The sequence below is a fragment of the Micromonospora sp. CPCC 206060 genome (assembly GCF_036906895.1).
GTDB lineage: Bacteria > Actinomycetota > Actinomycetes > Mycobacteriales > Micromonosporaceae > Micromonospora.
On record NZ_JBAKHU010000046.1, the window covers coordinates 1 to 52,302 of the forward strand.

The following is a 52,302-nucleotide window of genomic DNA, read 5'->3' on the forward strand; positions in this document are numbered from 1 at the left end:
CGAAGCCACCGTCACCATCGCCATCATCGACCAGTGGCTCCGAGCCTTACGAAACGCGGCCTAGGCCGGTGTCGGCTGGATACCCCAGGCGGCCCGCCAGGTGTGCCCGGCCGGCAGCACCATCACGTCGCGGCCCGACCGGAAGGCGTCCGGCGGACAGGTCATCGGCTCCACCGCCACCGACCGGCGGTGCCGTTCCCCGGACAGGGTGTCCCCGGTGTAGACCTGCCACCAGCCGAACTGCTCATCGGCCCAGAGGCTGACCCCGGCGGTACCGTCCGGGGCGGTGAGGCTGACCCTCGACCCGCCGTCCGGCTCCCGGATCACGTCGCAGAAGGCGAGGTCGAGCACGGCCGGGCCGATCCGGCGCGGCTCGGTGTAGTCGTGGTCGGTGCCGGCGACGTCGGTGATGCCCATCGGCAGCAGCCGGGCGTCCAGCATCAGCCGGCTACGGCCCGGTACCCGCAGCCGGATGTCGTCGACCGCCACCCCGGGCAGTTGCAGGTACGGGTGCACGGAGAAGCCGAACGGGCAGTCCTCCGGGCCGGTGTTGGTCACCTCGTGGTCGGCGCGCAGCCCGGCCGCCCCGACGCTCCACCGGGTACGCAGGCGCAGCGGCCAGGGGTACCCGGGGGTGGCCGGCAGGTCGTAGACCACGGTCACGGCGTCCGGCTTCTGCTCCTCCAGCCGCCACGTCGCCCAGTTGACCAGCCCGTGGATGGCCACCTGCCGGGCCGGCTCGGTCAACGCCAGTTGCAGCTCACGGTTACCGAAGGTGTACCGGCCGTCCCGGATCCGGTTCGGCCATGGCGCCAGCACCTGACCGGCGCTGCCCGGGCAGACCTCGTCCGGGCCGTACCCGTCGAGGTGGTCCACCCCGTCCGACCGGTACGTCCGCAGGCCGCCACCCACCTCGACCACGACTGCCTCGTGACCGGCCGCAGCGATCGTCCACTGTGCACCGGACAGGGCGGTGTTCTCCACGGTCTCCATGGCGGCGACGATATCGGTTACCGGGCAACCGTGCCGGCTCCGGTGGGCCGGTACCTGCACAGCGCCGGGAACGCGACCGCGAGCAGAACCGCCAGGACAATGGCGGCGACACCCCCGCCGACCCAGGCGATCCCGGTGCCGAACGCCGCCGCTGCGGCCCCGGCCCGCAGGTCGCCCAGGCGCGGGCCGCCGGCCACCACCACCACGTTCACCCCCTGCAACCGGCCGCGCATCTCGTCCGGTACGTGCACCATCAGCATCGTCTGTCGCAGTACCGCACTGACCAGGTCGGCCGCGCCAGCCACCGCGAGCAGCAGCAGCACCAGCCAGAGCTGGCGGGCCAGGCCGGAGCAGGCGATCGCCACCCCCCAAGCGACCACGGCCAGGACGAGCCCGACCCCCTGCCGGTGCACCCTGCCGAGCCAGCCCGAGGTGAGGCCGGCGAGCATCGAGCCGACGGCAATGGCGCTGTACAGCATGCCGGCTGCGGCACCGCCGCCGAACCGGTCCTCGGCGATCGCCGGGAAGAGCGCCCTCGGCATGGCGAACACCATGGCGACCAGGTCGATGGCGAAGGAGAGCAGCAGCACCCGGGTGGTGGCCAGGTACCGGAACCCCTCGATCACGCTGCGCAACCCGGCGGTCCGCCGTACGCCGTCGGGCGACGCGGCGGGGGGCAGCGCGGGCAACCGCAGGTTGGCCCAGACCGCGGCGCCGAACAGCAGGACATCCACGCCGTACGCGACAGGAAAGGCGACCGCCGGGGACCAGGCGGCCAGGATCAGCCCGGCGAGCAGCGGGCCGAGGACGATGGTGCCCATGCCGGTGGTGAAGCCGAGGGTGTTCGCCGCCGGTACCAGGTCCGTCGGCACCAGCCGGGGGATGATCGCCTGGCGGGTGGGGGAACTGACCGCGAACGCACTGGAGTTCACCGCCACCAGCACCAGCAGCAGCACCGGGCTGTCCACCCCGAGCAGGGCCTGGGCCAGCAGCCCGAAGCTGGTCACCCAGGCCAGTACCGAACTCGCCACCATCAGCCGCCGGCGGTCCAGCACGTCGGCGAAGGCGCCGCCCCACAGCCCGAAGACCAGCAGGGGTACGAACGTGGCGATGCCGAGCAGCCCGACCCAGAACGAGTCCCGGGTCAGCTCGTACATCTGCACCGACACCGCGACCAGGGCGATCTGGGAGCCGCACCCGCCCACCCCGGTGCCCAACCAGAGCCGCCGGTACGCCGGGATCCGCAGCGGGCGCAGGTCGATGGCCCACCGTCGGGCGCCGGTCCGTTCCCCGGCGGAGTTCTCCTGCTCGACAGCGGTCACGGGGCCAGCCGCTCGACGACCCACTCATCCCGGTCGGTACGGCGGTAGCGCAACCGGTCGTGCAGCCGGCTGGCCCGCCCCTGCCAGAACTCCACCGTCTCCGGCTCGACCCGCAGACCGCCCCAGTGCGGCGGCGCCGGAATCGGCTCCACCCCGGCGAACCGCTCGACGGCGGCCCGGTACCCGTCCTCCAGCGCCGCCCGGTCGGGCAGTACCGACGACTGCGGGCTGGCCCAGGCACCGAGTTGCGAGCCGCGCGGCCGGCTGGCGAAGTAGTTCCCGGTCTCGGCCCGGTCGACCGGGGCGATCCGGCCGCAGACCACCACCTGACGTTGCATCGGGAACCACGGGAAGACCAGGCTGGCGTACGGGTTGCGCAGTGCCTCGGCGCCCTTGCGCGAGGTGTAGTTGGTGAAGAAGACCAGCCCCCGCTGGTCGTACCCCTTGAGCAGCACGGTGCGGGCACTCGGCCGTCCGTCCGGGTCGGCGGTGGCGACCACCATCGCGTTCGGCTCGACGAGGCCGAACCCGACCGCCTCGGCGAACCAGCGGTCGAACTGGGTGACCCAGTCCGGCGCCAGGTCGGCCCGGGAAAGGCCCTGCTCCACCACGTACTCGTTACGCATCCCGGCCGGACCGACTGTGTCGCCCGTCACTTTCTCCTCCTCGTTACCGGACCGTTTTCCACCACCACGGTTCTGGCCAGCGGATTTTCCGCCAGTCTGGTGCAGAAGCACGAACGCGGTTACGGCGGGATGTCGTCTGTAGCACAGTCGCTACGGGTCGCAAAGTTAGTTACTCACCAGGCAAGATGTCACGAACACATCCCTGAGGGTCGCCTAAGGAGCTCGGCCGGCTCGGGCCGGAGGAGCGCGTGCGGGCGCCGGACCAGAGCCAGGAGACGACATGGCCGATTTCAAGCCCGGACTGGAGGGCGTCGTAGCCTTCGAGACCGAGATCGCCGAGCCCGACCGGGAAGGCGGCGCGCTGCGCTATCGCGGGGTCGACATCGAGGATCTGATCGGGCAGGTCTCCTTCGGTAACGTCTGGGCACTGCTGGTCGACGGCCGGTTCGGTCCGGGCCTGCCGCCGGCCGAGCCGTTCCCGGTACCGGTGCACTCCGGCGACATCCGGGTGGACGTGCAGTCCGCCGTGGCGATGCTCGCCCCCTACTGGGGCCTCGACCAGCTCCTGGACATCTCCGACGAGCAGGCCCGCGAAGACCTCGCCCGGGTCTCGGTCACCGCGCTCTCCTTCGTCGCCCAGTCGGCCCGTGGTCTCGGCCTGCCGGCCGTGCCGCAGAAGGAGATCGACAAGGCGCAGACGATCGTCGAGCGGTTCATGAAGCGCTGGCGGGGCGAGCCCGACCCGCGGCACGTCAAGGCCGTCGACGCCTACTTCATCTCGGCCGCCGAGCACGGCCTGAACGCCTCCACCTTCACCACCCGGATCGTCGCCTCCACCGGCGCCGACGCCGCCGCCTGCATCTCCTCCGGCATCGGCGCGCTCTCCGGCCCGCTGCACGGCGGTGCACCGTCCCGGGTGCTCAGCATGCTGGAGGCGGTCGAGCGCAGCGGCGACGCCGAGGGGTACGTCAAGGGCGTCCTGGACCGGGGCGAGCGGCTGATGGGCTTCGGCCACCGGGTCTACCGGGCCGAGGACCCGCGCGCCCGGGTGCTCCGCCGCACCGCCAAGGAGCTGGGCGCGCCCCGCTTCGAGGTCGCCGAGGCGCTGGAGAAGGCCGCGCTGGAGGAGCTGCACGCCCGCAAGCCGGACCGGGTGCTCGCCACCAACGTCGAGTTCTGGTCCGCCGTGGTGCTCGACTTCGCCGAGGTACCGGCGCACATGTTCACCTCGATGTTCACCTGCGCCCGGATGGGTGGCTGGAGCGCCCACATCCTGGAGCAGAAGAAGCTCCAGCGGCTGGTCCGCCCGTCGGCGAAGTACGTCGGACCGGGCAGCCGCAAGCCGAGTGAGGTCGAAGGCTGGGACGCCATCCCGCACGGCGTCTGAGTCAGAAGTAAGGAAGGGCCCCTTCTTATCGCTTTCTGCATAGGAAGGGGCCCTTCTTAACGCCCGGAGCCGGTCGGCCCGACGGCTGGAGCCGGCCGGTGTGGGGTACGCCTCAGCGCCCGGATCGGGACCGCGGGGCCGGTCGGCCCCACCGGGTGACAGGATGGAGCCCACGGCAGCGCCGCCGGACACCCGCCCGGCCCTGACTCCGCAGCGCCACCGCGCGCTCGCGGAACGGACCGTGCGGGCCCGCCAGTTCACCGGGCCGCCGGCCCACCCGGAAGGATCTTCGTACCGTGGCTGACGCACCGACGATTCGGATTCCCGACGAGATCAAGCCCGCCGACGGCCGCTTCGGCTGCGGGCCGTCCAAGGTCCGCCCGGAGGCCGTCTCCGCGCTCAGTGGCGTGTCGACGACGTTCCTCGGCACCTCGCACCGGCAGAAGACGGTGCGGGACCAGGTCGCCCGGCTCCGCCGTGGGCTGGCCGAGTTCTTCTCCCTGCCGGAGGGTTACGAGGTCGTCCTCGGCAACGGCGGCACCACCGCCTTCTGGGAGGTGGCGACGTTCGGCCTGGTCCGCGACCGGGCCCAGTTCGCCAGCTTCGGTGAGTTCGGCGCCAAGTTCGCCAAGTCGGTCGCCGACGCCCCGTTCCTCGGTACGCCGACCGTGCACAAGTCGGCGCCGGGCGCCGCACCGACCCTGGTCGCCGAGGCCGGCGTGGACGTCTACGCCACCCCGCACAACGAGACCTCGACCGGTGTGGCGGTGCCGATCAACCGGGTGGCCGGCGCCGACCCGGACGCGCTGCTGCTGGTCGACGCGACCTCCGGCGCGGGCGGGCTGGCCGTGGACGTGCGGGAGACCGACGTCTACTACTTCGCCCCACAGAAGTGCTTCGGCTCGGACGGCGGGCTCTGGCTGGCCCTGATGTCCCCGGCCGCGCTGGCCCGGGCCACCGAGATCAAGGAGTCGGGGCGCTACATCCCGGCCTTCCTCGACCTGGTCACCGCAATCGACAACTCGCGGCTGGAGCAGACGTACAACACCCCGGCGCTGGCCACCATCTTCCTGGCCGCCGAGCAGACCGACTGGATGAACGCCCAGGGCGGGCTGGCGTGGGCGGCCAAGCGCACCGCGGAGAGCGCCGGCATCGTGTACGGCTGGGCGGAGCGCTCGGAGGTGGCGACCCCGTTCGTCACCGACCCGGCGCTGCGGTCCAACGTGGTGGCCACCATCGACTTCGTTGACGGGGTGGACGCCTCGGCGATCGCCAAGGCGCTGCGCGCCAACGGCATCGTCGATGTCGAGCCGTACCGCAAGCTCGGCCGCAACCAGCTGCGGGTCGCGCTCTTCCCGGCGGTGGAGCCGGCCGACGTCGAGGCACTCACCGCCTGCATCGACTACGTCATCGCTCAGTACTGACCGGTGTCCGGTGCGGCCCGACCAGGGCCGCACCGGGTCCGGCCGGGCATGCTGATCGGTGACATCCGGGCGTGGCATCCCCCACCTGTGCGGCAGGAGGCGTACCGTGTCCGTCAAGGGCGCCACGGTGGGACGACCGGCGTGGCGTAGGCCAGCGAAGCGGGACGGAGGCAACGCTATGCGCCCAGTACGCTTCGTCGCCCTCTCCGAGGACGGCCAGGCTCTGGTACTCGCCGACGAGGTCGGGCGGCTGCTCGCGCTGCCCATCGACGAACGGGTGTCGACCGTGCTGCACGCTGAGCCGGGCGCGCCCCAGCTCACGGTGGCGGGCCCCGCCAGTGACCTGACACCGTCGCTCTCTCCCCGGGACATCCAGGCCCGGATCCGGTCTGGCGAGTCCGCCGAGGACGTCGCCCGGATCGCCGGTGTCCCGGTCGACCGGGTCCTGCGGTACGCCGGTCCGGTGCTCCAGGAGCGGGCAATGCTCGCCCAGCACGCACGGCGGACCCGACTGAAGAACTCGGAGAAGGGTCAACCGCTGGCCGAGGTGGTCGACAGCCGGCTGGGTCAGCACGGCATCGACACCGAGAAGATCTCCTGGGACGCGTACCGGCGGGACGACGGCACCTGGCGGATCATCGCCACCTGGCCCTCCGGCAAGGCGACCGCCCAGGCGATCTGGGAGCTGGACAAGACCCGGCAGAACGTCACCCCGCACGACGACATGGCGCAGTACCTCTGCGCCGAGCGGCCGACGCCGATCCTCGGCCAGGAGCCTGCCCCGGAGCGGAGCGGGCACGCGCTGCCCGGCCCGTCCCGGGGTGAGCCGAGCCGGGGTGGTGGCCACGGCCTGCCCACGCCGGCCGAGTCGGGCCGGTCCGGCCGGGATCCGATCCGGGCCGGGCGGGATGCACTGCTCGCCTCGTTGGACCGTCCGCTCGGTTCGTCCTCCGGGCGAGGGCTGGACCCGGTCTCCCCGGCGGCCCTCGCCGGTTCCGATGCCCCGCGGCAACGCGCGGTCACCGGGGGTGCGGCAGCACTGCTCGGTGGCGGGCAGGGTTCGGCGTTCGACGACGACGCGGACGCGCCGAAGGAGGTGCCGGCCGTACCGTCGCTGGCGGTGCTCCGGCCCCGGCGGACCGCCACCGGCGGCACCACCGAGACCACCGACGCGGCCGGCAAGTCGCGCAAGCGCCTGCCGAGCTGGGACGACGTCCTCTTCGGCAGCGGCCCGGCGGCCCGCGAGTCGTCCTGACCCACGAGCCGGTACCGCCCAACCGTTTCAACGGCCTACCAGGCTCCGGGCGGTACCGGTCCAGGCGTGGCAGGGTGGTCTGATGGACTACATCAACCTCGGACGCACCGGCCTGTCGGTGAGCCGGCTCTGCCTGGGCACGATGAACTTCGGGCCGGAGACCAGCGAGCCGGACAGCTTCGGGATCATGGACCGGGCGCTGGAGCACGGGATCAACTTCTTCGACACGGCGAACGTCTACGGCGGACAGACCGGCGAAGGGATCACCGAGCAGATCATCGGCCGGTGGCTCGCCCAGGGCGGCGGCCGACGGGACCGGGTCGTCCTGGCCACCAAGGTCTACGGCCGGATGGGCGACTGGCCCAACGAGCGTGGGCTCTCCGCCCGGCACATCATCCGGGCCTGCGAGGACTCGCTACGACGGCTGCAGACCGACACCATCGACCTGTACCAGATGCACCACGTCTCCCGGGCGACGCCGTGGGAGGAGATCTGGCAGGCGATGGAGACCCTGGTCGCCCAGGGCAAGGTGCTCTACGTCGGATCGTCCAACTTCGCCGGTTGGCACCTGGCCGCCGCGCAGGAGTCGGCCGCCCGGCGCAACTTCCTCGGGCTCGTCTCCGAACAGTGCATCTACAACCTGCTGACCCGGCACGTCGAGCTTGAGGTGGTGCCGGCCGCCCAGCACTACGGGCTGGGCATCATCCCCTGGTCGCCGCTGCACGGTGGACTGCTCGGCGGGGCGATCCGGAAGCTCGCCGAGGGCGGTGCCGCGCGGGCCAAGGGCGGCCGTGCGGCCGACGCGATGGCCGCGCACCGGTCGACCATCGAGGCGTACGAGAAGTTCTGCGCGGACCTGGGCCACGACCCGGCCGACGTCGGGCTCGGCTGGCTGCTCTCCCGGCCGGGGGTGACCGCGCCGATCATCGGTCCCCGGACCGTGGAGCAGCTCGACCGGTCCCTCGGTGCGCTGTCGGTCGAGCTGGACGACGCGGCCCTGGGTCGGCTCGACGAGCTCTTCCCGCCGGTCGGCCAGGGCGGTCCGGGTCCGGAGGCGTGGGCCTGGTAGCTACAGCGACCAGCTGACCAGCCGGTGGTAGAGCGGCCGGGGACCGAGATGGCTGCGGACCAGCACCATCTCGGTCGCCGGCCAGGCCGGACCCCGGTACCGGTCCAGGGCGGCGCGGTCCTGCGCCACGGCGTCCGGGTCGAGCCGGCCCTGCGGGCGGGCGATGGTGAAGTGCGGCCGGAACGGCCTCCCGTCGTACGGCAGGCCATCCCGGTGCAGCTCGGACCGGATGCGACCGGCCAGGACGTGCAGCGCGGCGACGTCGCCATGGATGTCGGCCCAGAGCACGCTGTGTCCGCCCTCGCCGAACTGGCCGCCGCCGGCGAGCCGGAGCCGGGGCGGCCCGGTCACCCGCAGCGGGTCCGCCCCGGGCGGCACGGCGGCGTCGGTGGGAGCGGCGGGGTACGGGGCCGGGCGGGCGGCGGCCCGGGCCAGGGCTGCGGTCACCTCGGGCAACCGGTCGTCGTCGACATCGCCGAGAAAGGCCAGGGTGATGTGCGCGGTCTCCCGGTCGACCAGCCGGACGTTGACGTCGTTGGCGGCGGCCTGCCCCACCAGCAGGCGGTCCATCTCGGCGAAGATGTGGTCCAGCACCTCGGCGGGCGGATAGAGGGCGACGAAGAGTCTCAACGCTGGCGCTGACCCCGTACGCCCCGGGCCGCAGGCAGTGCCAGGCCGGCGGCGTGCAGTTCGCCCTCGACCCGGATCCGCTCGATCTCCCGGTCGACACCCTCCAGGTCGGCGAGATGCTCGGTGATGCCGAGGCAGCGACTGGCCTGCCGGAGCCGTTCGTCGTACGCCTGGAGCACGGCCGGGTCCCAGAGCACGGCCCGGCTGCGCAGCCCCACCCGGTGACCGCCGAGATTGCGCAGGTCGGCGGCGATCTGCTCGATGCTCAGCCGGTCGGCACGGTCGAACTCGGTGAGGTCGTAGTCCCGGGTCAACAAGTCGGCTTCCACGGCCCGGTCGAGGTGGCTGATCGTCCGCCGTTCCCGCCGGGCCTCGCGCCAGTCGGCGAACCCGCACACGACGCGGTCGATCAACTCGTCGGCGCAGAGGACCATGGCCACGACAATTGGCAGGCAGGCCATTCCGAGGAACGCCAGTACCAGCAAGAGACCGTCCGGGACCTCCACCAGATTGACGCTAAGGGTAGTCGCCCGTTCACGCCACCGCTTTGGCAGCGCTCTGACGGGTTTCCCGCCTGTTAGGAAGGGGCCCTTCCTATACAAAATGCGATAAGAAGGGGCCCTTCCTTACACCTCAGACTTCGGTGACGTAGAAGCGCGGCGTCGGTACGAAGCGCAGGCGTACCCGGGCGCCGGAGCGGCGCAGCTGCCAGATCAGGGCCAGTCCGGCGGTGGTCAGCGAGATCAGGCCACCGATCCAGATGCTGGCGCCGGCGCCGTACGTCTCGGCGACCCAGCCGATGACCGGGGCGCCGACCGGGTTGGTGCCGAGGAAGACGAGTACCCAGAGCGCCATCACCCGGCCCCGGAACGCCGGGTCGACACCGAGCTGCACCCGCTGGTTGGACGCCTGGGCAAAGTAGATCATGGCGAACCCGGCCGGTACCAGCAACGCCACCACCAGCCAGTACGACTGGGCCAGTCCGACCAGGGTGCCGAACGCGGCGCAGGTGACCGCGCTGCCCAGCACCACCCAGACCGACGGACGGCTACGCCGGCCACTGCTGGCCAGCGCGCCGGCCAGCGAACCGACCGCCAGCGCGGTGGTGAACAGGCCGAACGAGGCGGCCCCGGTGTTGAAGACCGTCTTGGCCAGGGCGGCCAGGGTGAGCTGGAAGTTGAACAGGGTCATCCCGATCACCGACATCAGGGCCATCGGCAGCAGCAGGTCGGGACGGCGGGCGACGTAGCGCAGCCCGTCGACGACCCGGGCCGAGGCGCGTTCCTCGATCGGCGGTAGGGCCTCCCGGTGCAGTTCGGCGGGGCGCATCCGCACCACGTTCACCAGCGGGGCGAGCGAGCTGAGCGCGGTGATGACGAAGACCGGGCCGACGTCGAAGACGGCGATGGCGACACCGGCCAGCGCCGGGCCGATGATCCGGGCGGTGTTGAAGGTGGCCGCCGAGAGGGAGAGCGCGTTCGGCAGCAGCGGCATGCCGACCAGTTCGGAGACGAACGCCTGCCGGACCGGGGTTTCGACCGCGTTGGCGACCCCGAGCAGGGCGGCGAAGACGAAGACGTGCCAGAGCTGTACCACACCGGTGATCACCAGCAGGCTCATGCCGAGTGCCAGTACGGTCCAGAACGCGTTGGCGACGAAGAGCAGCAACCGCTTGTCGTACCGGTCGGCGAGGCGACCGGAGAGGAGGGTGAGCAGGAGGACCGGGGTGAACTGGAGTGCGGTCACCACTCCGAGGGCGGTGGCCGAGTCGTCCGACAGTTCGAGGACGAGCCAGTCCTGGGCGATGAACATCATCCACACGCCGATCAGCTTGATCAGCTGCCCGGACGTGAAGAGTCGGTAGTTACGGACCTGCAGGGACTGGAACATCGTGCTCAGCTTCGCCCGCACTCTCGGTGCGCCTCCTCGGGTCGTACGCGTCATCCACTCGACGGACGAAGCGGACCCGGTTGCTGGCGGCGGTCAGCCGCGGGCGACCTGATGCAGGATCTCGGCGGCACGCAGCAGCGTGTCGCGTTCCTCCGGTGTCAACTCGGCGAGCCGGTTGGCGAGCCACTCGTCGCGGGCCCGCTCGAACGCGTCGAGCACGGCCCCACCGCCCTCGGTCGGGGACAGGATCACCTGTCGACCGTCGGTCGGATGGGGGGTACGCCGCACCAGGCCGCGTTCCTCCAACTTCGCGACGATCTTGGTCATCGTCGGCGGTTGTACCCGCTCGGTGTCGGCCAGTTCGCGGGGCGTCAGCGCGCCCGCCAGCCGGAGGCTGGTCAGGGCGGAGAGCTGAGTCACCGTGAGGTCCCCCACCGGGCGGGCCTGCCGGACCCGTCGGTTGAGTCGGGTGATTGCGTCGCGCAGCAGAGTCGCCAGCTGCGTCGGCTCGGCGCGTTCCGCCATCACCATCCACTCCGTCACAGTCGTTAGCCTAACTAATAAGCCTGGCTAACGACATGGATTATGACCACTCTCACCGAGATCAAACCTGGTCAGGGTCGGTGTGACCGGAGCCGCACCGGCCCTGACCGTCGGTACCCGGACCGACCGCGCGGCGATCTAGAAGATCGCCGTCTCGATCGGACCACGCAGGAAGTAGAGCACAAACAGCGCCGCCACCCCGTACAGCAGCGGGTGCGCCTCGCGTGCCTTGCCCTTGACCAGCTTCAACAGCACGTAGGTGATGACACCCGCGCCGATCCCGTTGGAGATCGAGTAGGTGAACGGCATCAGCGTGATGGTGAGGAAGGCCGGGATGGCGATCTCGTAGTCGGTCCAGTCGATGGTCCGCACCGCGGTCATCATCAGGAAGCCGACCACGATCAGGGCGGTCGACGCGGCCTCGAAGGGCACGATCACCACCAGCGGCGCGAGGAACATCGCCAGCAGAAAAAGCGCACCGGTGACCAGGTTAGCCGCCCCGGTCCGGGCGCCCTCCGCGACACCGGCCGCGCTCTCGATGTACGACGTGTTGCTCGACGTGCTGGCCAGACCACCCGAGGCGGCGGCAACCGAGTCGACCAGCAGGATCTGCGGGGTACGCGGCGGCATGCCCCGCTCGTCCAGCAGCCCGCCCTCCTGGCCGACCGCGACCATCGTCCCCATCGTGTCGAAGAAGTCCGTGATCAGCAGGGTGAACACGAACATCAGCACGACCAGCCAGCCGGCCCGGCTCCACGAGTCGAGCACGTTGAAGTTGCCGAGCAGCGACAGGTCCGGCGTGTCCACCACCGTCTTCGGCAACTCCGGCACGTTCAGCGCCCAGCCCTTCGGGTTGGGCTTGCCGTCGACGAAGGACGGGCCGACGTTGGCCACCGCCTCGACGATGATCGCCAGCACGGTGGAGCCGAGGATGCCGATCAGGATCGCGCCGCGTACCTTCCGCACCACCAGCACCAGGGTGAGCAGCAGACCGAGCACGAAGACCAGCGCCGGCCAGCTGACCAGCTTGCCGTTGATGCCCATCCCCACCGGCACGGTGGTACCGGCGGCGTCCGGCACCCGACGCACGAACCCGGCGTCCACCAGACCGATGATGGTCAGGAAGAGGCCGATACCGACCCCGATCGCCGTCTTGAGCTGCGTCGGCACCGAACGGAACACCGCGGTACGCAGACCGGTCAGCACGAGCAGCGCGATGATCACACCCTCGATGACCACGAGCCCCATCGCGTCCGCCCAGGTCATCTGGGGCGCGATCTCGTACGCGACCAGGGCGTTGACACCGAGACCGGCGGCCAGCGCCAGCGGAAAGCGACCGACCACCCCCATCAGGATCGTCATCACGCCGGCCACCAGCGCGGTCGCCGCCGCGATGGCCGGAATGGCGAGACGCTTGCCGTCACCGTCGACGGCACTACCGAGGATCAGCGGGTTGAGCACCACGATGTACGCCATCGTGAAGAAGGTGGCGAGACCACCGCGCACTTCCCGGCTCACCGTCGAGCCGCGGGCGGAGATCTCGAAGAACCGGTCGAAACCGTTGCGCGGGCGAAGGGTAGCGGGCCGGGTACTACCTGTCTCGGGCGGCGCTGTATCCATCAGGTCCTCGCAGCTGGATCGTCGTTGGACGCGCGCATCGTCGCAGATCACAGCCGCACAGCGAAAGTTGATCGCGTACTCTTTGCTCCGTGCCACAGCGTCAGCCCCGTCCCGAACCACCCGACCCGCCGATGGTGCCGTTCGCCGTCGCCGGGCTGGTGGCCTGGGCGGTGGCTGGGCTGGTGCTGCTGGTCTTCTTCCGGGACTGGCTGACCGCGAACGACCACGAGAACTGGCTGTCGATCTGCCTCGCCGGGTTCCTGGTGGGGCTGCCGGGTCTGGCCGTGATGCTGCGACACGACGCCAACCGTCGACGCCGCCGCGCCGGGCGCTGACTCAGCCAGCCACCGCTCCGGGCGCCACACCCGGCACCGGTGCGGGAACCGTCACGGGTGTCCGTACGGCTCCGCCGGCTCGCCGGACTCCACCGAGCCGGATGCCCTGCTGACCGACACCGGTTCCACCGCGTTGTCGTCGTAGATCGTCGGCAGCTCCTCCACCGGCGTCTCGGGAGTCTCCGCCAACGCCTCCGAGTGGGCGCCGCAACCGTGGTCGGCGCTGACCGCCCGGCCGTCGTCAGGGGCGTAGAAGTTGCCGCAGACCCCGAAGGACTGCCGCAGCGCGCCGGCCAGCGGGAGGTAGAAGCCACAGGTTCCGCACCGGGCCGAGGCGGGGGCCGCGACCGAGATCGCCGCGCCGGGACCGTGGTCACCGTCGTACCAGCGCTGAGCCGTCTCGGTACGCCCCTCCCGGGAGAGCACCCGGGGGCGCCCGAGACCCAGCTCCCATGCGGTCTCCTCGACCGCCGGATCGTCGGAGAGCAGGTAGCCGGGGGCGAGCCGGTCGTCATCCTGCGGGGTGAGCAGCAGGTCACCGGGGCCCAGGTCACCCGGCTGGAGGCGCTCCTGCCAGGGCAGCCAGCCCGGGGCAAGCAACGCGTCGGATCCCGGGAGCAGCACCGCCTCGCAGACCGTCACGTGCCGGCTGCGCGGCACCCGGGTCACGGTGACCGCCCAGCGCCAGCCCTGGTACCCATCGAGGTGGCACTCGAAGAAGTGGGTGACCACCCGGTCGGCCTCCGCGACCGCCTGGAGGTGCTCGCCGACGTCGGACGGGTCCACCTCGGTGATCGCAGCCCGGGCCACCTCGACGGCGGCGGCGCAGACCTGATCGAGACGGGCGGCTCGGGTAGCGGCGGTCCTGGTCACACGCTCATTCTTCCCTATGGGTACGGGCGTCTGTCAGGCACTCCCCGCAGCTCTTCGCAAGACAGACCCGACAGCCGGTGGCGCGATGGGCGAGGATGGTGCACATGCCGCTGTTCTCCCGCTCCGACCGGTCGCTGCTCGGGCGCACCATCGGCACGGGCATCCGGGGAATCCGACTGCTGGGCAGAGGGACCATCGGCACCGGCCGTTGGCTGACCCGCCGGGTCGGGCGGGCCCGGACGAGAAGCGCCGGCGGCGAGACCGGCATGGTGCGCCTGTTCGATCTGCACGCGGTCTCCTGCGCCGGGGACACCCTGATCGCGATCGGCCTGGCCGGGACGATCTTCTTCAACGCGCCGCTCGGCGAGGCGCGCAGCAAGGTGGCGCTCTACCTGCTGGTCACCATGGTGCCGTTCGCACTGCTCGCACCGGTGGTCGGCCCACTGCTCGACCACCTGCGGCACGGCCGGCGGTACGCCCTGGCCACCACCATGCTCGGCCGGGCCTTCCTGGCCTGGTTGATCTCCGACTACATCAACGGGTTCGGGCTGTACCCGGCAGCCTTCGGGGTGCTCGCCCTCTCCCGGGCATACGGCGTGGCCCGCTCGGCGGCCGTGCCCCGGCTGCTGCCGGAAGGGCTCGGCCTCTCCCAGGTCGGCGCACGGGCGAGCGTCTACGGCACCGTGGCGGGCGCCCTCGTCGCCCCGATCGGCCTGGCCGCGTTCTGGTTCGGGCCGCAGTGGCCGCTCCGGGTGGCCTCGGTGATCTTCCTGGTCGGCATGGTGATCGCCCTGCGCCTGCCACCGAAGGCGGACTCCGAGCCGCCGGAGCGGGTACCCCGTCCGCTACGCGCCCTGGGGCTGCGACGCAGCACCGGGGACCGGCCACTGGGCCGGGGTCGGCCCACCGGTCGGCTGGTCATCGCCACCCTGCTGGGCGCTGCCGCGCTCCGTGGTCTCTACGGCTTCCTGCTGCTCTTTCTCGCCTTCGCCATCAAGGCCGGCGACCTGACCACCCGGGTGTTCGATCGCGACCTGGGGCCGGAGGGGGCGCTGGGACTGGTCGGCGCAGCCCTCGCGGTCGGCAGCTTCCTCGCCACCGCGATCGGTACCCGGCTGCGCATCCACCATCCGACCGGCATCCAGTCCACCGGGATGGTCGTGGTGGCCGGCGTGGCCGCGCTCGCCGCGCTGCGCTTCTCGCTCCTCACGGTGGCCCTGCTCTGTCTGGTCACCGCATTGGTCAGCGGCATCGCCAAGCTGTCGGTGGACGCCTCCATCTCCGAACGCATCCCGGAACGGCTGCGGGCCAGTTCGTTCGCCCACTCGGAGACCGCCCTGATGCTCGCCTTCGTGGCCGGCGGCGGGCTGGGGCTGGTCCCCTTCGCCGGCCGGATCGGCGTCGCGGTGGCGGCCGGGTTCGGTCTGCTGGCCGCGATCCGTGCCCTGCTGGTGGTCCGACGGCTCCGGCGGGAGCGGCTCCGCGGGTCGGTGCCGACCGACGAGGAGATCGCCGCTGCGGACGAGCAGGCTGCGGCGGAGGAGCGTGCCGCAGCCGAGGAACGGCAGGCTGCCGCCGAGGAGCGTAAGGCAGCCCGGGTGCGGGCGGCCGGCGACGGCGATCCGACGCCGACCTCCCCCGCGCCGGCGCGGACAGGTCCGGCACCGGATCCGGTACCGGACGACCTGCTCGCGCCGCCCGGCTACCACATCTACCGGCCGTCCTCCGCCGTCGCCGGACCGGGAGCCGGCGAGGACGAGTCCCGCAGCGAGCCCCGGGGGCCGCTGTCGTGACGGGGTTGCTGGTCGTCACCGCCGTACCGGTCGAGGCGGAGGCGGTCCGGGCCGGGCTGGCCGGTTCGCCTGCGAAGGCCGTGACCGTCGCACCGGTCGGGGTCGGGTCGGGCGCGGCCGGTGCCGCGACGGCCCGCCTGCTGGCGCTGGCCGAGGCGGCCGGGCGTCCGTACCGGGCGGTGCTGAGCGCCGGGATCGGTGGCGGTTTCCCGGACCGGGTCGAGGTCGGCGGCACCGTACTGGCCAGCCGCAGCGTCGCCGCCGACCTGGGCGCCGAGTCCCCGGACGGGTTCATCCCGCTGGACGAGCTGGGCATGCCCCTCGACCAGCTCGGCGGAGGCATCCTGGTCGACGTCGACCCGGTGCTGCTCGGTGCGCTCCGGCAGGCCCTGCCGGGAGCGACCGTGGGCACGGTGTTGACCGTGAGCACCGTCACCGGCACCGCCGCCAGCACCCGGGTCCTCGCCGAGCGGCACCGGGACGCCGTGGCCGAGGCGATGGAGGGGTACGCCGTGGGCGTCGCCGCCACGCAGGCCGGCCTCCCCTTCGCCGAGTTGCGCACCATCTCCAACCCGATCGGTCCCCGTGACCGGGGAAACTGGCGGATGCGGGAGGCGTTCGCGGCGCTGACCGCAGCGGCGACCGCGCTCGGCTCAGTCTGGTAGGCGCAGGCTCAGCCCGGTGGGCGCCGGGCCAGTGACAACGCCACCGGACGCCCGGCCTCGACCCGGAACCCGCAGGCGGTCAGGAACCCGGACGATCCGGGTTCCCCGATCGCGTACGCCTCCGGGATGCCCGCCCGGTCCATCTCCTCGACGAAGGCTCCCAGCAGCCGACGGCCGATGCCGAGCAGCTGGTACCCGGGGGCGACCAGCACCCCGTCGAGCACGAGTTCCCGCTGGTCACCGGTGTCGTAGCCGTAGCGCAGGTCCAGGCTCCGCTGGTGAGCCCGCAACTCACCGATGGTCCCGCCGTCCGGCAGATCCGCCACGAACCGCCAGGAACCCTCGGGCAGTCCCGCCGTGACCCGGCGTACCCGGACCAGCTGCCGCACCCGCTCACCCCAACGGCGGTGGTCCCGCCGCCGGCGGCACAGGTCGTACGTCGCAGCCGGCACCGGGAGCGGCCACCGCTCGGGGGGCAAGTCGTACCAGTGGGCCCACCAAGCGCCCGGCCAGTCCCGGGGCTCTCGCACCTCGCGGACATCCAGATGCGCCGGGTAGCGCCGGCCCGCCCGGTCCCGCAACTCCGCGCCGGGCACCGCCTCCACATTCCCCGGACCGACCGCCTCACCTCCGTCTGTCCCGGCGCCGTCTACCCCGGCGCGGTTTGCCCCGGTCCCGGGCGGTTCGGTCCCGGGCGGTTCGACCGTCAGCCGGCCGCCGCCCGCCCGGACCAGCCGCTCCACGGTCCGGAAGCCGGGGTTCCCCGCCTGCCCAGACTCGATCCGCGCGACTGTGCTCCCGGGCACCCCAGCTCTCGCCGCCAACTCCCGTTGACTGAGATCCGCAGCACGGCGTACCGCCCGCAGGATCGCGCCCACATCCCACCCACCCGGTTCCTCGGCCATGCTCCGGATGGTCGCGCCTCGTCCCGACCCTCATCAACAGCCATCCGAAACCTGTGGATAAGGCTGTGGAAAACTCATCTGGCGTGGGATGGCGCAGTCCTGGTGGGACGCTGTCGAGCTGCTCCGGATGTGCTAGCGGATCGACAACCGGACAACGGCTTCCCGCCCCGGAAACCATCGGGGACCAGCACCACGACCACCGGCACCGGCACCGGACCGGCACGACACGGGCACGGGCAAATGGCCATCGCCACAGCGCCCCGTCTGCGCTAGCAGCTCGACAGCGGGTCAACCAAGGGCTCGGTCCTCCTCCCCCGCGCGGCCGGGCGGCGCGGGCGGCGCGAGGACCGTGCGGTTACGGTTGGGGCGTGACGCTCTCGCTGGCGATCTCGCCCTGCCCCAACGACACCTTCGTCTTCCACGCCCTGGTGCACGGTCGGGTACCCGGGGCACCGCCGGTCGAGGTTACCTACGCCGACGTGGACGTCACCAACACCGCTGCCGAGCGGGGTGCCTTCGACCTGGTCAAGGTGAGCTACGCGGCGCTGCCCTGGCTGCTCGACGACTACCGCCTGCTGCCCTGCGGCGGGGCACTCGGGCGGGGGTGCGGCCCGCTGGTACTCACCCGGGCCGACCGGGCGGACCTGACCGGCGCCACCGTGGCGGTACCCGGCGACCGGACCACCGCGTACCTGCTCTTCCGGCTCTGGTCGGCGGACCGGCCCCCGGCGCGGATCGAGGTGGTGCCGTTCCACGAGATCATGCCGGGCGTCGCTGCCGGCCGGTACGACGCGGGACTGGTAATCCACGAGGCCCGGTTCACCTACCCCCGGCACGGGCTTACCGCCCTGGTCGACCTGGGCGAATGGTGGGAGCGCGACACCGGCCTGCCGATCCCGCTCGGTGCGATCCTGGCCCGGCGCGGCACGGTCGACCCGGTGGCCGCCGCCGGATGGATCCGCGCCTCGGTGCGCCAGGCGTGGGCCGACCCGGCGGCGAGCCGGGACTACGTGCTGGCCCACGCCCAGGAGATGGAGCCCGACGTGGTGGACCGGCACATCGGGCTCTACGTCAACGATTTCACCGCCGACCTGGGAGCGGAGGGTCATGCGGCAGTGGACGCCCTGCTCCGCCGGGCAGCCGACGCCGGGCTGACCCCCCGGGTCCCTCAGATCTCCAGCTCGCGGGCGACCGCGTGGACCAGCTGAGCGACCTTCTGCGCGGTCTTCTTGTCCGGGAACCGGCCCCGGCGCAGATCCGGCTGGACCTTAGCCTCCAGCACCTTGATCATGTCCTCGACCAGCCCGTGCAGCTCCTCGGCCGGGCGGCGTCGCAGCTCGGCCATCGACGGCGGCGCGTCCAGCACCTTGACTCCCATCGCCTGGGCGCCCCGGCGGCTGTCCACCACACTGAAATCGATGCGCTGACCGCCCTTCAGATCGGTGACCCCCGCCGGTAGCGCGCCCTTGGGCAGGAACACGTCGCCACCCTCGTCGCTGGTGACGAACCCGTATCCCTTGGCCGCGTCATACCACTTCACTCGACCCGTCGGCACCTGAGAACCCCTGCTTCGTAGGAGACTGCTGATGTCACCAGGCTAGCCGGATCAGGCCCGCCAGCGCCGCCGGGAATCCGGTGAGATCATCGAGTACCAGTCGGGCTCCGGCATCGACCAGCTCGTCTGCACGGCAGGGACCGGTGGTGACCCCGACACCCGGAACACCGGCGGTCCGGGCGGCCACCATGTCCGCAACGTGGTCACCGACGTAGACGCCGACACCGTACCGGCTGATCGCAGTCGCCTTCTCCTCGGCGAAGAGGTCACCGGCCACCTCGTCGACGGTCATCCCGAGGTGGTCCAGGTGCAGCCGGGCGAGCCGGCCCAGTTTCGAGGTGACCACGACCACCCGGCCGCCCTGGCCGCGTACCGCGGCGAGGGCCTCGACCGCGCCGGGCAGCGGCACCGTCGGAGTGATCGCGTACGCCGGGTACAGCTCCCGGTACCGGGCGACCGCGGACTCGACCTGCTCCGGCGGGAACCACCGGCTGATCTCGGTCCGCAACGGCGGGCCGAGCCGGGACACCGCCGCGTCGGCGTCGACGTACACCCCCGTTTCGGCGGTCAGGGCGCGGTAGCAGGCGGCGATCCCGGGGCGGGAATCCACCAGGGTCATGTCAAGGTCGAAACCGACCACAAGAGGGGACACCGGCCGAACCTATCCGGCCGGACGTCCGACGGGCCGACCGGCCGCCGGCCGGATAGCGTGGAACGACGATGACCACCTCACTTGCCGACCAGTTGCGGAACCTGTCCGACGACTCGCTGGCCGCCCTGCTACGGCTGCGGCCGGACCTCGTCGTGCCGGTACCCGCCGACGTATCCGCGCTGGCCCTGCGCGCCCAGTCCCGGGTCTCGGTGGCCCGTGCCCTGGACGGGCTGGACCAGTTCACCCTGCGCATCCTGGACGCCGCCCGGCTGACCCGGGGCCCGGCCGACAGCGGGACCTCGGTCCGGGCGGTACTGGACCTGGCCGGCGGCACCGACCCGGCTGCCGTACGCGGCGCACTGGACCGGCTCCGGGCGCTCTTCCTGCTGTACGGCACGGAGGACGCGCTGCGGGTGGTACCCGGGGTCGACGAGGTGTCCCCGCCGTACCCGGCGGGTCTGGGCCGGCCGGCGGCGGAGCTGGACCCCCGGACGGCCGCGCTCTGCGCGGACCCGGCCCGGCTGCGCCGGACGGTGCTGGCCGCCCCACCGGCGGCGCGCAAGATCCTCGACCGGTTGGCTGCCGGCCCACCGGTCGGCACCCTCCCGCCCGGCGCCCTGCGGACCGTCCCCGCCGGGGCCGAGGCGGACCTGCCGGCCGACCAGGTCAACGGTGGGGCACCGACCGGCTCGCCGGTGCGCTGGCTGGTCGACCAGGGTCTGCTGGTGGTGATCTCCGGCGAGGGTGACGGCGCCGGGGAGGCCGCCGTCGAGCTTCCCCGCGAGCTGGGTCTGCTGCTCCGCCGGGAGAGCGGGCCGCTGGGGCCGCTGCACCCGCAGCCCCCCGCGCCGGGTGGCCCGGCCCGCGAGCCGAAGGCTGCCGACTCCGCCGGGGCCGGGCAGGCTCTGGAGGTGGTACGCCACGCCGAGGCGCTGCTGGAGGCGCTGGCCGCCGAGCCGGCACCGGTGCTGCGGTCCGGCGGGGTCGGGGTACGCGACCTGCGCCGGTTGGCGCGGACCGTCGGGGTGGACGAGCCGACCACCGCCCTGCTGCTGGAGACCACGTACGCGGCCGGGCTCGCCGGTGAGCTGGACCTGCCCGGGGCCACCACCACCCGCAGCGGTGCCGACCAGCAGGTGCTGCCCACAGCCGGTTACGAGCTGTGGCGGGCCGGTTCGCTGGCCCAGCGCTGGGAGCAGCTGGCCCGGGCCTGGCTGACCATGACCCGTCAGGTGGGGCTGGTGGGGCAGCGCGACGACCGGGACCGGCCGATCAACGCACTCTCGCCGGAGGCGGAACGCGCCGCCGCACCGGCTGCCCGCCGGGCGGTACTGGCGGTCCTCGCCGACCTGCCCGTGGGTACCGCGCCGGGGGCGGACGAGGTGCTGGCCCTGCTGGACTGGCGGGCCCCCCGACGCAGCCGGGGCCGGGAGGCGGCACACCGGGAGGTGCTGGTCGAGGCGGCCCGGCTGGGCGTGACCGGGCTGGGTGCACTCACCTCGTACGGCCGGTTGCTGCTGACCGAGCTGGCCGCTGCGGATGCCCGGGCCGCCGCCTCGGCGGACGACCCGCTGGGTATCCGCCCCGAGGCCGATATGGGCCCGGGTGAGGCGTCCACGGCGGTCCGCGCCCTCGACGCGCTGCTACCCGCCCCGGTCGACCACTTCCTCGTCCAGGCCGACCTGAGCGTGGTGGTACCCGGGCCGCCGGAGCCGACGCTCGCCGCCGAACTGGACGCGGTGACCGAGCCCGAGTCGGCGGGCGGGGCGAGCGTGCACCGGGTCACCCCGGCCAGTGTCCGGCGTGCCCTGGACGCCGGCTACTCGGCCGACGACCTGCACGGCCTGTTCCGGCGGCGGTCCCGTACCCCGGTGCCGCAGGCGTTGACGTACCTGGTGGACGACATGGCGCGCCGGCACGGCGGGCTGCGGGTCGGATCGGCGGGTGCGTACCTGCGCAGCGACGACGAGGGGCTGTTGACCGAGGTACTGGCGGACCGGCGGCTGGAGTCGCTGGGCCTGCGCCGGTTGGCGCCGACTGTGCTGGTCACCGCGTTCCAGGTGGGACGGATGCTGAACGCGTTGCGCGACGCGGGGTACGCGCCGGTCCCGGAGGACGCCACCGGGGCGGCGGTGCTGACCCGGCCGAAGGCCCGCCGGGCACCGGCCCGGGTGTCGGTGGCGAACCGGCTCGTCGACCCGCTGACCACACCGCAGTTGAGCACGCCCCGGCTGCTCGGCATCGTGGAGCAGATCCGGCGGGGGGATGCGGCGGCGCGGGCCGCCCGGCGGGTGCCGGAGACGGTACGCGGTGCCACCGGACCGAGCGGCGCGGGCAGTGTGCACGACCACACGCAGGCACTCGCGGTGCTCCAGCAGGCGGTCCGGGACAAGCTGAAGGTGTGGGTGGGGTACGTCGACGCGCACGGGGCGACCGCGTCCCGGCTGGTCCGGCCGGTGTCGATCGGTGCGGGCTACCTGCGGGCCGAGGACGAGCGCACGGAGATGCTGCACACCTTCGCGCTGCACCGGATCACGGCGGCGGTCCTGGACGAGTAGGCCGGTCCGCCCGGCGGCTGCGCCGGACCGTGCCGATGACGGAGACGGCCAGCAGCAGGGCGAAGGCGGTGCCGACGGCCTCCCCGACCGAGGCGATGAAGCCCTGCCGGAGCACCAGCCAGCCGAAGAGGAACCAGCCGACCAGTCCGACGGCGACGACCGCGTACGCCACCACGGTGGCCCGGGTCACCGGCGCGGGTGCCGGGCGGGGGTCGAAAGCGGGCAGTTCCGCGTCGTCGGTGGTCACATCCCGGTCAACTGTCACCTGTGCCTCCCGTCCACCCGTCACCAGGGTCAACAGTGACACTTCCTCAGGTGCCGGGGCGGCGCCCGATGAGTTTGACCGTCGTGCCCACCTTGCCCAACTCCCACATCCGTACCGCGTCTGCTGGCAACAAGTTGACACAGCCGTGTGAGCCGATGTCCTTGTTGTGCAGGTAGGTGGTGGTCTGGTGGAAGCCCATGCCCTGGGTGAAGTGCTGCCAGTACGGTAGCCACACCTCGTACGGGTCGGACCACTCCTTCACGTTGCGGAAGTTGATTTTGAAGGTGCCGGCCGGGGTGGCGTAGCCGGGCATGCCGGTCCGGGTCACCGTCGGCTTCATGATCACCTTGCCGTCCCGCATCGCCCAGGTGGTCTGCCGGGTCAGGTCGATGCAGAAGGTGGTACCCGAGCCGGCCTTGCAGGCCCGGACGTCCGTGGTGGCCAGCCGCTTGGCCACGTCGTACGTGGTCGGGCCGGCCCGACCGGCAGCCGGACGGATGTCGTACCGCTGCTGGAACTTCTTGATCGCGGCGCAGTCGGCGGCGGACTGCCGGCCGTCGACGGTGACCGCGCCGAACCCGCCGAGCCGGGCGAGGTAGGTCTCCACCGCCCGCTGGTGCTCGCCCTGCGGGCAGCCGCTGGCCGGTGACGTCGTCGTGGTGCGGGGTGCCGGCCGGCTAGTGGTCGGCGTCGGCGTCGGCGTCGGCTTGCTGCGCGTCGGGCCGGCCGTGGGAGTGGGACGTTTCCGCTGGTCCGGCCCGGGCGAGCCGCCCGCCCCCGTTACCTGCTCCGCGACCCGGACCGGGGTGCGGCCGGCTGCCGGATCCCCGTCGGCTCGCGACCCGGACGTACACGCTCCGGCGCCGACCAGCGTGATCGCTGCCAGGGCAAGTACCCGGACGGTGGGACGTGGATTCCTCATCTGCCCTCCCGACGCAGCCATCGTCTGCTAGACGCACAGCCGTACCCGTTCGGTTGCACGGGGTGAGGAGATTTTCTCGGCAACCTCGCCGACGTGCAAGACTGGTGGGTCGGCCCGAGGATCGTTGCGGCTGCGTAAGGCGGCTGCGTAAGGAGGCATCGGCGTGAGCGGTGGACCACTGATCGTCCAGTCCGACAAGACCCTGCTGTTGGAGGTCGACCACCCAGACGCGCAGGCCTGCCGGATGGCGATCGCGCCGTTCGCCGAGCTGGAGCGTTCCCCCGAGCACGTGCACACCTACCGGCTGACGCCGCTGGGGTTGTGGAACGCGCGGGCCGCCGGGCACGACGCCGAGGGCGTGGTGGACGCGCTGCTGCGGTTCTCCCGCTACCCGGTACCGCACGCGCTGCTGGTGGACGTCACCGAGACGATGGACCGGTACGGCCGGTTGCAGCTGGCCAACGATCCGGTGCACGGGCTGGTGCTGCGGGCGCTGGACCGGATGGTGCTGATCGAGGTCGCCAAGAGCAAGAAGCTCGCCGGGATGCTCGGCGCCCGGCTCGACGACGACACGATCGCGGTGCACCCGTCGGAGCGGGGTCGGCTGAAGCAGGCGCTACTCAAGCTCGGCTGGCCGGCCGAGGATCTGGCCGGGTACGTGGACGGCGAGGCGCACCAGATCGAGCTGGCCGAGGCCGGCAAGGACGGCCGGCCGGCGTGGGGCCTGCGGTCGTACCAGCGGGAGGCGGTCGAGGCGTTCTGGGCCGGCGGGTCGGGCGTGGTGGTGCTCCCCTGCGGCGCCGGCAAGACCATGGTCGGGGCCGCCGCGATGGCCGAGGCGAAGGCGACCACGCTGATCCTGGTCACCAACACGGTCGCCGGTCGACAGTGGAAGCGGGAACTGGTCGCGCGTACCTCGCTGACCGAGGAGGAGATCGGGGAGTACTCCGGCGAGCGCAAGGAGATCCGCCCGGTCACCATCGCGACGTACCAGGTGCTCACCTCGCGGCGCGGCGGTGCCTTCACCCACCTGGACCTGTTCGGCGCCCGCGACTGGGGTCTGGTCATCTACGACGAGGTGCACCTGCTGCCGGCACCGATCTTCCGGTTCACCGCCGACCTCCAGGCCCGCCGGCGGCTCGGCCTGACCGCCACCCTGGTCCGGGAGGACGGTCGGGAGGGCGACGTGTTCAGCCTGATCGGCCCGAAGCGGTACGACGCCCCGTGGAAGGACATCGAGTCGCAGGGCTGGATCGCCCCGGCCGAGTGTGTCGAGGTACGGGTGACACTGACCGACGCGGAGCGGCTGGCGTACGCGACGGCGGAGGCGGAGGAGCGCTACCGGGTGGCGGCGACCGCCCGGACCAAGCTGCCGGTGGTGAAGGCGCTGGTCGACCGGCACGCCGACGAGCAGGTGCTGGTGATCGGCGGGTACATCGACCAGTTGCACCAGCTCGGGGAGTTCCTGGACGCCCCGATCGTGCAGGGCTCCACCACCAACAAGGAGCGGGAACGGCTCTTCGACGCGTTCCGCTCCGGTGAGCTGCGCACCCTGGTCATCTCGAAGGTCGGCAACTTCTCCATCGACCTGCCGGAGGCGGCGGTGGCGATCCAGGTGTCCGGGACGTTCGGCTCCCGGCAGGAGGAGGCGCAGCGGCTCGGCCGGGTGCTCCGGCCCAAGGCCGACCGCCGGCAGGCGCACTTCTACACGGTGGTGTCGCGGGACACCATCGACACGGAGTACGCGGCGCACCGGCAGCGCTTCCTCGCCGAGCAGGGGTACGCCTACACGATCGTCGACGCCGACGACGTACTCGGTCCGCCGCTGCCCAGGATGGACTGACTCGCGCCGAGGCCGACCATCTCCCGCCCGCTGTCGAGCTGCTAGCAGAGACGATTCAACCCGGGCGACTTCCGGGCACGGGGTCAGGCAGCGGCGCTGAGCTTCCGCAGCACGTACTGGTTGAGGCTGATGCCCTCCTCAGCGGCGTGAATGGCAAGCTCGCGGTGCAGGCTCTCACCGACACGGAGGTTGAACTTGCCCGAGTAGCTGCGCTCGGCGAGCGGCTCCGGCACCTGCTCGCCTTGCTCCGCCATGTCGGCGACCACTTCACGCAGCAGCTCTTGGAGTCCCTGCAGCGCCTCGATCTGGGAAGGGGCCAGCCACGAGAGGGACGGAAACTCGGCGCAGGTGGCGACGAACTCGCGATCCTCGGCCGACCACGTGACGCGGTAGGTGTAGTGGGAGATCTCCGGGTGGGGTTCCGACATCACAGCGCCTCCTTCTTGTCGATCGCCTTGAGCACCTGTCGCACCTGATAAGGCTTGGCCTTGCCCTTGTCATCCTGGATGTTGACCTGCGGGTCGCCGGCCCAGGGCATCCTGAACACGGCATGGGATGTGCCGGTCTGGCGCGGTTTCCCGAAATGGTGCTCACACACCCGGTAGAGATCGTTGTACGCGATGTTCTGCTGGTTCTTCCGCATCGCTTCAACGAGCTTGGCTATGGACGGCAGTCAGAAATGGTACTACTGACGGTACCAGTCGCCAACGCACTGGGCACACGCCGGCTACGGGCCTACCCGAAGCTCCGACGCTCGACTTAACGAGTCGACGGGCCGCCGTCAGCGGCCCGTCGACCCGTGCCAGGGTCTGCCTACTTGGCGCCACCGGCGCGGAAGGCCACCCAGGCGTCGCTCATCCGGTCCGCCTGGCCCGGGGTGAACATGTTCATGCAGGAGTCCTGCGTGTAGTCCATGAAGTTGTGGATCGGGTCCAGCCCCGGGGCGGCGCAGGAGTCCGCGCCCACCGGGCAGTTGAACTGCGGAGCCGCCTCGCGCGGAGTGTCCTCGACGAAGTCACCGGAGGCGGCGCAGCCGTGGGCGAAGGTGTGCTCCAGCATCATCCAGTGCCCGACCTCGTGGGTCAGCGTGTCACCCAGGGCATACTTGCCCGCCGTACCGCCCGGCATCGACTCGTCGAGGATCACCACGCCGTCGATGTAGTCCCGGCCGGTGTTGTAGCCCTTCGGGAAGTACGCCCAGCCGAGCAGCCCACCGCCGATGTTCGCCGCGTACACGTTCAGGGTACGGGCGTCGCCGGTGTAGAGCGCCTTCTTCATGTCCCGCTCGTTCTTGCCCGGCACGACCGTGTACCAGTCGCTGTTCACCGTCCACGTCGTGTCGACGAGCGAGAACCGGAACGGCGTGTCGGCGGCGTCCGGCGCGGTACGGCCCGCGAACGAATCGTTGAGCACCTCCACCTGGTCCGCAATCATGGTGTTCCACCGCGCCGTCTCGGCGGCGGTGAGCGGGTGGTCGGAGATCATGTGGAAGACCGTGGGCACGGTGACGCTGCCGTCGGGCAGTCGCGGCGAATCCTTGATCACGCCGTAGGCGTTCGCCTCGTTCTTCGAGTACAGCTCCGGTTCCTGGGCGGTGGCACCCTCGGCCACCCGGGCCGCGCTGTGCTCGTCGGCACCCGGCTCGCACGCCTCGACACCCGGGGAGGCGGTCGTGGGCGCTGCCGTGACCACCGCTGCGGAGGCACCGCCGCCCGCCAGGAAGGTGGCGGCGGCAGCGGTGAGAACCGCCAGTCGGAAGGTGGGTCTTCTGTGCATCCTTGCACCTTTCACGCATGAGGGAAGGGAGGCGGAGCGGGATCACCGGGGGCCTCCGCGACGAGGTCAGTGACGTCGTCGTTCCGGTATGACAACACGTCGGCGGCGGCAAGAACAGCCCTCAGGGCCGGGAACGCGACAGATACCGTCCTGGTCGAAGCCCGCTACCTGCCGCTACGCCTTCCGGCTGACCCGCAGTCCGTACCGTCGCCGGCACCTCGCCAGCCGGGCACCCACCTTCCCCAGCCCTGTCCGGGGACGCCCCGCGATCCACTCCGTTTTGATCCACCGTGTTTTGATCCACTGTGTTTTCAGGAAGTCGGGCCATCGGGCCGGGGCTGACACCGCGACTACCTGGAAAACGAGAAACAGGGGGGTCGAGGCCGGGCCGGTCGCAGACAGGTGGCCAAGGCCAAGCCGGTCGCAGACAGGTGGCCAAGGCCGATCAGGGCAGAAGCGGGTGGCCGATGTCGTCCCGGCGGGACAGCCCCTCTCGCGTGCTGGCACAGACGGTGCAGCTCGACAGGCGGCGAGCCGGAGTCCTGCTGCCTGCCCGCTCCACCACACCGGTCGCCGCTTGACGAAACCCATCGGGCCCGGCGGCTGCTGGCCTCTGTCTCGGCGTTGCTACTTCTCGGCGACGAAGACGCCGCGCCCCGGACGCCCGACCAGGATCCCCCGCTCCCGCAGCGTCGCCACGGCTCGCTGAATGGTGGAGTGGGAGACGTTGTACTCGGCGGCTAGTTGTCGACCGGACGGCAGTTGAGAGCCAGGAGGGTAGGCCCCTCCCTCGATCCGGCTCAACAGGCTGTCAAGCAGTTCATCCATTGTGGGTGGAATAGGCACGAGATGGCCCCTTGCAGTCGGTTGGCCCTCCCAGTATTGATCGCAGATTCGAGACAGGCAACGCATGTAAGACGAGTGAGGTAGGTGATGATGGTTTGCCAGAGAGGACGGCGAAGTACTTGACGCAGGTATGCCAGTGTCGATAGCGTCACTGTCAGCGACGAGGTGGCCGAAGCGGTCGGTTGGCGCCTTCGTGGACGGCCCCGCGTCGCATTAGACAGCCCTGTTGCCGTACTCGCCGATCGAGGCTGCGGTGACAGGGCGGGGGTGACCCTGCCGGACCCGAACTGGCAGGGGCACCCCCTTCCATCCAGGTAACACCACCAGGGCCAAGATCACCCAAACGGAAGGTGACCCTGTCGTGCGTAGACTCCTGCGCCACCTGCTACTCGTTCGCCACCTGCCCGATCGCCGCCGGCGCCGTCCACCGGGGACAACCGCCGACCTGGTCCCGGACGGGCGCACCGCTTACCCGCCGCTGCGGCCCTGGCAGGTCCGCGAACGCTGCTTCAGCCACCGCCGCCAAGGGCTCGACCCGACCGAGGTCAACGCGTTCCTGCACCGGGTCGCCGCCGAACTCGCCGTCGCACAGACCGCGCTGGCCGCCGTCCGCGAGGAGAACACGCGCATCAAGGACGCGCTGCGGGCCTGGCAGTCCGCCCAGGCCCCCAGCGCCTACGAACTGGCCGGTCGATGAGCCTGTCGCCGGGTACCCGATGGGTGATCCACCTGCCGATCACCGTGCCCGACCTGGCCCGGGCCCGGATGTTCGCGCGGACCGCCGCCCGCGCCCTGGCCAGCCTCACCCGGGCCGTGGACACCGGAGAGGTCACGGTCTCCGAGGAGGACAGTCAGGGCGTACGCCATCGCGTGTTCTGTGACCGGCTGCTGCCCGGCGGCGGCCGGTGCGCGCTGCCCACCGACCACGCCGTGCCCTGCACCCGGCGGATCATCCGCCACCGGCGGAACACCCTCCGGTTCCATTGAGGGCCAGCCGGCCGCACTGGCGAGTGATTGCCACACTCGCTGCCGTGAATACTGCGGTCAGGAGGTCACGGTGATGTGGTCGGATGAACGGATCGGAGCATCGCGGTTGCGGTGGAGGGCGTCAGCGCTGACCGCAGGGCTGGCCACCCTGTTGGCCGGGGCGCTGGCCGGGCCCCTGTCGACCGCGTCGGCGCCGGCTTCGGCAGGACCGGTCGGGACCCTGGCGACCGAGGTGACGGCCACGGTCTGGGCGCACTCACCGACGACCGCCGAGTACCAGATCACTGGCGGCTACACCGTCAACTCCACCGGCAACCCGGTGACCATCCGCCGGACCAGCGTCGGGGCGTACACGGTCGTGCTTGAGGGCGCGGCCACCAGCGGTGGCGTCGCGCACGTCGTGGCGTACGGCGGCGGGCCGGTCCACTGCACGGTCGCTGCCTGGGGTCGCAGCCTGAGCGGGGTGGACCAGGAGATCGTGGTCCGCTGCTTCGCGGCGACCGGCGCCGCGGTGGACAGCCGGTTCGTGGCGACCTACACGAACGTGCGGCAGATCAGCCAGGGGCGGCTGGCGTACTTCTGGACCGACCAGGCGGCGCCGACCGGGGTGCGGACCATCACCCACAGCTACCGGTACGACTCGACGGGCGGGCCGATCTCCTACGAGCGGCTCGGGACCGGGCACTACCGGTTCCACATCAACCGCAACCCGGACAGCGAGTACGGGGCACCGATCTTCCCGATGACGCACGTGACCGCGTACGCCACCAGCGCGGTGCACTGCCAGACCGGTCGGCCGGACAGTCGGGACGTGTGGTGCGTCAACGCGGCCGGCAACCCGGTCGACTCGCGGTTCACCGTGACGTACGGCTCCCGGGTCGACCTGCTCGGCAGGTCCACCGGTCCCCGGTTCGCCAGCGGCACGCTCTACCGGGACACGGTCCGCGACGGCCGGATCTTCGGCGACAGCTACAACTCGACCCTCCCCGGGTACGGCGGCGCGTCCGGAACGGTGTTCGGCACCGGGCAGTACACGATGACGTTCACGGGGACGGCGACCCCCTTCGGCACCGCCTTCGTCAACGCGCACCGGGGCATGTTCGACAGCGATCCCCGTGGACACTGCGTCCTGGCCGGCTGGTCGAGCCTCGGTTCCGACACGCAGATCCGGGTCAACTGCTACCGCTACCTCGGCGTACCAGCCAACCTTGACGCCCGGGTCTCGTTCACCACCTGGCCCGCCGCCTGAGGTGTTAGGAAGTCAGACGAAAGCGATCGGACAGGCTCAGGAGGCGATTCGCTCGGACGGCGCCGCCTCCTGACCCTGCACCCCTTTGCCGGTGTTCCGGAGAACCCAGCGACCGCCCTTCGGCACCTGCACGGCCCTGGTCCACTTACGCAACTGCTGGACGCTCCGAGCCGACAGGTCCACGCTTCCACCCGCAACCTTCAGCTCAAAGGAGAGCCCTGTGGCCTTCGTCAGCTTGGCCAGCGTGCCCAACGACGGTTCGTGATCGCCGCGCTCAAGTCGGGCAATGGCTGGCTGAGTAAGTCCGGTAGTTTTGGCCAGGTCTCGCTGGGTCAGACCAGTCCTGGTGCGGTAGGCGATGACTCTGATGGCGACAGCCCGGGCGAAGGCAGTTCGGTCCCACTCGACCTGAAACTGCGGATCTTGACGATTCTCCGCAATCACCTGGTCCAAGGGCTTCATGTCGGAAAGCTTCATGACCCGTCCTCCACCTCATCCGAGCGCTGTTCCGCAATGCTGGTTGCCCGTTTGAATCCCTTGGGGTCCACCTCTGCCTCTGGGCCGATGGCACCGACGACAAGAGCCGAACCGATCTGACGGTAGAAGGCGCGCCACGGGGAGCGACCTGCACGGGGACGAAGCTCACGCAGATGGTTGGCGCCTCTGACATCCGAAGTGTGGGGATAGCCGAGCGATGGTCCAATTTCCTGGAGCTTCTTGAGGGCGTTGACGATCGCAACACGCTCGCGTGGACCGACCTTGCCGAGCTCAAGGTCAGCTTCTGGGTGGACGAGGACGGCCCAGCTCACCCAGCCAAGATAACACGCCTGGTATCAAGCTACCGAACGTCCGGTAGCCAGAGCTATCGAACGTCCGGTAGCCAGAACAGCGTCAACCGATGGGCAGTTTCGGGCCTGGAGTGAGCAGCGGGGCGAGCAGGTCACCGTGCTCGTCGACCCGCTCCAGCACCTCGTCCGGGGTGCAGTGGCGCAGCGATCGGCGGCGACGGTCGGTGCCGGCTTCGACTTCTGCCCAGGTCAGGGGCGTCGACACGGAGGGCGTCGGTTGGGCCCGAAGGGAGTAGGGCGCCACCGTGGTCTTGGCCGCGTTGTTCTGACTCCAGTCGATGAAGACCTTGCCAGGGCGGAGGTTCTTCGCCATCTTCGACACGATCAGCTTCGGGTGCGCCCGCTCCAGTTCGGCGGCGATCCGGTGGGCGTACCCGGAGACCAGGTCGGCGTCCTGGTTGCCGGCGATCGGGCAGCACAACTGCATGCCCTTCTTGCCCGAGGTCTTGGGGTAACTGTCCAGACCGTCGTCGGCGAGCCGGTCCCGCATCAGCAGCGCGACCGCGCAGCACTCGGCGAGCCCGGCCGGGGCGCCCGGGTCCAGGTCGACGACGAGCATGTCCGGGTGCCGGCCGATCTTCCACTGTGGGGTGTGCAGTTCCAGGGCGGCCAGGTTGGCCAGCCAGACCAGGGTGGGCAGGTCGTCGGCGACGACGTAGGCGATGGTCTCCCGGCCCTTGGACGATCCCGGCACGGGCAGGGTCTCCAGGCGTACCCAGTCCGGGGTGCTGGCCGGGGCGTTCTTTTCGAAGAACGACTTGTCGTCGACCCCGTTGGGGAAGCGGATCCGGGTCACCGGGCGGTCGGTCAGGTGCGGCAGGAGCACCGGGGCGATCCGGGTGTAGTAGTCGATCACCTCGCCCTTGGTGTAGCCGGCCTCGGGGAAGAGCACCTTGTCCAGGTTGGACAGGGTGAGTTCACGTCCCTCGACCTCGACGCGGGTCTTCCGGGTGTCAGCCGGCATCGTCGACCTCCTCCGGGGGTTTGTCTGGGCGCAGCCGCAGCAGCCGGGGGAAGCGCAGCCGCCCGTCCGGGGTGCGCTGGCCGTACTTCACCTCGACCACGATGGTGGGTCTTACCCAGATGGCGCCCCGGGCATCCTCCCGGGGCACGTCACGGCTGAACGGCGGGTCGGGGGTGCGCAGCGGCTCCAGTTCGGCGAGAAGCTCCCGTTCGATGGCCGCACCGATCCCGCCGCCGACCCGGCCCCGGTAGATCAGCCGACCGTCCGGTCCCGGTACCCCGACCAGCAGGCCACCGATCCGTCGGGCGCCGGGGCGCCAGCCGCCGACCACGAAGTCCCCGGTCACCTCCAGTTTGGCCTTGACCCAGTCCGGGGACCGCACGCCGGCCCGGTAGACCGAGTCGACCCGCTTGGCCATCACCCCCTCCAAGCCGTGTTCGCCGGCGGCGGTGTAGGTGGCCGGGCCGTCGGTGAAGTCCGGGGGTACCGCCCAGCGGGCCGCACCGAGCCCGAGCTCCGCCAGGGCCGCCCGGCGCCGGTGGTACGGCCACCCGGTCAGGTCCGCGCCACGCAACCGGAGCAGATCGAAGATCATGTACGTGACCGGGGCGACCGCCGCGAGCCGGGCCGCCCTGTGCCGGTCGCGGACGTGCATCCGCTCGGCCAGCGCGGTGAAGGACGGTTGACCGGTCGCCCCGAAGAGCACCACCTCTCCGTCGAGGAGCGCGTCGTCCACCTGCTGATGCAGGGTGCCCAGCTCCGGGTAGGCGGCGGTGATCTCCACGCCGGACCGGGCGTAGAGCTGCTGCCGGCCGCCGGAGATCTCGGCGAGGGCGCGTACCCCGTCCCATTTGAACTCGTACGCCCAGCCGGGGCCTGCGGGCAGCTCCCCGGTGATCGCGAGCATCGGCCGAAGCGGTGCGCCGGGCACCTCCTGACTGTAGAACGGCGCCGAACTCCTCGCGCCCGCTTCGTTCGGATGCGATCCTGGTCAATACCGGGGGAAGGGAGCGCAGATGCGGGCCATCTGGAAGGGTGCCGTCTCGTTCGGCCTGGTCTCGATCGGGGTGAAGCTCTACTCCGCGACCGAGGAGAAGGACATCCGCTTCCACCAGGTGCACCGGGCCGACGGCGGCCGGATCCGCTACAAGCGCACCTGCTCGGTCTGCGGCGAGGAGGTCACCTACGACGACATCGCCAAGGGGTACGACATCGGCGGCGGGGAGATGGTGATCCTGACCGACGAGGACTTCGCCGAGCTGCCGTTGACCAGTTCGCACGCGATCGACGTGCTGGAGTTCGTACCGGCCGAGCAGGTCGACCCGATCCTCTACAACAAGGCGTACTTCCTGGCGCCGGAGGGCGCGGCGACCAAGCCGTACGTGCTGCTGCGGGACGCGCTGCTCGACTCGGAGCGGGTGGCGATCGTCAAGGTGGCGCTGCGCCAGCGCGAGCAGCTCGCCACGTTGCGGGTCCGGGAGGGTGTGCTGCTGCTCAACACGATGCTCTGGCCGGACGAGATCCGGCAGCCCGACTTCGGTTTTCTCGGCGAGGACATCACGGTCCGCCCGCCGGAGCTGGCGATGGCCAGCTCGTTGATCGACTCGATGACCGGGGACTTCCAGCCGGACGCCTTCACCGACGACTACCGGGCAGCGTTGCAGGAGGTCATCGACGCGAAGGTGGAGGGGCGGGAGATCGTCGCGCCCGAGGAGGAGGAACGGGCGCCGGCCGCCGCGGTGGACCTGATGGCGGCGTTGAAGGCGTCCGTGGAGCGGGCCCGGACGGCCCGGGGGGAGCCGGCCGGCGGCCGGGAACCGACCCCGATCTCGGCGGCCCGCTCGGCGCAGAAGGCAGCCGGGATGAAGAGGGCCGAGGAGCAGAAGGCGGCGAAGGCACCGGCGAAGAAGGCCGCGAAGAAGACGGCGGAGAAGACCGAGGCGGAGAAGGCGCCGGCCAGGAAGACCGCCGAGAAGAAGACGACCGGGCGCAAGACTGCGGAGAAGAAGGCCACCGAGCCGGAGAAGGCGCCGGCCAAGAAGGCTGCCGGCGCCCGGAAGACGACCCGGAAGACCGCCTGACGCCGTACCCCGGCGGCAGACCCACGCAGGTCAGGGCAGCCCCAGCTTCTGGGTGACCGTCACCTTCACGATGATCCGCTGCTCACCGGACTTCCGCCGGGGGTAACGGTCCCGGCCGAGGTACTTCCGGGCCATCTTGTCGATGTGCTCGTCGGCACCCTCCTCGACGAGTTCCGCGGTGCCCTTGACCCACAGGGTCCGGAAGTCGTTGGCCCGGTCGGACACCGAGATCGCCACCGCCGGGTTGCGCTCGATGTTGCGGTACTTCACCCAGCCTTTGACGATGTTGAACAGGATGTGCTCGCCGTCGGTGTCCACCCAGACGGGGGTGACGTGCGGGGTGCCGTCGGGCTCGACCGTGCCGACGTGCGCGAGGTGCGATTCGGTCAGCAGGGCGACATCTTCTTCGGTGAGTATCGACATGGCCGAGAACCTACCCCCGCGCCGCCGACCCCGGCGGGTACCGTTGCCCCGACCTCTCGGGCGGCGACCTCCCCCCGCCCCACCACCTCTTGCAGCAGGGAGTCGACGAGTGAGCGAGCGCGTACCGGGCCAGGCGACGGAGCAGCGCCCGATGTCCAAGGCGGAGAAGCGGGCCGCCGCCAAGGCAGCCGCCGAGCGGGCCGCCGCGGCGAAACGCCGCCGCCAGGCGGTGCTCGGGGCGCTCGCCGGGTTGGCCGTCGTGGTCGTCCTGATCGGGGTGTTCGTGGCGGTCGGCCGGGGTACCGACGACAAGGCCGACCCGGCTGCCGCGCCGTCGGCCGGTACCACGGCCGAGGCGCCGCAGCAGCCGGCCGACCCCGGTTTCCCGCCGCTGCCGGCCGGCGCGGACCCGGCGCTGGGTACCAAGCCGACGGTCGCCAAGGGTACCGGCACGCTGACCAAGCTGACCGCGACCCCGCTGATCAAGGGCACCGGCCCGGCGGCCCAGGCCGGGCAGCAGATCACCGTGAACTACGTGGGTGCGTTCTACGCCACCGGTGAGGAGTTCGACGCCTCCTGGAAGCGGTCCCAGCCGTTCACCTTCCAGCTCGGCGGTGGTCAGGTGATCCCGGGCTGGGACCAGGGTCTGGTCGGCGCGACCGTGGGCAGCCGGGTACAGCTCGACATCCCCACCAAGCTGGGCTACGGCGAGAACCCGGGCGGCGGGCGGCCGGCCGGTCCGCTGCGCTTCGTCGTCGACGTCCTCGCGGTCCAGTAGGTTCACCTCGCGGTGCAACAGGTTCACCTCGCGGACGTTCTAAAGGTCACTGAGGGGTTCTCCGTGGTACCGGGCCGGGGTTAGGTTCGCAGTCGTGGCGACGAGCGACGATCCGGCCCGGTTGGCCCGACTGATGTGGACGCACTTCGAGCCGGTGCACGCGGTGACCTACTTCCACCCGCGTTCCCGGGCCGCGTACGAGGCGGTGGGGCTGCGTGGCTACTGGCGGGGTTACTTCGCCGGCCGCGCGGCCCCGCTGGGCCCGGTCGAGGCGGCGCCGGCAATCGCCGCGTTCTTCACCTTCGCCCCGGGCATGGTGTCCCGGGCGCTGCCGTCGGTGTGGAGACTGGCCACCCCGCAGGAGGCACTGCGGGCCCGGCTGACCGGGGCGGTCCAGGCGCTCGCCGAGCTGACCTACGCCCAGCCGGAGGAGCAGGTCGCCGAGGCCGCCGACCTGCTGGAGGAGGCGGCCGGGGCGCTCGACCATGCGGGCCGGGTACTCGGCGCGGTCAACGCGGCGCTGCCCCGGGCCGAATGGCCGCTGGCCCGGCTCTGGCAGGCGGCCACCACGCTGCGCGAACACCGGGGTGACGGGCACGTCGCCGGGCTGGTCGCGGCCGGGCTGGACCCGGTCGAGACGCTCGCCTGGCGGTGCAGGGTCGACCTGTCCCGGGAGGCGTTGCAGCCGCACCGGGGCTGGACCGACGAGGAGTGGGCGGCGGCCACCGAACGGCTGGTCGAGCGGTGGTGGCTGACCCGGGACGGGCAGCCGACCGAGCGGGGCCGGACCGCGTTCCGGGCGGTCGAGAACGCGACCGACGAGGCCGCCGCGAAGCCCTGGCGGGTACTGGGCCCGGAACGGACGTACCGGCTGCGGGAGCTGCTCGCCCCGATCGCCCTGGCCTGCCAGACGGTCCTGCCGGCCGGTAACCCGATCGGTCTGCCCGCGCCGGCGCCGTGAGGCGGTGCCGCCGCCGGTCGGGCAGGATGGGGCCGTGACGGATGCGGTGGTCTTCGACCTGGACGGCGTGATCGTGGACTCCGAGCCGGTCTGGGAGGAGGTCCGCCGGGCGTACGTCGCCGACCGGGGCGGGCGCTGGCTGCCGGACACCCAGCGCCGGCTGATGGGGATGAGCACCGGGGAGTGGTCGACCTACCTCAGCGCGGAACTGGGCGTGGACCGGACCCCGGAGCAGGTGGCCACCGAGGTGGTCGACGAGATGGCCCGACGCTACGCGCGGGGCGTACCGGTGATCGACGGCTCCGTGGCGGTCGTACGCCGGCTGGCCGGGCGGTGGCCGCTCGGGCTGGCGAGTTCCTCGCCGACCCGGCTGATCGCGGCGGCGCTGGAGGCGACCGGTCTCACCGACGCGTTCCGGTTCAGCCTCTCCACCGAGGAGACCGCGCGGGGCAAGCCGGCCCCGGACGTCTACCTGGCGGTGGCCGGGCGGCTCGGCGTCGATCCGGCCCGCTGCGTCGCGGTCGAGGACTCGTCGAACGGGGTACGCTCCGCCGCTGCCGCCGGGATGCGGGTGGTGGCCGTACCGCACGCCGGGTACCCGCTGGATCCGGACGCGGAGCGGCTCGCCGCGCTGGTGCTGCCAATGGTGGGTGAGTTGACCGACGCGGCGGTCGAGGGGATATAACCGATCCGCCGCATTCCTCCGGCTCGGCGCCTACCTTCGGAACCATGAAGGCTGTGGTGTACGAGGGGCCGCGTCAGGTGACCGTGGTCGATGTCGATGATCCCCGGATCGAGGATCCGAACGATGTGATCGTCAGGATCACCACTACCGCAATCTGCGGTTCCGACCTGCACATGTACGAGGGTCGGACCGAGGCGGGACCGGGCATCGTGTTCGGTCACGAGAACATGGGCGTGGTGGTGGAGACCGGGCCCGGGGTGGCCCGGATCCGCAAGGGTGACCGGGTCAGCATGCCGTTCAACGTCGCCTGCGGGTTCTGTCGCAACTGCCGGGAACAGAAGACCGGTTTCTGCCTCACCGTCAACCCCGGCTTCGCCGGTGGCGCGTACGGCTACGTGTCCATGGGCAAGTACCGGGGCGGGCAGGCCGAGTACCTGCGGGTGCCGTTCGCGAACTTCAACTGCCTGCGGCTGCCGCCCGGCACCGACCACGAGAACGACTTCGCCATGCTCGCGGACATCTTCCCGACCGGCTACCACGGGGTGGCGATGACCGGGCTGCGTCCGGGCGAGACCATCACCGTGCTGGGTGGCGGGCCGGTCGGGCTGATGGCGGCGTACTCGGCGATGCTGATGGGCGCGGCGAAGGTGTTCGTGGTCGACCGGGTGCCGTCCCGGCTGAAGCTCGCCGAGTCGATCGGCGCGGTACCGGTCGACTTCACCCGGGCCGACCCGGTCGAGCAGATCAGGGAGGCGACCGGCGGTACCGGCACCGACAAGGGGGTGGACGCGGTCGGCTACCAGGCCACCGCCGCCAGCGGCGAGGAGCAGCCCGCCTCGGTGCTGAACAGTCTGATCGAGGTGGTCCGGGCCACCGGCGCGATCGGGGTGGTCGGGTTGTACCTGGCCCACGACCCGGGCGCCCCGGACATCCACTCGCGCCACGGCGAACTGCTGGTCAAGATGGGCCGGTTCTTTGAGAAGGGCCTGCGGATGGCGACCGGGCAGGCGAACGTCAAGACGTACAACAGCTACCTGCGGGACATGATCGTCGCGGGGCGGGCGAGGCCGGGCTTCGTGGTCAGCAAGGAGCTTCCGCTGGGGCAGGCGCCGGACGCGTACGAACGCTTCGACCGACGGGAGGAGAACTACTCCAAGGTGGTGCTGAAGCCGGGCGGCTGACCGGGGACGCCACGCGCGGCGGGCGGTCGACAACGGAACAGGTCGGCCTGAACAGTGAGGAGACCCGATGAAGGCGGTCGTGTACGAACGGGCCGGCGCTCCCTCCGTACTCCAGGTGGTGGACCGGCCGGTGCCGGAGCCGGGGCCGGGTGAGGTGCTGGTCCGGGTCGCGGTCTCCGGGGTGAACCCGACGGACTGGAAGTCCCGGCAGAGCACCACGCCCCGGGACGGCTGGCAGATCCCCAACCAGGACGGTGCCGGGGTCATCGAGGCGGTCGGTACCGGAGTGGACGAGTCGCTGACCGGGGAACGGGTCTGGGTGTGGGAGGCCGCCTGGCGACGGCCCTGGGGGACGGCCAGCGAGTACACGGTGGTCCCGGTACGCCAGGTGGTGCTGCTCGGTGCCGCCCCGTTCGACCTGGGTGCCAGCCTGGGCATCCCGTTCCTGACCGCGCACCGCTGCCTGACCGTCGGCGAGACGGTACCGGACCAGCTCCATCCGGGCGCGCTGGCCGAGCGGACCGTGCTGGTGCAGGGTGGCGCCGGTGCGGTGGGCAACGCCGCGATCCAGTTGGCCCGGTGGGCGGAGGCCACCGTGGTCACCACGGTGAGCAGCCCGGAGAAGGCGCAGCTCGCGGCGGCGGCCGGCGCCTCCCACGTGGTCAACTACCGGGAACAGGACGTGGTCGCCGAGGTCCGCAAGATCGCGCCCGACGGGGTGGACGTGATCGTGGAGGTCGCGGCGGCCCGCAACGCGGCGGTCGACGCGCAGTTGCTCGCTCCCTCCGGCACGGTCGCGGTCTACGCCGACGACGGCGGTGACGAGGTGACCATCCCGATCCGGGCGATGATGGTCCCCAACGCCCGCTGGCAGTTCGTGCTGATCTACACCACGCCGTGGTTCGCCAAGGCCCGGGCGATCGACAACCTGGCCGCCGCCGTCGCCCAGGGCGGGGTACACGTCGGTGCCGACGCCGGTCTGCCGCTGCACTACTACCCGCTGGACCGGGCGGCGGAGGCCCACCAGGCGGTGCAGGACAGCGTGGTGGGGAAGGTGCTGATCACGACGAGTGCGCAGTGACCCGGACCACCTGTGGCGGGGGGGCGGGCGGCCCCGGTGTGGTGCGACACCGGGGCCGCCCTGGGGAGGGGGATAAAGGAGTATGGCCCTCTCCCCTTCAGGCGCCGTAGCGCCTGAAAACGTTACGTCGTCGACAATTGACGGACGGCAAGAGCCCCGTCGGCGTACCGGGCGCGGACGGCCTTCTTGTCGAACTTACCGACGCTGGTCCTCGGAACGGCGTCGACGAAGGCCCACCGCTCCGGCAACTGCCACCGGGCGACCGAGCCGGCGAGGAAGTCCCGCAGCTCCTCGGCGGTGGCCGTGACGCCCTCCCGCAGCACCACGGTGGCCAGTGGGCGCTCGTCCCACCGTTCGTCCGGCACACCGATCACACACGCCTCCAGTACGGCCGGATGTGCCATGAGGGCATTCTCCAACTCCACGGAGGAGATCCACTCACCGCCCGACTTGATCACGTCCTTGGCCCGGTCGGTCAGCGTGATGAACCCGTCCGGGGAGAGGGTGCCCACGTCACCGGTACGCAGCCAACCGTCCCGGAACTTCTCCGGATCCGGGGCGTCGTCGCCGACGTACCGGGCGGTGACCCACGGCCCGCGTACCTCCAGTTCGCCGACGGAGCGGCCGTCGGCGGGCATCGGGCTGCCGTTCGGGCCGACGATCCGGGCCGCCACCCCGGCCGGTACCCGGCCCTGGGTGTACCGGTAGGCCCACGCCACCTCGCCGGTGGCGCCGGCCGGTGACCGGGACACCGAACCGAGCGGCGACATCTCGGTCATCCCCCAGGCGTGGATGACGTCGATGTCGTGCCGGTCGGCGAACGCGTGCATCAGCGCGGGCGGGCAGGTCGAGCCGCCGACGATCGCCTCCCTGAGCGAGGAGACGTCGGTGGGGTTGGCGTCCAGGTAGCCGAGCAGGTCGTTCCAGATGGCGGGCACCGCACCGGCCAGGGTGGGCCGCTCGGCGGCGATCATGGCGGCGACCGGTGCGGCCTGGAGGAACCGGTCCGGCATGAGCAGCGACGCGCCGGAGAGGAACGACGCGTACGGCAGCCCCCAGGACATCGCGTGGAACATCGGCACGATGGCCAGCTCCCGGTCGGTGGGCCCGAGCCCGAAGCCCTCGGTCGTGCAGATCTGCAACGAGTGCAGGTAGATCGACCGGTGGGAGTAGGCAACGCCCTTCGGGTGGCCGGTGGTCCCGGAGGTGTAGCAGAGGGCTGCGGCGTCCCGCTCGTCCACCTCCGGCCAGTCGTAGCTGTCCGGCTTGTCGCGCAGCAGCTCGTCCCAGTGGTGTACGGCGACCCGCCCGGCCGTCGCGTCGCGCAGTGGCGCCGGGTCGCCGCCGCCGACCAGGACGACGTGCTCCACGGTGGTCAGCTTCGGCAGCACCGTCGCGAACAGCGGCACCAGGGTCGAGTCGACCAGTACCACCCGGTCCTCGGCGTGGTTGGCGATGTAGGCGACCTGGTCGGGGAAGAGCCGGAGGTTCAGGGTGTGCAGCACGGCACCCATGCTCGGCACCGCGAGGTACGCCACCATGTGTTCGTTGTTGTTCCACATGAACGTCGCCACCCGCTGGTCCCCGGTGACGCCGAGATCGTCGCGCAGCGCGTGGGCCAGGCGGGCGGCAACCCGGCCCACCTCGGCGTACGTCATCCGGCGCGGCTCACCGCCGGTCCAGGTGACCACCTCGGCCGAACCGTGCACGGTGCTGCCGTGTTCGAGGATCCGGGAAACCTGGAGGGGGATGTCCATCATCGTGCTACGCATGGGTAAAAAAGTAGTGTCGCGGCTCACACCTTGGGAAGGGCCGTAGAGTAGCCGAATGAGCGTTTCCTGGGCCGAGTCCTATGTCGGGCAGCTCCGCGCGATCGCCGGGGACCGGGTGCTGCTCTTCGTCGGCGCCCGTGCCGTGCTGCGTGACGACGCCGGTCGGGTGCTGCTGATCCAGCGCTCAGACAACGGCCACTGGGCGATGCCGGCCGGCGCGATGGAACTGGGTGAGTCCATCATGGACTGCGCGGTGCGGGAGGTGCGCGAGGAGACCGGCCTGCGGGCGCTCGGGGTCACCCCGTTCGCCATGTACACCGGCCCGGACCGGATCAACACCAACATGTTCGGCCACACCTACCAGTTGTTCACGGTGGCCTTCCGGGTCAACGGATACGACGGTGAGCTGCTGACCAGCACCGACGAGACCACCGACGCCCGGTTCTGCCGGCCGGAGGAGTTCCCCGCACCGCTCTCCGCCTCGGTCACCGAGACCCTGGCCGACCTGGCCGCCTTCGAGCAGACCGGCGCGATGGTACTGAAGTAGCGGGCAGCGCCTGGGGTCAGCCGCGAGCCTGGAGCATCTTGATGAACTCGCGCATCCACGCCGGGTTGTCCGCCCACGACCGGCCCGACACCTGCTTCCCGTCGACCACCACCTCGGCGTCGACGAACTCGGCACCGGCCGCCCTGACGTCCGGCGCCAGCGCCGGGTAGGCCGCCGAACGCCGCCCGGTCAGCACCCCGGCCGCCGCGAGGATGAGCGGACCGTGGCAGAGGTGGGCGATGGGCTTGTCCGCCTCGGCGAACTGCTGGACGATGCGCAGGCACTCCGGGTCGTTGCGGAGGTACTCCGGGGCCCGGCCGCCGGGTACGACCAGCGCGATGTAGTCGGCCGGGTCGACGTCCGCGAACGCCCGGTCCGCCGGGAACACGTAGCCGGGCTTCTCGGTGTACGTGTCGAAGCCCGGCATGAACTCGTGGATCACGAACTGCAACGGCCGGGCGGCCGGCCCGGCCATGTGCACCTCGTACCCCTCCTCGATCAGCCGCTGGTAGGGGTAGAGCACCTCCAGGGATTCCGCCGCGTCCCCGGTGATCATCAGAATCCTGTCCATCGCGCCCCCTGGTCTGCCGTCACCTGACTGAGCCGGCTCCGCCCGGATCTGGCCGGCCGACAGTCGCCAGCCTATGGAGGAAACGACCGGTAATAGGGCGATTCATGGGATAATGACGGGGATGTCGATCGTCGAGGCCCCGGGCGGTGCCATCGGATGAGTGACGAACGGGGAACACTCCATGGCCAGTCCGATCGCCGAGTTCTTCACCCAGCTCAGCCAGGTACACCACGAGCGGTTGGAACGGATCACCGGCAGCATCCGGTTCGAAATCATGTCGAATGGCGGAATCGACAAGTGGCTGCTTGAGATCAGCAGCGGGAACATCAGCGCACGCCAAGAGGAAGGGACGACCGCCCACTGCGTCATCCACAGCCGCAGGGAGGTCCTGGAAAACGCGATCAGGGGCGAGCAGAACCTCACCGCCGCCTGGCTGAGCGGGTGCATCGCCGTCGACGGCCGGCTGGAGCTGTTCCGGCTCTTCGAACGCCTCCTCCCCGGACCACCGGCCGCGCAGGATCCCCGGGACCTCGTACCGGGTCGAAAGGGTGAGCACAGATGACCGCGGTCCGGATCCTGGACGGCAACACGTTCGTGGTGGCCGACCGGTGCGGAGACTTCGAGCCGTCCCCGACGTTCCCCACCGGCCTCCTCTCCTGGGACACCCGCTTCCTGTCGAGATGGGTGCTGCGGGTCAACGACAATCGGCTCTACGCGCTCTCCGTCGACGACCTGGAGTACTTCCAGGCGCGGTTCTTCCTCACCCCGGCCAACGCGACGCACGGCTTCGACCCGGAGCTCTCCATCATCCGGCAACAGACGATCAGCGACTGCTTCGAGGAGCAACTGACCATCGTCAGCCATGCCGACGAACCCCTCGACCTGCACATCCGCCTCGACGCGGCCAGCGACTTCGCCGACATCTCCACGATCAGCCAGCCCGTCGAGAAGAAGGGCACCTACCAGGTACAGGTCCATGAGGAACGCCTGCACCTGGTGTACCGGCGGGACGACTTCCAGCGGGAGACGGTGATCCACTGTGCCGTCCAGCACCCCGACTGCCCGGTCGGCCCCCGGACGGAGTTCGACGAACAGGGCCTGACCATAACCGGGCGGATCACCGCGCGTGGCACCTGGATCGCCAACCTGAACGTGGCGATGCTGGCCCGCAACGGGCGTACCGTCCGGGAGAGTCTGCGTGGCATCCGCAACCCCCGGCCCCGACTGGCCGAGGACCTGCACCGCTGGATGACCCAGGCGCCCAAGCTGGAGTGCGAGCACCCCACCCTGCACGCGACGTACCGGCGGAGCCTCGTCGACCTCGCGGCGCTCCGCTACACGCCGATGGTCTCCGGTGGGCTGAGCGTACCGGCGGCCGGCCTGCCCTGGTCCATGACGATCTTCGGCCGGGACAGCATCCTCACCAGCATTCAGGCGCTGCCGTTCGCCTCCGAACTGGCCGCCGCGACGCTGTATGCCCTCTCCATACCGCAGGGCTGCCGGCTGGACGACTTCCGCGACGAGGAACCGGGCAAGATCCTGCACGAGTTCCGCTACGGGGAGTCGACCGCCTTCGAGGAGCACCCGCAGTCGCCGTACTACGGGGCGGCCGACACCACACCGCTCTACCTGATCCTGATGGACGAGTACGAACGGTGGACCGGCGACGGTGACCTGGTCCGCCGGTTCGAACGGGAGGCGCGCGCCGCGCTCCACTGGATCAGCACCTACGCCAACCTGATGGGCGACAACTACATCTGGTACCAGCGGCGCAACACCCGTAGCGGGCTGAAGAACCAGTGCTGGAAGGACTCCTGGGACGGCATCTCCTACTCCGACGGCCGCCTGCCCGGGTTCCCCCGGGCGACCTGCGAGCTTCAGGGCTACGCGTACGACGCCCGGATCAGGGGTGCCCGGCTGGCCCGCGAGTTCTGGAACGACCCGGCCCTCGCCGACCAGCTGGAGAAGGAGGCGGCCGACCTCAAGGAGCGCTTCAACCGGGACTTCTGGGTGGAGGACGGCGAATACTACGCGCTGGCCCTCGATCCGGACGGCGGGAAGGTCGACGCGCTCTCCTCGAACATCGGGCACCTGCTCTGGAGCGGCATCGTGGACAGTTCCCGGGCCGACCGGATCGCGCAGCACCTCGTCGGACCACGGCTCTTCTCCGGTTGGGGAGTCCGCACGCTCGCCGAGGGAGAGGGGCGCTTCAACCCGCTCGGCTACCACATCGGCACCGTCTGGCCCTTCGACAACAGTTTCATCGCCTGGGGTCTGCGCCGGTACGGGTTCGAGGAGGAGGCCGCCCGGATCGCCGAGAGCATCATCGAGGCGGCCGGGTACTTCGGGGGCCGGCTGCCCGAGGCGTTCGGCGGGTACGACCGGAAACTCACCAGGTACCCGGTCGACTACCCCACCGCGTGCAGCCCGCAGGCCTGGTCGGCGGGTACCCCGTTGCTGCTGCTGCGTACCATGCTCGGCCTGGAACCGTTGGGTGAACATCTGATCAGCGACGCCGCGCTACCCGGTTCGATCAGCCGGATAGCCCTGCTCGACATACCGGGCCGTTGGGGGCGGATCGACGTGCTCGCGGTCAGCCGGCTCTGACCCGTACCCCGACGCGGCCGACACCGCCCGGCACGGGCCGTCGGGAAACCCGGCTCGGCCTGCGGTCGGCAGCCCCCGGGCACGGCAGGTTTGACCCGCCGGGACCGGGGGACCCGAACCGACATGGCAGGAGCAGCGGAGCAGCGGCGACTCGCCGCGGTGGTGGAGAGCTGGCTCGGGCGTCCGGTGCTGGTGATCGGGGACGCGATGCTCGACGAGTGGCGGTTCGCCGACTCGGACCGCCTCTGCCGGGAGGCTCCGGCACCGGTACTCACCCTCCGGCGGCGGATCGCCGCCGCCGGCGGTGCCGCCAACACCGCGGTCAACCTGGCCGCGCTCGGCGGTCGCGCCGCGCTGGTCGCACCGATCGGCGCCGACGTCGCCGGCGACGAACTGCACGACTGCCTCGACCGGGCCGGGGTGTGGGACCGGACGGTGAGCCAGCCGGGACGGCCGACCCCGGTGAAACGGCGGCTGCTGGCCGCCGACCAGATCCTGCTCCGCGAGGACTCCGGCGAACCGGACGGCTTCCCGGCGGACGCGGTGGCCCGGCTGCTCACCGCACTGGCCTGCGCCACCGAGGAGCTGCGGGCCGCTGCGGACGGTGCCGCGCCGACCCTGGTGGTCTGCGACTACGGCCTGGGCGCCCTCAACGCACCGGTCCGGGACTGGCTGGTCCGGAACCGGGACCGCTTCGCCACCGTCGCGCTCGACGCGCACGACCTGGCCGACTGGCGGGGTCTCGCACCCACCGTGGTCACGCCGAGTTTCGCCGAGGCGACCCGGCTGCTGGCCCGGACGGCGGGACCGGCCAGCGGCCTGCACCTGGACTCGTCGGAACAGGCCGCACCGGAGCCACCCGACCTGGCCATCGGGGTCGCCCCCGGCCCGGCCGGGGAGCCGACCACGGCCGAGGAGCAGGGCCGGCCCGCAGCGATCCGTACCGGCGTCACCGTCCCCGTCGGTACGGGGACGGCCGGGGGTCCGGACCGGGTCGTACTGGCCGAATCCCAGCTCGCCACGCTGCGCGAACGGACCGGCGCGGACGTGGTGGCGGTGACCCTGGACACCGAGGGTGCCGTGGTCGGCGGGGCGGACGGCGCGCCCAGCCGGAGCCGCACCACCCCGGTCCCGGCGAGCCACGCGGTCGGCGCGGGCGACGCCTACCTGGCCGCGATGACCCTCGCGCTGGCCGCCGACGCGCCGCTGTCGACCGCCGCGCAGCTCGCCCAGCTCGCCGCGACCATCACCGTCTCCGGCACGGGTACCTGTGTTTGTCAGCGGGACTCTCTGCTGGCCGCCCTGTCAGCCGAGGAGGAGACCCCGCCGGACGGGGCGGTGGTGGATCCCGGCCAGCTCGCCGTACTCGTCGACGAGGCGCGCCGGGCCGGACGCTCGGTGGTCTTCACCAACGGCTGCTTCGACGTGCTGCACCGGGGACATGTGCGCTACCTGGAGCAGGCGCGGCAACAGGGCGACCTGCTGGTGGTGGCGGTCAACTCGGACAGCAGCGTACGCCGGTTGAAGGGACCGGACCGGCCGGTGAACCCGGTGGAGGACCGGGTGGCCGTACTCGCCGCGCTCGGCTGTGTCGACCATGTGGTGGTCTTCGAGGAGGACTCCCCGACTGCCCTGATCGAGACGGTCCGACCGGACGTCTACGTCAAGGGCGGCGACTACCCGTCCGAGCTGGTGCCCGAGGCGCCCCTGGTCCGCCGGCTGGGCGGGGAGGTGCGAACCCTGGGGTACGTGCCGGACCGCTCCACGTCGGCGATCATCGAGCGGATCCGGGCACAGACTGCCGGTGAGGTGTTAGGAAGGGCCCCTTTACCTACCGAAAGCGTTAACAGGGGGCCCTTCCTTACCGGAAAGCGGCCGTGAGTCGGCCGTTGGAGACCGGGTCGGCCGAGGCGTTCCGGTCCGCCGGGCGGGAGCTGGACGTGCTGGTGCCGACTCGTGACCGGGCGACGGAACTGGCGGTCACCCTGGCCGGGCTGGCCGCGCAGGAGGACGTACCCGGGTTCGGGGTGGTGGTGAGCGACCAGTCGGACGGCCCGCCGCCCTGGGCGCACCCGGCGGTGGCCACCATGGTCCGGGCGCTACGGCACCGGGGACGTCCGGTGCTGCTGACCCGGCGGCTGCCCCGGCGCGGGCTGGCCGAGCACCGGGCGTACCTACTGGCCGCCTCGTCCGCCCGGTACGTCCTCTGCCTCGACGACGACGTCTGGCTGGAGCCGGGCACGGTCGCCCGGCTGCTGACCGCGATCAGGGAGCTGGGCTGCGGTTTCGTGGGCAACGCGGTACATGGTCTGTCCTATGTGGATGACTGTCGGCCGGAGACGCACCGGCACTACGAGGAGTGGACCGCACCGCCGGTGCCGGAGCGGATCCGGCCGGGCACCCCGGAGTGGGACCGGGCCCGGATCCATCCGGCGGCGAACCTGCTGCACGTCACCGCCGGGCTGGACCTCCGGCCGGACGAGTGGCGGGCGTACAAGGTCTCCTGGATCGGCGGATGCGTGCTCTACGACCGGGAGTGTCTGGTCGCCTCCGGCGGCTTCGACTTCTGGCAGCGGGTGCACGAGCGGCACCAGGGTGAGGACGTCGCCGCCCAGCTCGCCGTGCTGGAGCGCTTCGGCGGCGCCGGAGTGCTGCCCAGCGGGGCGTACCACCTGGAGTCGCCGACCACGGTCACCGAGCGTGACGTGGAGGCGTGGGAGGTGGTGCTGACCGACGAGACCGGGGTGGGCTCAGGTCAGACCGCGGCGAGCAGCCCGGCCGCCGGTCAGGTGGCCGCAAGCAGCTCGGCCGCCGGTCAGACCGCCGCAAGCAGCTCGGCCGCCGCCGCCAGTACCTCGGTCACCGGTACGTCGGTGACGAACGAGTCGCCGTGCGGGCAGTTCCCGTCACCGGGCCGGTCCGGGTAGACCCCCGGGCTACAGTCGACCCCGCAGACCGGGCAGTGGATCGTCCAGGAGGCGATCGGCCGGTGCCGGGCCCGTAGCGGCGTCGCCGAGTTGATCAGGTTGCCGACCCAGTAGACGCCGACCGTGGAGGTACCGACGGCGGCGGCCAGGTGCAGCGGGCCGGTGTCGTTGGAGACGACCAGCCGGCAGTCGGCGTAGCAGCCGATCAGGCCGCTGAGGGAGAGGGTGCCGACCAGCGGCCGCACCGGCATGCCCGCCGGGTCCGCCGCCCTCTCGACCGCGGTGGCGACCACCCGGTCCACCACGTCCCGCTCGGCAGGGGTACCGGTGACCAGGACCTCGTATCCGTCCGCCACCAGTTGGGCGGCGACCTGGCCGAAGCGTTCCGCCGGCCAGCGGCGGCGGGTGTCGGTGGCTCCCGGATGCAGTGCCACCCGGGGTCGGGTCGCCTCCCCCAGCGTCGCCCGCGCCTCGGCCCGGTCCGCGTCGGTCACCGCGAGGCTGGGAACGGTGGTGGTGGCCCCGGCGCCCACCAGGCCGACGACCTCCAGGTAGCGCAGCACCTCGGGCTGGTAGTAGACGTAGCGCAGCCAGCGGTCCAGCGGCGGGGCGGCCTCGGCCCGCAACCCGGCGGTGATCCGGGCACCGAGCCCGGCCACGATCGGGTTGGAGTTGGCGCCCCCACCGTGCAGTTGCAGGGCCAGGTCGAAGTTCTCCCGCCGGGCCCCGGCCAGAAAGTCGTCCATCGACGCCGGCTGCGGCTCGTCCGGACCGGCGGAACGGATGCCCGAAGCCGGTGGCACCACCAGTACCCGGTCCACCGGTCCGGGACGCCCGGTGAGCAGCCCGGCGTGCCACGGTGCACCGAGCAGTACGATCTCGGCGTCCGGGTAGCTGGCCCGGAGCGCGTCCAGGGCGGGCAGCACGAAAATGAAGTCGCCGAGCGCGTTGGCACGCAGCACCGCGATCCGGCGTACCCCGAGTATCCGATCGTGGACCGGCCCGATGGCCGAGGGGGTGCCCATTCAGTCCCGCTGCGACCGGTCGGAGTGACCGGCAACGTCGGGGTGGTGCAGTTCCCGGTCCGCCGCCGGGTCCGCCGCACCGCCGACCGCACCGGCGGCGCGACCGCCGTCCCGGCCGGAGCCGGGCGACGCGGTGGGGCCGGGCGACAACCGACCGATGGTGATGGTGCGACGCTCGGGCCGGGCCGCCCGGGGCAGCGTCACCCGCAGCAGCCCGTGGTCCATCACCGCGTCGATCCGGTCCGGGTCCACCCGGGACGGCAGGGCGATCCGGTGCTCGAAGGCTCGGGTACGCATGCCTCCGGCGATGCCCTGTTCGGCGTTGACCTCCGCCTCGGAGCGCCCCCTGACGCAGAGCTCCCGGTCGTCGAGTTCCAGGGCGACCTCCTCCGGTGCCACCCCGGGCAGCCGGACGAGCACCGCCCAGCCGTAGGAGGTCTCGGTCAGCTCGACCTCTGGCGGCCCGCTCCGGTCCCGGACCAGCGCCGAACCGACCACCCGGCCGAGTTCCGAGCGGAGCGCCTGCAACTCGGCCAGCGGATCCCAGCGGGCCTCCGTACGGTCCCGCCCCGACCGCTCCCGGGGTTGTCCGTTCACCGCACCCCTCCGATCCGGTTGGTGGCGGCCGGGTCACGCAACGAACTGGGGGCGTCCAGCCCGGCTTCCCGGTCGACGCCGACGCCGAGCCGGTCGACCAGTTCCCCGCCGAGCCAGGCACTCACCCCGAGCGCGGCCACGGCGACCAGTTCGATGGCGAGCAGCGCGCCGCCGGTCTGCCGGGAGTCGGCGTTCATCCGGACCGCCCAGACCGCCGCGAAGAGCAGCACCACCGCAAGGTTGGTCAGCGCGTGGGTGAGCCCGACCCGCTTCGCCCGGGTACCGCTGGGGACGGCGAACAGGTCGAACGAACCGGCGACGGCGGCCAGCAGCCCGCCGATCAGGCCGACGGTGAGATTCCAGTACGCCACCTCGCCGAGCACGTCGGGACCGCCCGCCACGTCGACGACGTCGAAGAGCACCGCCGTGACGAAGAGCCCGACCGGAAACATCACCAGCATCGGGTGCACCGGATGGCCCAGTACCTTCAGTCGGCTCTCCATGGCGGCCTCCAAGCTGCGACTCTCGACTCCGGCGGTACCCGGGCCCCCGAGTGGTAAACCCGTCCGGCCGCTGTCCGGCAACGGGTGGTCGCCGTACGCTGACGGGGCGAAGGTCATCGAACGGGGAGCGAAGATGACGCAGACGGCGGAATCCGGCACGACAGGTACGGGGTCGGCGGTGACCGATGGGATCACCGAGGTCACCTCGCACGAGCGGCTGCGGGACCTGATCGGCGCCCCGATGCCGCTGGCCGCCGGCAAGGAACGCAGCGCGCTGCACGAACTCGACCGGCAGTGGCTGGCCGCGTCGCCGTTCTGCCTGGTGGCGACCGCCGGGGCGGACGGTACCTGCGACGTCTCCCCCAAGGGTGACCCACCCGGTTTCACCCTGGTCATCGACGACCACACCATCGCCATCCCGGAGCGCCCCGGCAACCGTCGGGCGGACGGGTTCCACAACATCCTGGACAACCCGCACGTCGGGTTGATCTACCTGATCCCCGGGCGGGGCGACACCCTGCGCATCAACGGTCGCGCCCGGCTGGTCAGCGACGCGCCGTTCTTCGACCGGATGGTGGTCAAGGGCCACCGTCCGCAGTTCGCCCTGCTCGTGTCGATCGAGCAGATCTTCTACCATTGCTCGAAGGCGTTCCTCCGGTCGACGCTGTGGGAGCCCGGCACCTGGCAGCCGGACCTGCTCCCGTCCCGGGCCCGGATCACCAAGCAGGTGCAGCGGACCGAGCTGACCCTGGACGAGCTGGAGCAGCGGTACGGCCCGGATTACGCCCGGCACCTCTACGGCTGAACCCTTCCGGGCCGAGCCTTCCGGGCCGGGTCTTCTGGGGTAGCGGCCGGCGGGTCCCGGTACCGCCCGGCCGGTGCACCGGTGACACTGATGGTGCCGTTCAACGACGAGCGGCACCGTCGGGCACGGTGGTTCCCCGGCATCGGAGAGCCGTGTCCGCTCAGGCCGGGAGGCGCCGATGTGCCGGTTCCACGCGTACCCCGTTGGTGGCCGACGATGACCGGGCCGTACCTGTCAGCGGCGCAGCTACGCAGCCGGATGGTCCTCGCCGCCCGGTGGATCGTCACCGAGCACTGGCCGGCGGACGACGGGCGCTGCCCGGTCTGCCGGGTACCGGACTGCCTGGCCATCGCCTCGGCCCACGCCTACCTCGACGCCACCGGTACCCCGCACCTGTCGCCCGGCAACCGACCGTGACCGGGTCAGTCGCCGGTACGCGCCACCGGCCGTTCGGCCCCGCCCGCCGCCGGCTTGCTGTTCCGCTTCCCGCCGCTGGCCACGCCGTTGTCCGACACGGCCGGCGCCCAGCCGACCCCGAGCGCCTGGCCGACCGCGAGCAGGATCAGCAGCCACTCGTCCGGGTCGATACCGCCGAGGATCACCGTGGCGGCCACCTGGAGTGCGGCGAGCAGGCCGGAGACCAGGGTCTTGCTCCAGCCGTACCCCGGGGCGAGCGGCACCAGGTAGACACCGACCGCGTTGGTGGCGGCGATCGCGATCGCCACCCACTCCTCCGGGTCGATCCGGTGGTCACCGCTGAGCATGGCGTAGACGGCGGTGAGCACGAAGAAGACCGCCGAAGCGATGGCTTTGCCGTACTTCTGCATCTTGGGCTCCTGGGTACGGAGTGCGGTTACCGGTCCTGCCGCAGCCGGGCGGCGAGTTCGTCCACGATCCGGTCGACGAGTTCGGCGGGAAGGGCGGCGGCGATCGTAGCCGGATCGAGCGTCGCCTGGACCGGCTGGGCGAGCCTGCGCTCCACCGCGTCGAGCCGGGCCAGCAGGTAGTCCAGTTTGGCCACGACGCTGTTGCTGGTCGTCCGTTCCCCCGAACCGTCCGGGTCCACGCTGCGGCCCATGCTGTTCCCACCGTGGAACATGCCGTCGAAGAGACTGTTGATCTGGGATTCCGCCTGTTCGCTCATCTCGTCCTCCCGTACCGCGGCGTCGCCCAGCGCCGTCGCGAGGATCCGTTCCATCAGGTCCCGCTTGTCGCAGTACCGGCGGTCGATGGAGAGGTGCCAGTGCCAGAGGTGGCTGCGGTCGCTGCGCGCGGCCCGGTCGCGCAGGTTGTCCCAGCCGTCCACGGCCCGGTCACCGTCCACGTTGCCGTAGAACTCCAACACCTCGTCGAGCCGGCCCAGCTTCATCGCCGCCATCAGCCGGCGGGACTGCGCGATCATCTGCCCCGCCGACCCGGGGGTGAAGTCGAAGCCGGACACCCAGCGGAGCTGATCGGCGGTCAGGCCGGGTTGTACCCGGTAGTCCCGGTCGGTGCAGTACCGCGACCGGAGGATCCACTCCTGCGATCGGTGCGCGCCGCACAGGTGGGCGTTGTCCCCCTTGGTCCCGGCGGCGGTACGCGGTCGACCGGTACGCCGGCACAGCTCGTCACCGAGCCAGTCCATGGCCGGCGTGACGATCTCGCGGTCCCACCACCGCTCCGCCCGTAGCTGCGCGTACGTGGGCACCCCGGCCTCCAGGGGGTCGCACCGGAGGGCAGGACCCGCGTCGCTGCCCGTACCCCGATAGTGACGCGCGTCATCAAGGATCTGACCAGGTCGGGGCCGTTGAGTCAGGAACCCGACTGCTCACCGTCAGGCCGCTGCTGGGAACGGGTGGCCGCTCGCCTCGATGGCCTTGACGACGAGGTCACGGACGGGCCATGGTCCGGCCGGTGGGGTCAAGTCCTGTGGAGTGGTGTTTAGCGGTTGTTGCGTGATCGTTTGTTGTTCGGTGGGTTG

General features: G+C 71.4%; 55 protein-coding genes and 1 pseudogene. 26 read left to right on the forward strand and 30 right to left on the reverse strand.

Going from position 1 to position 52,302, the window contains the following annotated elements:
• Nucleotides 1–60 precede the first annotated feature (60 nt).
• The 3 genes from V6U90_RS23720 to pdxH are packed head-to-tail and all read right to left on the reverse strand — an operon-like array spanning nt 61 to nt 2,941.
• Entirely contained in the window at nt 61–993 is a 933-nt protein-coding gene (locus V6U90_RS23720; RefSeq protein WP_334440738.1) for an aldose 1-epimerase family protein, read from the reverse strand.
• A gap of 17 nt (nt 994–1,010) precedes the next feature.
• Complete coding sequence (locus tag V6U90_RS23725; protein ID WP_334440741.1) at nt 1,011–2,315, reverse strand: MFS transporter; 1,305 nt, start codon at nt 2,313–2,315, stop codon at nt 1,011–1,013.
• Nucleotides 2,312–2,941: a pyridoxamine 5'-phosphate oxidase gene (pdxH, locus tag V6U90_RS23730; RefSeq protein ID WP_334440859.1), complete on the reverse strand. Its 630-nt coding sequence runs from the start codon at nt 2,939–2,941 to the stop codon at nt 2,312–2,314. Before pdxH ends, V6U90_RS23725 begins: the two co-directional genes overlap by 4 nt.
• A gap of 280 nt (nt 2,942–3,221) precedes the next feature.
• On the opposite strand from pdxH, the gene V6U90_RS23735 reads away from it, so the two are divergent.
• The 4 genes from V6U90_RS23735 (at nt 3,222) to V6U90_RS23750 (ending at nt 8,076) form a co-directional block, all read left to right on the forward strand.
• Entirely contained in the window at nt 3,222–4,328 is a 1,107-nt protein-coding gene (locus V6U90_RS23735) for a citrate synthase 2 (protein ID WP_334440744.1), read from the forward strand.
• Nucleotides 4,329–4,624: 296 nt separating this feature from the next.
• A complete protein-coding gene (serC, locus tag V6U90_RS23740) occupies nt 4,625–5,752 on the forward strand; it encodes a phosphoserine transaminase (RefSeq protein ID WP_334440747.1) in 1,128 nt (375 codons plus the stop codon).
• A 178-nt stretch (nt 5,753–5,930) separates the two neighbouring features.
• A complete protein-coding gene (gene sepH / locus V6U90_RS23745) occupies nt 5,931–7,007 on the forward strand; it encodes a septation protein SepH (RefSeq protein ID WP_334440749.1) in 1,077 nt (358 codons plus the stop codon).
• Between the two features lie 82 nt (nt 7,008–7,089).
• Nucleotides 7,090–8,076, forward strand: a complete 987-nt coding sequence (locus tag V6U90_RS23750) for an aldo/keto reductase (protein WP_334440751.1) — start codon at nt 7,090–7,092, stop codon at nt 8,074–8,076.
• Here V6U90_RS23750 and V6U90_RS23755 read toward each other — a convergent pair whose 3' ends face one another.
• From V6U90_RS23755 to V6U90_RS23775, 5 genes are all read right to left on the reverse strand, one after another.
• Entirely contained in the window at nt 8,077–8,706 is a 630-nt protein-coding gene (locus V6U90_RS23755) for a 2'-5' RNA ligase family protein (protein ID WP_334440754.1), read from the reverse strand.
• Nucleotides 8,703–9,212, reverse strand: coding sequence for a hypothetical protein (locus V6U90_RS23760; protein ID WP_442933660.1), 510 nt, complete (start codon nt 9,210–9,212; stop codon nt 8,703–8,705). Before V6U90_RS23760 ends, V6U90_RS23755 begins: the two co-directional genes overlap by 4 nt.
• A 127-nt stretch (nt 9,213–9,339) precedes the next feature.
• Nucleotides 9,340–10,617, reverse strand: coding sequence for an MFS transporter (locus V6U90_RS23765; RefSeq protein WP_334440758.1), 1,278 nt, complete (start codon nt 10,615–10,617; stop codon nt 9,340–9,342).
• A 72-nt stretch (nt 10,618–10,689) separates the two neighbouring features.
• On the reverse strand, nt 10,690–11,121 hold the full coding sequence (locus V6U90_RS23770) for a MarR family winged helix-turn-helix transcriptional regulator (RefSeq protein WP_334440864.1): 432 nt from the start codon (nt 11,119–11,121) through the stop codon (nt 10,690–10,692).
• A gap of 156 nt (nt 11,122–11,277) precedes the next feature.
• On the reverse strand, nt 11,278–12,759 hold the full coding sequence (locus tag V6U90_RS23775; RefSeq protein ID WP_334440761.1) for an NCS2 family permease: 1,482 nt from the start codon (nt 12,757–12,759) through the stop codon (nt 11,278–11,280).
• A gap of 131 nt (nt 12,760–12,890) precedes the next feature.
• Here V6U90_RS23775 and V6U90_RS23780 point away from each other — a divergent pair, with 131 nt between their 5' ends.
• Entirely contained in the window at nt 12,891–13,094 is a 204-nt protein-coding gene (locus V6U90_RS23780) for a DUF2530 domain-containing protein (RefSeq protein ID WP_334440866.1), read from the forward strand.
• A gap of 51 nt (nt 13,095–13,145) precedes the next feature.
• On the opposite strand, the gene V6U90_RS23785 is transcribed toward V6U90_RS23780, so the two are convergent.
• Nucleotides 13,146–13,985 (reverse strand): DUF3027 domain-containing protein, encoded by an 840-nt coding sequence (locus tag V6U90_RS23785; protein ID WP_334440869.1) that lies wholly within the window; start codon nt 13,983–13,985, stop codon nt 13,146–13,148.
• 86 nt (nt 13,986–14,071) lie between these two features.
• On the opposite strand from V6U90_RS23785, the gene V6U90_RS23790 reads away from it, so the two are divergent.
• Together V6U90_RS23790 and V6U90_RS23795 are read left to right on the forward strand one after the other, a co-directional pair.
• Entirely contained in the window at nt 14,072–15,760 is a 1,689-nt protein-coding gene (locus tag V6U90_RS23790; protein WP_334440764.1) for an MFS transporter, read from the forward strand.
• The gene (locus V6U90_RS23795) at nt 15,757–16,425 is read left to right on the forward strand and encodes a futalosine hydrolase (protein ID WP_334440767.1); all 669 of its coding nucleotides are present in this window, start codon (nt 15,757–15,759) and stop codon (nt 16,423–16,425) included. The genes V6U90_RS23790 and V6U90_RS23795 overlap by 4 nt, the downstream gene beginning before the upstream one ends.
• 8 nt (nt 16,426–16,433) lie before the next feature.
• On the opposite strand, the gene V6U90_RS23800 is transcribed toward V6U90_RS23795, so the two are convergent.
• Nucleotides 16,434–17,330, reverse strand: coding sequence for a GNAT family N-acetyltransferase (locus V6U90_RS23800; protein WP_334440769.1), 897 nt, complete (start codon nt 17,328–17,330; stop codon nt 16,434–16,436).
• Nucleotides 17,331–17,698: 368 nt separating this feature from the next.
• Here V6U90_RS23800 and V6U90_RS23805 point away from each other — a divergent pair, with 368 nt between their 5' ends.
• Nucleotides 17,699–18,538: a 1,4-dihydroxy-6-naphthoate synthase gene (locus V6U90_RS23805; RefSeq protein WP_334440771.1), complete on the forward strand. Its 840-nt coding sequence runs from the start codon at nt 17,699–17,701 to the stop codon at nt 18,536–18,538.
• Here V6U90_RS23805 and V6U90_RS23810 read toward each other — a convergent pair.
• Together V6U90_RS23810 and V6U90_RS23815 are read right to left on the reverse strand one after the other, a co-directional pair.
• Nucleotides 18,499–18,885 (reverse strand): cold-shock protein, encoded by a 387-nt coding sequence (locus V6U90_RS23810; protein WP_334440774.1) that lies wholly within the window; start codon nt 18,883–18,885, stop codon nt 18,499–18,501. The genes V6U90_RS23805 and V6U90_RS23810 overlap by 40 nt on opposite strands.
• 34 nt (nt 18,886–18,919) lie before the next feature.
• Nucleotides 18,920–19,537, reverse strand: coding sequence for an HAD family hydrolase (locus V6U90_RS23815; RefSeq protein ID WP_334440777.1), 618 nt, complete (start codon nt 19,535–19,537; stop codon nt 18,920–18,922).
• Nucleotides 19,538–19,605: 68 nt separating this feature from the next.
• Here V6U90_RS23815 and V6U90_RS23820 point away from each other — a divergent pair, with 68 nt between their 5' ends.
• The gene (locus V6U90_RS23820; RefSeq protein ID WP_334440780.1) at nt 19,606–22,095 is read left to right on the forward strand and encodes a helicase-associated domain-containing protein; all 2,490 of its coding nucleotides are present in this window, start codon (nt 19,606–19,608) and stop codon (nt 22,093–22,095) included.
• Here V6U90_RS23820 and V6U90_RS23825 read toward each other — a convergent pair.
• Nucleotides 22,070–22,360 (reverse strand): hypothetical protein, encoded by a 291-nt coding sequence (locus tag V6U90_RS23825; RefSeq protein WP_442933661.1) that lies wholly within the window; start codon nt 22,358–22,360, stop codon nt 22,070–22,072. The genes V6U90_RS23820 and V6U90_RS23825 overlap by 26 nt on opposite strands.
• 46 nt (nt 22,361–22,406) lie before the next feature.
• A complete protein-coding gene (locus V6U90_RS23830) occupies nt 22,407–23,282 on the reverse strand; it encodes a L,D-transpeptidase family protein (RefSeq protein WP_334440783.1) in 876 nt (291 codons plus the stop codon).
• A 163-nt stretch (nt 23,283–23,445) separates the two neighbouring features.
• Here V6U90_RS23830 and V6U90_RS23835 point away from each other — a divergent pair, with 163 nt between their 5' ends.
• The gene (locus V6U90_RS23835; protein WP_334440786.1) at nt 23,446–25,125 is read left to right on the forward strand and encodes a DNA repair helicase XPB; all 1,680 of its coding nucleotides are present in this window, start codon (nt 23,446–23,448) and stop codon (nt 25,123–25,125) included.
• An 83-nt stretch (nt 25,126–25,208) separates the two neighbouring features.
• On the opposite strand, the gene V6U90_RS23840 is transcribed toward V6U90_RS23835, so the two are convergent.
• From V6U90_RS23840 to V6U90_RS23855, 4 genes are all read right to left on the reverse strand, one after another.
• Entirely contained in the window at nt 25,209–25,553 is a 345-nt protein-coding gene (locus V6U90_RS23840) for a type II toxin-antitoxin system HicB family antitoxin (protein ID WP_334440789.1), read from the reverse strand.
• A complete protein-coding gene (locus V6U90_RS23845; protein WP_334440792.1) occupies nt 25,553–25,768 on the reverse strand; it encodes a toxin HicA in 216 nt (71 codons plus the stop codon). The genes V6U90_RS23840 and V6U90_RS23845 overlap by 1 nt, the downstream gene beginning before the upstream one ends.
• A gap of 170 nt (nt 25,769–25,938) precedes the next feature.
• Complete coding sequence (locus tag V6U90_RS23850; protein ID WP_334440795.1) at nt 25,939–26,901, reverse strand: zinc metalloprotease; 963 nt, start codon at nt 26,899–26,901, stop codon at nt 25,939–25,941.
• Nucleotides 26,902–27,528: 627 nt separating this feature from the next.
• Nucleotides 27,529–27,747 carry a winged helix-turn-helix domain-containing protein gene (locus V6U90_RS23855; RefSeq protein WP_334440798.1) on the reverse strand — a complete coding sequence of 73 codons (219 nt, stop codon included), beginning with the start codon at nt 27,745–27,747 and terminating at the stop codon, nt 27,529–27,531.
• Between the two features lie 445 nt (nt 27,748–28,192).
• Between V6U90_RS23855 and V6U90_RS23860 the strand changes: the two genes are divergently transcribed.
• From V6U90_RS23860 to V6U90_RS23870, 3 genes are all read left to right on the forward strand, one after another.
• Nucleotides 28,193–28,444: a DivIVA domain-containing protein gene (locus V6U90_RS23860; RefSeq protein ID WP_334440875.1), complete on the forward strand. Its 252-nt coding sequence runs from the start codon at nt 28,193–28,195 to the stop codon at nt 28,442–28,444.
• Nucleotides 28,441–28,734 (forward strand): hypothetical protein, encoded by a 294-nt coding sequence (locus V6U90_RS23865; RefSeq protein WP_334440800.1) that lies wholly within the window; start codon nt 28,441–28,443, stop codon nt 28,732–28,734. The genes V6U90_RS23860 and V6U90_RS23865 overlap by 4 nt, the downstream gene beginning before the upstream one ends.
• Nucleotides 28,735–28,804: 70 nt before the next feature.
• A complete protein-coding gene (locus V6U90_RS23870; protein ID WP_334440802.1) occupies nt 28,805–29,983 on the forward strand; it encodes a hypothetical protein in 1,179 nt (392 codons plus the stop codon).
• Between the two features lie 36 nt (nt 29,984–30,019).
• Here V6U90_RS23870 and V6U90_RS23875 read toward each other — a convergent pair whose 3' ends face one another.
• The 4 genes from V6U90_RS23875 to ligD (V6U90_RS23890) form a co-directional block, all read right to left on the reverse strand.
• Nucleotides 30,020–30,460 (reverse strand): helix-turn-helix domain-containing protein, encoded by a 441-nt coding sequence (locus V6U90_RS23875; RefSeq protein WP_334440805.1) that lies wholly within the window; start codon nt 30,458–30,460, stop codon nt 30,020–30,022.
• Nucleotides 30,457–30,792: a type II toxin-antitoxin system RelE/ParE family toxin gene (locus tag V6U90_RS23880; protein ID WP_334440808.1), complete on the reverse strand. Its 336-nt coding sequence runs from the start codon at nt 30,790–30,792 to the stop codon at nt 30,457–30,459. The genes V6U90_RS23875 and V6U90_RS23880 overlap by 4 nt, the downstream gene beginning before the upstream one ends.
• Before the next feature lie 82 nt (nt 30,793–30,874).
• Nucleotides 30,875–31,795: a non-homologous end-joining DNA ligase gene (ligD, locus tag V6U90_RS23885; RefSeq protein WP_334440810.1), complete on the reverse strand. Its 921-nt coding sequence runs from the start codon at nt 31,793–31,795 to the stop codon at nt 30,875–30,877.
• Entirely contained in the window at nt 31,785–32,726 is a 942-nt protein-coding gene (gene ligD / locus V6U90_RS23890) for a non-homologous end-joining DNA ligase (RefSeq protein WP_334440813.1), read from the reverse strand. Before ligD (V6U90_RS23890) ends, ligD (V6U90_RS23885) begins: the two co-directional genes overlap by 11 nt.
• 85 nt (nt 32,727–32,811) lie before the next feature.
• Between ligD (V6U90_RS23890) and ku the strand changes: the two genes are divergently transcribed.
• A complete protein-coding gene (gene ku, locus V6U90_RS23895) occupies nt 32,812–33,876 on the forward strand; it encodes a non-homologous end joining protein Ku (RefSeq protein ID WP_334440816.1) in 1,065 nt (354 codons plus the stop codon).
• Between the two features lie 30 nt (nt 33,877–33,906).
• On the opposite strand, the gene V6U90_RS23900 is transcribed toward ku, so the two are convergent.
• Nucleotides 33,907–34,299: a PPOX class F420-dependent oxidoreductase gene (locus V6U90_RS23900; protein WP_334440819.1), complete on the reverse strand. Its 393-nt coding sequence runs from the start codon at nt 34,297–34,299 to the stop codon at nt 33,907–33,909.
• A gap of 109 nt (nt 34,300–34,408) precedes the next feature.
• On the opposite strand from V6U90_RS23900, the gene V6U90_RS23905 reads away from it, so the two are divergent.
• The 5 genes from V6U90_RS23905 to V6U90_RS23925 all read left to right on the forward strand — a co-directional run bounded on the left by V6U90_RS23905 (nt 34,409) and on the right by V6U90_RS23925 (nt 38,985).
• Nucleotides 34,409–35,077, forward strand: a complete 669-nt coding sequence (locus V6U90_RS23905; protein ID WP_442933662.1) for an FKBP-type peptidyl-prolyl cis-trans isomerase — start codon at nt 34,409–34,411, stop codon at nt 35,075–35,077.
• A gap of 133 nt (nt 35,078–35,210) precedes the next feature.
• Nucleotides 35,211–36,038: an SCO6745 family protein gene (locus tag V6U90_RS23910; protein WP_334440878.1), complete on the forward strand. Its 828-nt coding sequence runs from the start codon at nt 35,211–35,213 to the stop codon at nt 36,036–36,038.
• A 34-nt stretch (nt 36,039–36,072) separates the two neighbouring features.
• Nucleotides 36,073–36,723, forward strand: a complete 651-nt coding sequence (locus V6U90_RS23915; RefSeq protein ID WP_334440822.1) for an HAD family hydrolase — start codon at nt 36,073–36,075, stop codon at nt 36,721–36,723.
• A 44-nt stretch (nt 36,724–36,767) separates the two neighbouring features.
• Nucleotides 36,768–37,904 carry a glutathione-independent formaldehyde dehydrogenase gene (locus V6U90_RS23920; protein ID WP_334440824.1) on the forward strand — a complete coding sequence of 379 codons (1,137 nt, stop codon included), beginning with the start codon at nt 36,768–36,770 and terminating at the stop codon, nt 37,902–37,904.
• 67 nt (nt 37,905–37,971) lie between these two features.
• Nucleotides 37,972–38,985, forward strand: coding sequence for an NADPH:quinone reductase (locus tag V6U90_RS23925; protein ID WP_334440827.1), 1,014 nt, complete (start codon nt 37,972–37,974; stop codon nt 38,983–38,985).
• Nucleotides 38,986–39,107: 122 nt separating this feature from the next.
• Here the strand turns inward: V6U90_RS23925 and V6U90_RS23930 are convergent, their stop codons facing one another.
• The gene (locus V6U90_RS23930; RefSeq protein WP_334440829.1) at nt 39,108–40,757 is read right to left on the reverse strand and encodes a fatty acid--CoA ligase; all 1,650 of its coding nucleotides are present in this window, start codon (nt 40,755–40,757) and stop codon (nt 39,108–39,110) included.
• Between the two features lie 55 nt (nt 40,758–40,812).
• Here V6U90_RS23930 and V6U90_RS23935 point away from each other — a divergent pair, with 55 nt between their 5' ends.
• Complete coding sequence (locus V6U90_RS23935; protein ID WP_334440831.1) at nt 40,813–41,304, forward strand: NUDIX domain-containing protein; 492 nt, start codon at nt 40,813–40,815, stop codon at nt 41,302–41,304.
• A 16-nt stretch (nt 41,305–41,320) separates the two neighbouring features.
• Here V6U90_RS23935 and V6U90_RS23940 read toward each other — a convergent pair whose 3' ends face one another.
• On the reverse strand, nt 41,321–41,875 hold the full coding sequence (locus V6U90_RS23940) for a DJ-1/PfpI family protein (RefSeq protein WP_334440834.1): 555 nt from the start codon (nt 41,873–41,875) through the stop codon (nt 41,321–41,323).
• A 181-nt stretch (nt 41,876–42,056) separates the two neighbouring features.
• On the opposite strand from V6U90_RS23940, the gene V6U90_RS23945 reads away from it, so the two are divergent.
• The 4 genes and pseudogenes from V6U90_RS23945 to V6U90_RS23960 form a co-directional block, all read left to right on the forward strand.
• Nucleotides 42,057–42,437, forward strand: a complete 381-nt coding sequence (locus tag V6U90_RS23945; RefSeq protein ID WP_334440837.1) for an SCP2 sterol-binding domain-containing protein — start codon at nt 42,057–42,059, stop codon at nt 42,435–42,437.
• Complete coding sequence (locus tag V6U90_RS23950; RefSeq protein WP_334440840.1) at nt 42,434–44,482, forward strand: amylo-alpha-1,6-glucosidase; 2,049 nt, start codon at nt 42,434–42,436, stop codon at nt 44,480–44,482. The genes V6U90_RS23945 and V6U90_RS23950 overlap by 4 nt, the downstream gene beginning before the upstream one ends.
• 123 nt (nt 44,483–44,605) lie before the next feature.
• Nucleotides 44,606–46,363 (forward strand): D-glycero-beta-D-manno-heptose 1-phosphate adenylyltransferase, encoded by a 1,758-nt coding sequence (rfaE2, locus tag V6U90_RS23955; protein WP_334440843.1) that lies wholly within the window; start codon nt 44,606–44,608, stop codon nt 46,361–46,363.
• Nucleotides 46,360–47,220 (forward strand): annotated as a pseudogene (locus tag V6U90_RS23960) (glycosyltransferase); the annotation flags it as partial. The gene rfaE2 and the pseudogene V6U90_RS23960, both read left to right, overlap by 4 nt.
• A gap of 77 nt (nt 47,221–47,297) precedes the next feature.
• Here V6U90_RS23960 and V6U90_RS23965 read toward each other — a convergent pair.
• From V6U90_RS23965 to V6U90_RS23975, 3 genes are read right to left on the reverse strand one after another with little or no spacing between them, the layout of a single operon-like run.
• A complete protein-coding gene (locus V6U90_RS23965) occupies nt 47,298–48,434 on the reverse strand; it encodes a glycosyltransferase family 9 protein (protein WP_334440846.1) in 1,137 nt (378 codons plus the stop codon).
• Complete coding sequence (locus tag V6U90_RS23970) at nt 48,435–49,031, reverse strand: Hsp20/alpha crystallin family protein (protein ID WP_334440849.1); 597 nt, start codon at nt 49,029–49,031, stop codon at nt 48,435–48,437.
• Nucleotides 49,028–49,534 (reverse strand): DUF2231 domain-containing protein, encoded by a 507-nt coding sequence (locus V6U90_RS23975; RefSeq protein WP_334440851.1) that lies wholly within the window; start codon nt 49,532–49,534, stop codon nt 49,028–49,030. The genes V6U90_RS23970 and V6U90_RS23975 overlap by 4 nt, the downstream gene beginning before the upstream one ends.
• Nucleotides 49,535–49,667: 133 nt before the next feature.
• On the opposite strand from V6U90_RS23975, the gene V6U90_RS23980 reads away from it, so the two are divergent.
• Both V6U90_RS23980 and V6U90_RS23985 read left to right on the forward strand, forming a co-directional pair.
• Complete coding sequence (locus tag V6U90_RS23980; RefSeq protein WP_442933663.1) at nt 49,668–50,339, forward strand: pyridoxamine 5'-phosphate oxidase family protein; 672 nt, start codon at nt 49,668–49,670, stop codon at nt 50,337–50,339.
• 216 nt (nt 50,340–50,555) lie between these two features.
• Nucleotides 50,556–50,756: a hypothetical protein gene (locus V6U90_RS23985; RefSeq protein ID WP_334440853.1), complete on the forward strand. Its 201-nt coding sequence runs from the start codon at nt 50,556–50,558 to the stop codon at nt 50,754–50,756.
• A 5-nt stretch (nt 50,757–50,761) separates the two neighbouring features.
• Here the strand turns inward: V6U90_RS23985 and V6U90_RS23990 are convergent, their stop codons facing one another.
• On the reverse strand, nt 50,762–51,166 hold the full coding sequence (locus V6U90_RS23990; protein WP_334440855.1) for a hypothetical protein: 405 nt from the start codon (nt 51,164–51,166) through the stop codon (nt 50,762–50,764).
• 26 nt (nt 51,167–51,192) lie between these two features.
• A complete protein-coding gene (locus V6U90_RS23995) occupies nt 51,193–52,029 on the reverse strand; it encodes a hypothetical protein (RefSeq protein WP_334440857.1) in 837 nt (278 codons plus the stop codon).
• Between the last annotated feature and the right edge of the window lie 273 nt (nt 52,030–52,302).

What these genes read in the sequence shown, in the direction of transcription:
- V6U90_RS23720 (WP_334440738.1), bottom strand. Translation starts at nt 993, where the DNA reads ATGGAGACCGTGGAGAACACCGCCCTGTCCGGTGCACAGTGGACGATC.
- pdxH (WP_334440859.1), bottom strand. Translation starts at nt 2,941, where the DNA reads ATGCGTAACGAGTACGTGGTGGAGCAGGGCCTTTCCCGGGCCGACCTG.
- V6U90_RS23735 (WP_334440744.1), top strand. Translation starts at nt 3,222, where the DNA reads ATGGCCGATTTCAAGCCCGGACTGGAGGGCGTCGTAGCCTTCGAGACC.
- sepH (WP_334440749.1), top strand. Translation starts at nt 5,931, where the DNA reads ATGCGCCCAGTACGCTTCGTCGCCCTCTCCGAGGACGGCCAGGCTCTG.
- V6U90_RS23750 (WP_334440751.1), top strand. Translation starts at nt 7,090, where the DNA reads ATGGACTACATCAACCTCGGACGCACCGGCCTGTCGGTGAGCCGGCTC.
- V6U90_RS23770 (WP_334440864.1), bottom strand. Translation starts at nt 11,121, where the DNA reads ATGGCGGAACGCGCCGAGCCGACGCAGCTGGCGACTCTGCTGCGCGAC.
- V6U90_RS23775 (WP_334440761.1), bottom strand. Translation starts at nt 12,759, where the DNA reads ATGGATACAGCGCCGCCCGAGACAGGTAGTACCCGGCCCGCTACCCTT.
- V6U90_RS23780 (WP_334440866.1), top strand. Translation starts at nt 12,891, where the DNA reads ATGGTGCCGTTCGCCGTCGCCGGGCTGGTGGCCTGGGCGGTGGCTGGG.
- V6U90_RS23790 (WP_334440764.1), top strand. Translation starts at nt 14,072, where the DNA reads ATGCCGCTGTTCTCCCGCTCCGACCGGTCGCTGCTCGGGCGCACCATC.
- V6U90_RS23800 (WP_334440769.1), bottom strand. Translation starts at nt 17,330, where the DNA reads ATGGCCGAGGAACCGGGTGGGTGGGATGTGGGCGCGATCCTGCGGGCG.
- V6U90_RS23820 (WP_334440780.1), top strand. Translation starts at nt 19,606, where the DNA reads ATGACCACCTCACTTGCCGACCAGTTGCGGAACCTGTCCGACGACTCG.
- V6U90_RS23830 (WP_334440783.1), bottom strand. Translation starts at nt 23,282, where the DNA reads ATGAGGAATCCACGTCCCACCGTCCGGGTACTTGCCCTGGCAGCGATC.
- V6U90_RS23840 (WP_334440789.1), bottom strand. Translation starts at nt 25,553, where the DNA reads ATGTCGGAACCCCACCCGGAGATCTCCCACTACACCTACCGCGTCACG.
- V6U90_RS23845 (WP_334440792.1), bottom strand. Translation starts at nt 25,768, where the DNA reads ATGCGGAAGAACCAGCAGAACATCGCGTACAACGATCTCTACCGGGTG.
- V6U90_RS23850 (WP_334440795.1), bottom strand. Translation starts at nt 26,901, where the DNA reads ATGCACAGAAGACCCACCTTCCGACTGGCGGTTCTCACCGCTGCCGCC.
- V6U90_RS23865 (WP_334440800.1), top strand. Translation starts at nt 28,441, where the DNA reads ATGAGCCTGTCGCCGGGTACCCGATGGGTGATCCACCTGCCGATCACC.
- V6U90_RS23875 (WP_334440805.1), bottom strand. Translation starts at nt 30,460, where the DNA reads ATGAAGCTTTCCGACATGAAGCCCTTGGACCAGGTGATTGCGGAGAAT.
- ligD (WP_334440810.1), bottom strand. Translation starts at nt 31,795, where the DNA reads ATGCCGGCTGACACCCGGAAGACCCGCGTCGAGGTCGAGGGACGTGAA.
- ku (WP_334440816.1), top strand. Translation starts at nt 32,812, where the DNA reads ATGCGGGCCATCTGGAAGGGTGCCGTCTCGTTCGGCCTGGTCTCGATC.
- V6U90_RS23900 (WP_334440819.1), bottom strand. Translation starts at nt 34,299, where the DNA reads ATGTCGATACTCACCGAAGAAGATGTCGCCCTGCTGACCGAATCGCAC.
- V6U90_RS23910 (WP_334440878.1), top strand. Translation starts at nt 35,211, where the DNA reads ATGTGGACGCACTTCGAGCCGGTGCACGCGGTGACCTACTTCCACCCG.
- V6U90_RS23920 (WP_334440824.1), top strand. Translation starts at nt 36,768, where the DNA reads ATGAAGGCTGTGGTGTACGAGGGGCCGCGTCAGGTGACCGTGGTCGAT.
- V6U90_RS23925 (WP_334440827.1), top strand. Translation starts at nt 37,972, where the DNA reads ATGAAGGCGGTCGTGTACGAACGGGCCGGCGCTCCCTCCGTACTCCAG.
- V6U90_RS23930 (WP_334440829.1), bottom strand. Translation starts at nt 40,757, where the DNA reads ATGCGTAGCACGATGATGGACATCCCCCTCCAGGTTTCCCGGATCCTC.
- V6U90_RS23935 (WP_334440831.1), top strand. Translation starts at nt 40,813, where the DNA reads ATGAGCGTTTCCTGGGCCGAGTCCTATGTCGGGCAGCTCCGCGCGATC.
- V6U90_RS23940 (WP_334440834.1), bottom strand. Translation starts at nt 41,875, where the DNA reads ATGGACAGGATTCTGATGATCACCGGGGACGCGGCGGAATCCCTGGAG.
- V6U90_RS23945 (WP_334440837.1), top strand. Translation starts at nt 42,057, where the DNA reads ATGGCCAGTCCGATCGCCGAGTTCTTCACCCAGCTCAGCCAGGTACAC.
- V6U90_RS23950 (WP_334440840.1), top strand. Translation starts at nt 42,434, where the DNA reads ATGACCGCGGTCCGGATCCTGGACGGCAACACGTTCGTGGTGGCCGAC.
- rfaE2 (WP_334440843.1), top strand. Translation starts at nt 44,606, where the DNA reads ATGGCAGGAGCAGCGGAGCAGCGGCGACTCGCCGCGGTGGTGGAGAGC.
- V6U90_RS23965 (WP_334440846.1), bottom strand. Translation starts at nt 48,434, where the DNA reads ATGGGCACCCCCTCGGCCATCGGGCCGGTCCACGATCGGATACTCGGG.
- V6U90_RS23975 (WP_334440851.1), bottom strand. Translation starts at nt 49,534, where the DNA reads ATGGAGAGCCGACTGAAGGTACTGGGCCATCCGGTGCACCCGATGCTG.
- V6U90_RS23980 (WP_442933663.1), top strand. Translation starts at nt 49,668, where the DNA reads ATGACGCAGACGGCGGAATCCGGCACGACAGGTACGGGGTCGGCGGTG.
- V6U90_RS23985 (WP_334440853.1), top strand. Translation starts at nt 50,556, where the DNA reads ATGACCGGGCCGTACCTGTCAGCGGCGCAGCTACGCAGCCGGATGGTC.
- V6U90_RS23990 (WP_334440855.1), bottom strand. Translation starts at nt 51,166, where the DNA reads ATGCAGAAGTACGGCAAAGCCATCGCTTCGGCGGTCTTCTTCGTGCTC.